48 protein-coding genes and 4 tRNA genes (2 of these 52 running past the window's edge) are annotated in these 57,671 nt (G+C 64.4%); 39 read left to right on the forward strand and 13 right to left on the reverse strand.

Features of this window, described 5'->3' with window-relative positions:
* The 4 genes from ABEH27_RS11745 to ABEH27_RS11760 form a co-directional block, all read left to right on the forward strand.
* Positions 1-213, forward strand: the end of a protein-coding gene (locus ABEH27_RS11745; RefSeq protein WP_346613742.1) for an alpha/beta fold hydrolase. The gene continues 621 nt to the left of window position 1, outside the view; the window shows 213 of its 834 coding nt (coding positions 622-834); its start codon lies beyond the left edge, outside the window; its stop codon occupies positions 211-213.
* 43 nt (positions 214-256) lie between these two features.
* Complete coding sequence (locus tag ABEH27_RS11750) at positions 257-691, forward strand: thioesterase family protein (RefSeq protein ID WP_346613743.1); 435 nt, start codon at positions 257-259, stop codon at positions 689-691.
* A 51-nt stretch (positions 692-742) separates the two neighbouring features.
* On the forward strand, positions 743-1,714 hold the full coding sequence (locus ABEH27_RS11755) for a tRNA-dihydrouridine synthase (RefSeq protein WP_346613744.1): 972 nt from the start codon (positions 743-745) through the stop codon (positions 1,712-1,714).
* Positions 1,715-1,936: 222 nt separating this feature from the next.
* Positions 1,937-2,380 carry an Hsp20 family protein gene (locus ABEH27_RS11760; RefSeq protein WP_346613745.1) on the forward strand — a complete coding sequence of 148 codons (444 nt, stop codon included), beginning with the start codon at positions 1,937-1,939 and terminating at the stop codon, positions 2,378-2,380.
* A 48-nt stretch (positions 2,381-2,428) separates the two neighbouring features.
* On the opposite strand, the gene ABEH27_RS11765 is transcribed toward ABEH27_RS11760, so the two are convergent.
* Positions 2,429-5,725, reverse strand: coding sequence for a PAS domain S-box protein (locus ABEH27_RS11765; RefSeq protein WP_346613746.1), 3,297 nt, complete (start codon positions 5,723-5,725; stop codon positions 2,429-2,431).
* Between the two features lie 61 nt (positions 5,726-5,786).
* Positions 5,787-6,665: a LysR family transcriptional regulator gene (locus tag ABEH27_RS11770; RefSeq protein ID WP_346613747.1), complete on the reverse strand. Its 879-nt coding sequence runs from the start codon at positions 6,663-6,665 to the stop codon at positions 5,787-5,789.
* A gap of 130 nt (positions 6,666-6,795) precedes the next feature.
* Between ABEH27_RS11770 and leuC the strand changes: the two genes are divergently transcribed.
* The 21 genes from leuC to ABEH27_RS11875 all read left to right on the forward strand — a co-directional run bounded on the left by leuC (position 6,796) and on the right by ABEH27_RS11875 (position 26,776).
* Positions 6,796-8,229, forward strand: a complete 1,434-nt coding sequence (gene leuC / locus ABEH27_RS11775) for a 3-isopropylmalate dehydratase large subunit (protein ID WP_346613748.1) — start codon at positions 6,796-6,798, stop codon at positions 8,227-8,229.
* Positions 8,226-8,870 carry a 3-isopropylmalate dehydratase small subunit gene (leuD, locus tag ABEH27_RS11780; protein ID WP_346613749.1) on the forward strand — a complete coding sequence of 215 codons (645 nt, stop codon included), beginning with the start codon at positions 8,226-8,228 and terminating at the stop codon, positions 8,868-8,870. The genes leuC and leuD overlap by 4 nt, the downstream gene beginning before the upstream one ends.
* Positions 8,871-9,019: 149 nt before the next feature.
* Positions 9,020-9,784 (forward strand): class I SAM-dependent methyltransferase, encoded by a 765-nt coding sequence (locus ABEH27_RS11785; protein WP_346613750.1) that lies wholly within the window; start codon positions 9,020-9,022, stop codon positions 9,782-9,784.
* A 54-nt stretch (positions 9,785-9,838) separates the two neighbouring features.
* Positions 9,839-10,921 (forward strand): 3-isopropylmalate dehydrogenase, encoded by a 1,083-nt coding sequence (gene leuB / locus ABEH27_RS11790; RefSeq protein WP_346613751.1) that lies wholly within the window; start codon positions 9,839-9,841, stop codon positions 10,919-10,921.
* Positions 10,922-10,984: 63 nt separating this feature from the next.
* On the forward strand, positions 10,985-12,097 hold the full coding sequence (gene asd, locus ABEH27_RS11795) for an aspartate-semialdehyde dehydrogenase (RefSeq protein WP_346613752.1): 1,113 nt from the start codon (positions 10,985-10,987) through the stop codon (positions 12,095-12,097).
* Between the two features lie 141 nt (positions 12,098-12,238).
* On the forward strand, positions 12,239-13,243 hold the full coding sequence (locus ABEH27_RS11800; protein ID WP_346613753.1) for an aspartate-semialdehyde dehydrogenase: 1,005 nt from the start codon (positions 12,239-12,241) through the stop codon (positions 13,241-13,243).
* A gap of 73 nt (positions 13,244-13,316) precedes the next feature.
* Positions 13,317-16,001: a FimV/HubP family polar landmark protein gene (locus tag ABEH27_RS11805; protein ID WP_346613754.1), complete on the forward strand. Its 2,685-nt coding sequence runs from the start codon at positions 13,317-13,319 to the stop codon at positions 15,999-16,001.
* A gap of 92 nt (positions 16,002-16,093) precedes the next feature.
* On the forward strand, positions 16,094-16,948 hold the full coding sequence (truA, locus tag ABEH27_RS11810; RefSeq protein ID WP_346613755.1) for a tRNA pseudouridine(38-40) synthase TruA: 855 nt from the start codon (positions 16,094-16,096) through the stop codon (positions 16,946-16,948).
* Between the two features lie 60 nt (positions 16,949-17,008).
* Positions 17,009-17,629 carry a phosphoribosylanthranilate isomerase gene (locus ABEH27_RS11815; protein ID WP_346613756.1) on the forward strand — a complete coding sequence of 207 codons (621 nt, stop codon included), beginning with the start codon at positions 17,009-17,011 and terminating at the stop codon, positions 17,627-17,629.
* 223 nt (positions 17,630-17,852) lie between these two features.
* Entirely contained in the window at positions 17,853-18,746 is an 894-nt protein-coding gene (gene accD / locus ABEH27_RS11820) for an acetyl-CoA carboxylase, carboxyltransferase subunit beta (protein WP_346613757.1), read from the forward strand.
* The gene (gene folC / locus ABEH27_RS11825; RefSeq protein WP_346613758.1) at positions 18,746-20,032 is read left to right on the forward strand and encodes a bifunctional tetrahydrofolate synthase/dihydrofolate synthase; all 1,287 of its coding nucleotides are present in this window, start codon (positions 18,746-18,748) and stop codon (positions 20,030-20,032) included. Before accD ends, folC begins: the two co-directional genes overlap by 1 nt.
* A 4-nt stretch (positions 20,033-20,036) precedes the next feature.
* Entirely contained in the window at positions 20,037-20,705 is a 669-nt protein-coding gene (locus ABEH27_RS11830; protein ID WP_346613759.1) for an SPOR domain-containing protein, read from the forward strand.
* A 182-nt stretch (positions 20,706-20,887) separates the two neighbouring features.
* Entirely contained in the window at positions 20,888-21,445 is a 558-nt protein-coding gene (locus ABEH27_RS11835; protein WP_346613760.1) for a CvpA family protein, read from the forward strand.
* Positions 21,446-21,487: 42 nt separating this feature from the next.
* Positions 21,488-22,993, forward strand: a complete 1,506-nt coding sequence (purF, locus tag ABEH27_RS11840) for an amidophosphoribosyltransferase (RefSeq protein ID WP_346613761.1) — start codon at positions 21,488-21,490, stop codon at positions 22,991-22,993.
* Between the two features lie 16 nt (positions 22,994-23,009).
* A complete protein-coding gene (locus ABEH27_RS11845; protein ID WP_346613762.1) occupies positions 23,010-24,221 on the forward strand; it encodes an O-succinylhomoserine sulfhydrylase in 1,212 nt (403 codons plus the stop codon).
* Positions 24,218-24,991: an SDR family oxidoreductase gene (locus tag ABEH27_RS11850; RefSeq protein WP_346613763.1), complete on the forward strand. Its 774-nt coding sequence runs from the start codon at positions 24,218-24,220 to the stop codon at positions 24,989-24,991. The genes ABEH27_RS11845 and ABEH27_RS11850 overlap by 4 nt, the downstream gene beginning before the upstream one ends.
* Positions 24,992-25,139: 148 nt before the next feature.
* Positions 25,140-25,215 (forward strand) — tRNA-Val (locus tag ABEH27_RS11855).
* Between the two features lie 80 nt (positions 25,216-25,295).
* Positions 25,296-25,372: transfer RNA gene (locus ABEH27_RS11860), tRNA-Asp, on the forward strand.
* 99 nt (positions 25,373-25,471) lie between these two features.
* A tRNA-Asp gene (locus tag ABEH27_RS11865) sits at positions 25,472-25,548 on the forward strand.
* A gap of 137 nt (positions 25,549-25,685) precedes the next feature.
* A tRNA-Asp gene (locus ABEH27_RS11870) sits at positions 25,686-25,762 on the forward strand.
* A 189-nt stretch (positions 25,763-25,951) separates the two neighbouring features.
* Entirely contained in the window at positions 25,952-26,776 is an 825-nt protein-coding gene (locus tag ABEH27_RS11875) for a DUF2242 domain-containing protein (RefSeq protein WP_346613764.1), read from the forward strand.
* Positions 26,777-27,020: 244 nt separating this feature from the next.
* Here ABEH27_RS11875 and ABEH27_RS11880 read toward each other — a convergent pair whose 3' ends face one another.
* Together ABEH27_RS11880 and ABEH27_RS11885 are read right to left on the reverse strand one after the other, a co-directional pair.
* Positions 27,021-28,061, reverse strand: coding sequence for an AraC family transcriptional regulator (locus ABEH27_RS11880; RefSeq protein ID WP_346613765.1), 1,041 nt, complete (start codon positions 28,059-28,061; stop codon positions 27,021-27,023).
* 4 nt (positions 28,062-28,065) lie between these two features.
* Positions 28,066-29,184, reverse strand: a complete 1,119-nt coding sequence (locus tag ABEH27_RS11885) for a nitrilase-related carbon-nitrogen hydrolase (RefSeq protein WP_346613766.1) — start codon at positions 29,182-29,184, stop codon at positions 28,066-28,068.
* A gap of 185 nt (positions 29,185-29,369) precedes the next feature.
* Between ABEH27_RS11885 and ABEH27_RS11890 the strand changes: the two genes are divergently transcribed.
* Together ABEH27_RS11890 and ABEH27_RS11895 are read left to right on the forward strand one after the other, a co-directional pair.
* Complete coding sequence (locus ABEH27_RS11890; RefSeq protein ID WP_346613767.1) at positions 29,370-31,406, forward strand: NADPH-dependent 2,4-dienoyl-CoA reductase; 2,037 nt, start codon at positions 29,370-29,372, stop codon at positions 31,404-31,406.
* Between the two features lie 75 nt (positions 31,407-31,481).
* Positions 31,482-32,381, forward strand: a complete 900-nt coding sequence (locus ABEH27_RS11895; protein ID WP_346613768.1) for a pyridoxal-phosphate dependent enzyme — start codon at positions 31,482-31,484, stop codon at positions 32,379-32,381.
* Here the strand turns inward: ABEH27_RS11895 and cybB are convergent.
* Entirely contained in the window at positions 32,372-32,917 is a 546-nt protein-coding gene (gene cybB / locus ABEH27_RS11900) for a cytochrome b561 (protein ID WP_346613769.1), read from the reverse strand. The two genes, ABEH27_RS11895 and cybB, sit on opposite strands and share 10 nt — an antisense overlap.
* A gap of 86 nt (positions 32,918-33,003) precedes the next feature.
* Complete coding sequence (locus ABEH27_RS11905; protein WP_346613770.1) at positions 33,004-33,933, reverse strand: DUF1853 family protein; 930 nt, start codon at positions 33,931-33,933, stop codon at positions 33,004-33,006.
* 87 nt (positions 33,934-34,020) lie between these two features.
* Here ABEH27_RS11905 and ABEH27_RS11910 point away from each other — a divergent pair, with 87 nt between their 5' ends.
* The 11 genes from ABEH27_RS11910 to ABEH27_RS11960 all read left to right on the forward strand — a co-directional run bounded on the left by ABEH27_RS11910 (position 34,021) and on the right by ABEH27_RS11960 (position 46,075).
* Positions 34,021-34,911 carry an NAD(+) kinase gene (locus ABEH27_RS11910; RefSeq protein ID WP_023632574.1) on the forward strand — a complete coding sequence of 297 codons (891 nt, stop codon included), beginning with the start codon at positions 34,021-34,023 and terminating at the stop codon, positions 34,909-34,911.
* Positions 34,911-35,882: a metallophosphoesterase gene (locus ABEH27_RS11915; RefSeq protein ID WP_346613771.1), complete on the forward strand. Its 972-nt coding sequence runs from the start codon at positions 34,911-34,913 to the stop codon at positions 35,880-35,882. The genes ABEH27_RS11910 and ABEH27_RS11915 overlap by 1 nt, the downstream gene beginning before the upstream one ends.
* Positions 35,879-36,757 (forward strand): rhomboid family intramembrane serine protease, encoded by an 879-nt coding sequence (locus tag ABEH27_RS11920; protein ID WP_346613772.1) that lies wholly within the window; start codon positions 35,879-35,881, stop codon positions 36,755-36,757. Before ABEH27_RS11915 ends, ABEH27_RS11920 begins: the two co-directional genes overlap by 4 nt.
* Before the next feature lie 13 nt (positions 36,758-36,770).
* Positions 36,771-37,031 carry a DUF1315 family protein gene (locus tag ABEH27_RS11925; protein ID WP_016393000.1) on the forward strand — a complete coding sequence of 87 codons (261 nt, stop codon included), beginning with the start codon at positions 36,771-36,773 and terminating at the stop codon, positions 37,029-37,031.
* Entirely contained in the window at positions 37,028-37,858 is an 831-nt protein-coding gene (locus tag ABEH27_RS11930) for a DUF2797 domain-containing protein (RefSeq protein ID WP_346613773.1), read from the forward strand. Before ABEH27_RS11925 ends, ABEH27_RS11930 begins: the two co-directional genes overlap by 4 nt.
* A gap of 13 nt (positions 37,859-37,871) precedes the next feature.
* Complete coding sequence (pepN, locus tag ABEH27_RS11935; protein WP_346613774.1) at positions 37,872-40,529, forward strand: aminopeptidase N; 2,658 nt, start codon at positions 37,872-37,874, stop codon at positions 40,527-40,529.
* A gap of 268 nt (positions 40,530-40,797) precedes the next feature.
* Entirely contained in the window at positions 40,798-41,838 is a 1,041-nt protein-coding gene (locus ABEH27_RS11940; protein WP_346613775.1) for a YCF48-related protein, read from the forward strand.
* A 20-nt stretch (positions 41,839-41,858) separates the two neighbouring features.
* A complete protein-coding gene (locus ABEH27_RS11945) occupies positions 41,859-44,234 on the forward strand; it encodes an RND family transporter (RefSeq protein WP_346613867.1) in 2,376 nt (791 codons plus the stop codon).
* 151 nt (positions 44,235-44,385) lie between these two features.
* Positions 44,386-44,676, forward strand: a complete 291-nt coding sequence (locus tag ABEH27_RS11950; protein WP_346613776.1) for a DUF5629 family protein — start codon at positions 44,386-44,388, stop codon at positions 44,674-44,676.
* Positions 44,642-45,772 carry a lactonase family protein gene (locus tag ABEH27_RS11955; RefSeq protein WP_346613777.1) on the forward strand — a complete coding sequence of 377 codons (1,131 nt, stop codon included), beginning with the start codon at positions 44,642-44,644 and terminating at the stop codon, positions 45,770-45,772. Before ABEH27_RS11950 ends, ABEH27_RS11955 begins: the two co-directional genes overlap by 35 nt.
* Positions 45,773-45,895: 123 nt before the next feature.
* A complete protein-coding gene (locus tag ABEH27_RS11960) occupies positions 45,896-46,075 on the forward strand; it encodes a hypothetical protein (protein WP_346613778.1) in 180 nt (59 codons plus the stop codon).
* 86 nt (positions 46,076-46,161) lie between these two features.
* On the opposite strand, the gene ABEH27_RS11965 is transcribed toward ABEH27_RS11960, so the two are convergent.
* From ABEH27_RS11965 to ABEH27_RS11975, 3 genes are read right to left on the reverse strand one after another with little or no spacing between them, the layout of a single operon-like run.
* Positions 46,162-46,755: a glutathione S-transferase gene (locus ABEH27_RS11965; RefSeq protein ID WP_346613779.1), complete on the reverse strand. Its 594-nt coding sequence runs from the start codon at positions 46,753-46,755 to the stop codon at positions 46,162-46,164.
* Positions 46,752-50,396 (reverse strand): AAA family ATPase, encoded by a 3,645-nt coding sequence (locus ABEH27_RS11970; protein WP_346613780.1) that lies wholly within the window; start codon positions 50,394-50,396, stop codon positions 46,752-46,754. The genes ABEH27_RS11965 and ABEH27_RS11970 overlap by 4 nt, the downstream gene beginning before the upstream one ends.
* On the reverse strand, positions 50,393-51,631 hold the full coding sequence (locus ABEH27_RS11975; RefSeq protein WP_346613781.1) for an exonuclease SbcCD subunit D C-terminal domain-containing protein: 1,239 nt from the start codon (positions 51,629-51,631) through the stop codon (positions 50,393-50,395). Before ABEH27_RS11975 ends, ABEH27_RS11970 begins: the two co-directional genes overlap by 4 nt.
* A gap of 321 nt (positions 51,632-51,952) precedes the next feature.
* Here ABEH27_RS11975 and ABEH27_RS11980 point away from each other — a divergent pair, with 321 nt between their 5' ends.
* A complete protein-coding gene (locus ABEH27_RS11980; RefSeq protein ID WP_346613782.1) occupies positions 51,953-52,384 on the forward strand; it encodes a DUF2628 domain-containing protein in 432 nt (143 codons plus the stop codon).
* Positions 52,385-52,779: 395 nt separating this feature from the next.
* On the opposite strand, the gene ABEH27_RS11985 is transcribed toward ABEH27_RS11980, so the two are convergent.
* The 4 genes in view from ABEH27_RS11985 to ABEH27_RS12000 are tightly spaced (each overlapping or abutting the next) and all read right to left on the reverse strand, a layout consistent with a single transcriptional unit that may run on beyond the window.
* Complete coding sequence (locus tag ABEH27_RS11985) at positions 52,780-54,405, reverse strand: BatD family protein (protein WP_346613783.1); 1,626 nt, start codon at positions 54,403-54,405, stop codon at positions 52,780-52,782.
* On the reverse strand, positions 54,402-56,123 hold the full coding sequence (locus ABEH27_RS11990) for a tetratricopeptide repeat protein (protein WP_346613784.1): 1,722 nt from the start codon (positions 56,121-56,123) through the stop codon (positions 54,402-54,404). The genes ABEH27_RS11985 and ABEH27_RS11990 overlap by 4 nt, the downstream gene beginning before the upstream one ends.
* Complete coding sequence (locus tag ABEH27_RS11995; protein ID WP_346613785.1) at positions 56,120-57,196, reverse strand: VWA domain-containing protein; 1,077 nt, start codon at positions 57,194-57,196, stop codon at positions 56,120-56,122. Before ABEH27_RS11995 ends, ABEH27_RS11990 begins: the two co-directional genes overlap by 4 nt.
* Positions 57,189-57,671, reverse strand: partial view of a DUF4381 domain-containing protein gene (locus ABEH27_RS12000; RefSeq protein WP_346613786.1) — the 3' portion only. Its footprint extends 12 nt past the window's final position; 483 of the gene's 495 nt are visible here — the last part of the coding sequence; the start codon falls outside the window, past its right edge; its stop codon occupies positions 57,189-57,191. The genes ABEH27_RS11995 and ABEH27_RS12000 overlap by 8 nt, the downstream gene beginning before the upstream one ends.

Consider the following 57,671-nt stretch of genomic DNA (forward strand, 5'->3'; position numbering starts at 1 on the left):
CAGCTGGAGCTGCCGGGTTTGATCGTGCATGCCGCTGACGACGCGTTGGTGCCCGCCAGCGAGGCCGAGGTCATTCACAAGGCATGGTTCGACAGCCGCCTGCTGCAGCTGGAGGACGGCGGCCACCAGCGCGTGCTGGCAGACCCGCGCCTGGGCGAGGCGGTGCTCGAATTGCTCAGCCGTGCCAGTGCCCCCGCGCGGCAAAGCGCCTGAACATCCGATACACTCTGCCCGTTCATACACATTGGGAGCGGGCATGAGCTGGGACCTGGCAACGCCATTCATCATCGACCTGCGTGTCGGCAGCGAGGACATCGACGGCCTCGGTCACGCCAACAACGCGGTCTACGTCACCTGGCTGGAGCGTTGTGCCTGGCGCCACTCCCAGCGCCTGGGCCTGGACCTTGCCGAGTACCGGCGCCTGGACCGCGCCATGGCGGTGGTACGCCACGAAATCGACTACCTGGCTGCCGGCTATGAGGATGACGAGCTGCAGCTGGCCACCTGGATCGTCGACTGGGACCAGCGCTTGCGCATGACCCGGCGCTTCCAGCTCAAGCGCCCGCGTGACGGCGTGACCTTGCTGCGCGCGCAAACCACCTTCGCCTGCATCGAGTTGTCCAGCGGCAAGCCCAAGCGCATGCCGGCGGAATTCGTCGAAGGTTACGGCCCGGCGCTGATCGGTGCCTGAGCGGGCGGCATTTTTTGTTAGACTGCCGCCTTTTCCCGCCGAGACCCCAACATGCAAATTGCCCTGGCCCCCATGGAGGGGCTGGTCGACAACATCCTGCGCGACGTCCTGACCCGAGTGGGCGGCATCGATTGGTGCGTCACCGAGTTCATCCGCGTGTGCGATCGCCTGCTGCCAGCCTCCTCGTTCGACAAGCTCGCACCAGAGCTGCGTCAGGGTGCGCGCACGGCTGCCGGCGTGCCCATGCGTGTGCAGTTGCTGGGGTCCGATCCGGTGTGCCTGGCTGAAAACGCGGCGTTGGCCTGCGAGCTGGGCGCGCCGGTGATCGACCTGAATTTCGGTTGCCCGGCCAAGACCGTGAACAAGTCGCGCGGCGGCGCGGTGCTGCTCAAGGAGCCGGAACTGCTGCATGCCATTGTGCGTGAAGTGCGCCGCGCGGTGCCGGCGCACATCCCGGTCACCTCCAAGATGCGCCTGGGCTTCGACAGCCCGGACGGGGCGCTGGACTGCGCAACGGCCCTGGCCGAAGGTGGCTCGGCGCACCTTGTGGTGCACGCCCGCACCAAGGTCGAAGGGTACAAGCCTCCGGCCCACTGGGAATGGGTGGCGCGGGTGCAGGATGTGGTCAAGGTGCCGGTGTTCGCCAATGGCGAGATCTGGACCGTGGACGATTGGCGGCGTTGCCGCGAAGTCAGTGGTGCTGAAGACATCATGCTCGGGCGCGGGCTGGTGTCGCGGCCGGACCTGGCCTTGCAGATCGCTGCTGCGCGTGATGGCCGTGACTACCAGCCGATGAGCTGGGAGGCGCTGTTGCCGCTGCTGCGTGAATTCTGGCGCCAGGCCCAGGCCAAACTGTCGCCGCGCTACGCGCCGGGGCGGATGAAGCAGTGGCTGGCGATGCTGACGCGCAGTTATCCCGAGGCGGTGGTGCTGTTTGCCGAGTTGCGCAGGGAAGATGACTGCCAGCGGATCAGCCGGTTATTGGGTGTTGAGGTGCAAGCATTCGAGGAATGTGTTGCCTGACCCGGCCCTATCGCCGGCAAGCCGGCTCCCACAAGGCCATGCGATGCCTCGGTCATTGTGGGAGCCGGCTTGCCGGCGATAGGGCCATCGACCCCACAGCAGAAATCAAATTTTTTACACCTGCCCCTTGAAAGCCATCTCCTGAACCTTATTTATTCAGTACGCGATGCCGAAGTCGGGTCGCGTAATGACTTACTTGCTGAATTTCAGGAGTTCATGACCATGACCAGCGCATTCTCTCTCGCACCTCTGTTCCGCCATTCCGTTGGCTTCGACCGTTTCAACGAACTGTTCGAATCGGCGGCACGCAATGAGGCGGGTAGCAGCTACCCTCCCTACAACGTGGAAAAACATGGCGATGACCACTATCGCATCGTGGTTGCCGCAGCCGGTTTCCAGGAGCAGGACCTCGACCTTCAAGTCGAAAAGGGCGTCCTGACCGTAACCGGTGGCAAGCGCGAAAATGGCGCCGCTGAAGTGACCTATCTGCACCAGGGCATTGCCCAGCGCGCCTTCAAGCTGTCGTTCCGCCTGGATGACCATATCGTGGTCAAATCCGCAGGCCTGGCCAACGGCCTGCTCAGCATCGACCTGCAGCGCATCGTGCCAGAAGAAGCCAAGGCCAAGCGCATCCCGATCAATGGGGAAAAACCTGCGCTGAACTAAGTTCGGCGACATGCCAAAAGGGCACCTTCGGGTGCCCTTTTTCGTTGCTCAAAAATCCGCAGGCGCCTCCAGCAACATTTGCCTGAACTCCTGCAACGGCAGCGGCCGGCTGTGCAGGTAGCCCTGATACAAATGGCAGCCCAGCCGTTCGAGATATTCCAGCTGCTCGGTCAGTTCAACGCCCTCGGCGATCACGGCCAGGTCCAGGCTGCGTGCCATGGCGACGATGGCACGGACAATCTCGGCGTCGTTGGGGTCTACCGGGGCGTCGCGGACGAAGGTCTGGTCGATTTTCAAGGCGTCCACCGGCAAGCGCTTGAGGTAGGTCAGTGAGGAATAGCCGGTGCCGAAATCGTCCATGGCGAAACTCACCCCATAGCGCTTGAGCTCACGCATCTTGCTGATGGTGTCTTCCAGGTTCTGGATCACGATGCCCTCGGTGATCTCCAGCTTGAGCATGTGATGGGGCAGGCGGTAGTCGTTCAGGCTGCGCAGCACCCGTTCGACGAAGTCGTTCTGGCGGAATTGGCGCGGGCTGATGTTCACGCACAGGCTGAAATCATCGGCATCGATCAGCCCGTCCTCGAGCATGTGCGCGCAGGCATCACAAGCTTCGTCGAGTATCCAGCTGCCAACTTCGAGGATCAGGCCGCTTTCTTCCAATACCTGGATAAACTGCGCAGGCGGCTGCTGGCCCAGTTGTGGGTGGTGCCAGCGCAGCAACACTTCGGCACCGACAATGTGGTTGTCGCGGGCATCCACCTGGGGCTGGAAGTGCAACGCCAGTTCGCCTCGCGCCAGTGCCAGGCGCAGGTCGCTTTCCATGCGCAGGCGCTCGCTGGCGGCCTTTTGCATGGTGGTGTGGAACAGTTGGGTGGTGTTGCGGCCCGAGTCCTTGGCCCGGTACAGGGCGATGTCGGCGCGCTTGAGCAGGTCGGCCGGGGTGGCGCCGTGGTCGGGGATCAGCGCTACCCCGATACTTGGCGTAACCTGCAGGCGCTGGCCGTCCAGCGACATGGGCTCGGCCAACAGTTCACGCAGGGTGTCGGCCAGTTCGCGGACCTTGGTTTCCACCGCCTCGCGGCTGCCTTCCAGGCCGCTGAGCAGGACCACGAACTCATCGCCGCCCAGGCGCGCCACGGTGTCTTCCAGGCGCACGCTGGCTTCCAATCGCGCCGTGATGATTTTCAGCACCGTGTCGCCCACCGGGTGGCCCAGCGAGTCGTTGATGTGCTTGAAGTGGTCGAGGTCGAGGAACAGCAGGGCGCCACGCAGGTTATGCCGGCGCAACAGGGCGATCTGCTGGCTCAGGCGGTCCATCAGCAGGGCACGGTTGGGCAGGTTGGTCAGCGGGTCGTGGTAGGCCAGGTGGCGGATCTGCGCCTGGGCATTCTTCAGTTGGCTGACATCGCGCGCGGTAAGCAGCAGGCAATCGACTTCGTTGAGGCTGATCGGCTCGACCGACACTTCCACGGTGAGAATGTCGCCACGCTTGTTGCGCCCGAGCATTTCACGGTGGTGCACCCGGCCGCGCTCCTTGAGCTCGGCGAGCAGGGCGTTGCGCTGTTTGTCGTCGGCCCAGATGCCCAGGTCATAGACGCTGCGGCCGATCACATCGGCATTGCTGTAGCCGGTCAGCCGGCAGAAACCATCGTTGACCTCCACGTAACGGCCGCTACGGCGTTCGGTAATGGTGATGGCGTCGGGGCTGGAGTGGAACGCCTTGGCAAACTTCTCCTCACTGGACTTCAGCGCCGCCTCGGCCCGTTGCTGCTGGGTGATGTCACGCAGCGTGGTGACGCTGCAAGGCTGGTTGTCGACGGTGATCAGCCGGCTGGCGATCACGCAGGTCAGCGGTGAACCGTTGCGGTGGTTGACCACCACGGCGACGTTGCTCAGCGCCTGCTCGCGGATGACCCGCTCGATGCGCTGCGCACGCGCGATCGATTCGGCCCACAGGCCAATCTCTTCGGCGGTGCGGCCAATCACTTGCTCGGCGCTCCAGCCAAAGGTCTGGGTGAAGGCCGGGTTGATCTCGATGAATTGGCCGGTGTCCTGGCGGGTTACGCAGATCGGGTCGGGGCTGACCTGGAACAGGCTGGCGAACTTCTCTTCCGAGGCGCTCAGGCGCTGCTCGCGTTCTACCTGTTCGGTGATGTCCAGCAACGTGCCGGCCATGCGCAAGGGGTTGCCGTGGTCGTCGCGGTACAGGCGGGCACGGCTTTCAATGTAGCGTGAGGCGCCGTTTTCGAGCTGCACGCGGTAGGTGATCTGGTAGTTGCCGGCCGGGCCTTCGCGCAGGCTGCGGTAGGCCTGGCGCATGACGTCGCGCTCTTCCTCGGGCACGCCTTCGAAGAACGCGTCGAACGACTCGTGGAAGGGGATCGGGTCGAGCCCGTGCAGTTGCGCGGCGCGGGCCGAGCCATAGAGCATGCCGCTGGGGATGTGCCAGTCCCAGGTGCCCAGCTGCGCCGAGTCCAGGGCCAGGTCGAGGCGTTCCTGGCTGTCCTTGAGCGCCTGTTCCGCGCGCTTGCGCTCGGAGGTGTCGACAAAGGTGCTGAGCAGGGACGTCACACCCTCCAGTTCAATGCCTTGGGCGCACAGGATGCCATCGTGAACCTTGCCGCTGCTGGCGCGAAACTGCACCTCCATGATTGCCGGGCCGCCGCTGGCGCGGATCGCTTCCAGCACCTGGTGGCGTTGCTCGGGGTTCACCCACAGGCCCAGCTCCAGGCTGGTCTTGCCGATCACCTGTTCGCCAGGCCAGCCGAACATGTCCTCAAAGTGCTGGTTCACCTCGAAAATCATGCCGTCGTTACGGCGCGTGAGCAGGATGGCGTTGGGGCTCAGGTGAAACAGCGTGGCGAAGCGTTTTTCCGAGTTGATCAGCGCGCTTTCCCGTTCGCGCTGGCGGGTGATCTCACGGATCACCCCGATCATCTGCGGCCGGCCCTGGCGGTCGTGGGTCAGGCTGCCGTTGATTTCCAGCCAGTGCAGGCTGCCATCCGGCCAGCGGATACGATGGCGCATGGCCCGCTCGGCGGGCTCGCCATTGACCACAGCCTGGAACAGCTGACGGGTGCGGGCGCGGTCCTCTTCGGGCAGCAGGTCGAGGTAATCGATGTCCTTGGGCAGGGGGCGCTGCGGATCGAAGCCGAACAGCGCCTGGGTGCCGCGTGACCAACTGACCCGGCCACTGTCGATGTCCCATAGCCAGGCGCCAAGGCGTGCACCATTGAGCGCGGCCAGCAGCTGCGGGGCGTTCTGCCAGGCCTGCTCCGACTCCTGAGGGTCGGCCGCAGGGATACGCGGCAGGCGCGGAAAGCGGTTTGCTGATTTGGGCATTGGTACCAGACCTTTGGCGTTTGACGCGTCCTTGAGTTGGAAATGCCGGGCTGACGACCGGTCAGGCGGACCCTGCGTGACTGTCGAGCAGGGCCATGAAGGCCCTGGCGGCGTTCGATAGCGTTCGCTCGGTATGCAGTATGTAGCCTAGCTGGCGTGACAGCTGTATGCCGGGTAATGCGATGGGTGCAACCTGATCATCGAGCATGGTGCGCGGCAGCACGCTCCAGGCCAGGCCGATCGAGACCATCATCTTGATGGTTTCCAGGTAGTTGGTGCTCATGGCGATGTTCGGCGTCAGGCCCTGGCTTTCGAACAGGCGCTGGACAATGTGGTGGGTGAATGTGTTGCCACCGGGGAATACCGCCGGGTGGCGAGCGACGTCGGCCAGGCTGACCTGGGTGTTGCTGGCCAGTGGGTGCTCCGGGGCGGCCACGAAATCCAGCGCGTCATCCCATGCCGGGAACGCTTTGATCAGGTGATGAGGCTCGGGTGCCAGGGTGATCACGGCAATTTCGGCACGGCCATGGAGTATTTCGTCGTAGGCCGCTTCTGAGTCGAGGAACTGAATATCCAACGCCACCGCCGGGTACTGACGGGTGAATGCCCGCAACAGCGGGGGCAGGCGGTGCAGGCCGATGTGGTGGCTGGTGGCGAGGGTCAGGCGACCACTCACCTCGCCGGTCAAATTGGTCAGCGCACGTCGGGTGTCATCGAGCACATTGAGTATTTGGTAGGCACGCGGCAGCAGGGCCCGTCCGGCTTCAGTCAAGGTCACCTCGCGGCCCAGGCGGTCGAACAGGCGCACATCCAGTTGCTGTTCGAGCCCGGCAATACGCTTGCTGATAGCGGGTTGGGTGAGGTGCAGGCGTTCGCCGGCCCCGGAAAAGCTGCCGGTCTCGGCAATGGCAATGAAGGCGCTGAGGTTGGCCATGTCCATTGTTCGAATTCCTGATGGTTATGCAAAGCATGAAAATTATGAATTTGAGTTATTCAATCTATCGCCATAGCATCGTCCATACAAGCCAAGGGGTTTTTGGCATAGAAAGACGCTGATGAGGAACAGTCTGATGGCTGGTAAAACGCTCTACGACAAACTCTGGGAAGCCCATGAGGTCAAGCGCCGCGATGACGGCTCGTCCTTGATCTACATCGACCGCCATATCATCCATGAAGTGACGTCGCCCCAGGCCTTCGAAGGCCTGCGCCTGGCCAGCCGCAAGCCATGGCGCATCGATGCCAACATCGCCACCCCCGACCACAATGTGCCGACCACGCCAGAGCGCAAGGGCGGTATCGAAGCCATCGTCGACCAGGTGTCGCGCCTTCAGGTGCAGACCCTCGATGAGAACTGTGACGAATATGGCATCGTCGAATTCAAGATGAATGACGTGCGCCAGGGCATCGTCCACGTCATCAGCCCGGAGCAGGGTGCCACCTTGCCGGGCATGACCGTGGTCTGCGGCGACTCGCACACCTCCACCCACGGCGCATTCGGGGCCCTGGCCCATGGCATCGGCACCTCCGAGGTCGAGCACGTGCTTGCCACCCAGTGCCTGGTCGCCAAGAAGATGAAGAACATGCTGGTGCGCGTCGAAGGCACGTTGCCTGCTGGCGTTACGGCCAAGGACATCGTGCTGGCGGTGATCGGCAAGATCGGTACCGCAGGTGGCAACGGCCACGCCATGGAATTCGCCGGCAGCGCCATCCGCGAGCTTTCCATGGAAGGCCGCATGACCATCTGCAACATGTCCATCGAAGCAGGCGCGCGGGTTGGCCTGGTCGCCACCGATGCCACTACGGTCGCTTATGTCGAAGGCCGCCCTTACGCGCCGAAAGGCGAGCAGTGGGAGCGTGCGGTCGAGTCGTGGAAAGACCTGGTTTCCGATGACGATGCGGTGTTCGACACCGTGGTCGAGCTCGACGCGGCCGACATCAAGCCGCAGGTCAGCTGGGGCACTTCGCCCGAGATGGTGCTGGCCGTCGATCAGCGCGTGCCGGACCCGGCTGCCGAAGCCGACCTGGTCAAGCGCGGCTCCATCGAGCGCGCCTTGAAGTACATGGGTTTGAGCGCCAACCAGGCGATCACCGATATCCACCTGGACCGCGTGTTCATCGGTTCCTGCACCAACTCGCGCATCGAAGATTTGCGCGCCGCGGCAGAAATCGCCAAGGGCCGCAAGGTGGCTGCCACCGTCAAGCAGGCGATCGTCGTGCCCGGCTCCGGCCTGGTCAAGGCGCAGGCCGAGCGTGAAGGCCTGGACAAGATCTTCCTCGAGGCGGGTTTCGAATGGCGTGAGCCGGGCTGCTCGATGTGCCTGGCGATGAACCCGGACCGCCTGGAAAGCGGCGAGCACTGCGCGTCCACCTCCAACCGCAACTTCGAAGGCCGTCAGGGCGCCGGTGGCCGTACCCACCTGGTCAGCCCGGCCATGGCCGCCGCTGCCGCGGTGACCGGCCACTTCATCGATGTCCGCGAGTTGATCCAAGGGAGCGCAGCATGAAAGCCTTTACCCAGCACACTGGCCTCGTCGCACCGTTGGACCGTGCCAACGTCGACACCGACCAGATCATCCCCAAGCAGTTTCTCAAGTCGATCAAGCGCACCGGCTTCGGCCCTAATTTGTTCGACGAGTGGCGTTACCTGGATGTGGGCCAGCCCTATCAGGACAACAGCAAGCGCCCGCTGAACCAGGAATTCGTGCTCAACCACGAACGCTACCAGGGTGCCAGCGTGTTGCTGGCGCGGGAGAACTTCGGTTGCGGCTCGAGCCGTGAGCACGCCCCGTGGGCGTTGGACGAGTACGGCTTTCGCAGCGTGATCGCGCCAAGCTTTGCCGACATCTTCTTCAACAACAGCTTCAAGAACGGCCTGCTGCCGATCATCTTGAGCGACGAGGAAGTCGATGAGTTGTTCAAGCAGGTTGAAGCCAACCCAGGCTACCAGTTGACCATCGACCTGCAGGCACAGGCGGTGACCCGGCCGGACGGCAAGGTGCTGCACTTCGAAATCGATGCCTTCCGCAAGCACTGCCTGCTCAACGGCCTCGACGACATCGGCCTGACGCTGCAGGACGCCGATGCGATCAAAGCATTCGAGGGCAAGCACCGCGCGTCGCAGCCTTGGCTGTTCCGTGATGCCTGAATGATGTAACCGGGTTTGCTGGCCTCATCGCCGGCAAGCCGGCTCCCAAAAGAACTGCACAGGTCCTGGCGCTTGTGGGGTCTCTGTAGGAGCCGGCTTGCCGGCGATAGCGGCCGTAGAGACAACCCAAAATCAAAAGGAATGCGCCCATGACCAGCACCACCCACACCGATGTGGTCCAACGCCAGTTCGGCGAACAGGCCAGCGCCTACCTCAGCAGCGCCGTGCACGCCCAGGGCAGTGAGTTTGCCCTGCTGCAGGCCGAGTTGGCGGGGCAGGGGGCCGCTCGGGTGCTGGACCTGGGGTGCGGAGCCGGCCATGTGAGTTTTCACATCGCGCCGCTGGTGGCAGAAGTGGTGGCCTACGACCTGTCGCAGTCGATGCTCGACGTGGTCGCCAGCGCCGCTGCCGAGCGTGGCATGGGCAACATCACCACCGCGCGCGGTGCCGCCGAGCGCTTGCCGTTCGCCGACGCTTCGTTCGACTTCGTCTTCAGCCGTTATTCGGCGCACCACTGGAGCGACCTGGGCGTGGCCCTGCGCGAAGTGCGTCGGGTGCTGAAGCCGGGTGGGGTGGCGGCGTTCATCGACGTGATGTCGCCGGGCAGCCCGCTGCTCGATACCTATCTGCAAACGGTAGAAGTGCTGCGCGACACCAGCCACGTGCGCGATTATTCTGCTGGCGAGTGGCAGCGCCAGGTCAGCGAAGCAGGCCTGCATACCCGCAGCCATACCCGTCAGCGCCTGCGCCTGGAGTGGCACTCGTGGGTCGAGCGCATGCGCACGCCTGAGCCGCTGCGTGTAGCCATACGCCAGTTGCAGCAAGCCATGAGTGAAGAAGTGCGGCAGTATTACCAGATTGAAGCCGATGGCTCGTTCAGCACCGATGTCATCGTGCTGTGGGCTGAGCGCTGAGTTTTTTACGGTGCGGCCGAGCTGGCCGCACCGCTTGAATGGATAGAGGAAAGCATGAGCAAGCAGATTCTGATTCTCCCAGGTGATGGCATCGGTCCGGAAATCATGGCCGAAGCGGTCAAGGTGCTGGAGCTGGCCAACGACAAGTTTCAGCTCGGCTTCAGCCTTGAGCACGACGTGATCGGCGGCGCTGCCATCGACAAGCACGGCGTGCCACTGGCCGACGAAACCCTGGAGCGCGCGCGCCAGGCCGATGCCGTGCTGCTGGGCGCCGTAGGCGGCCCGAAGTGGGACAAGATCGAGCGTGACATCCGCCCTGAGCGCGGCCTGCTTAAAATCCGTTCGCAATTGGGCCTGTTCGCCAACCTGCGCCCGGCCATCCTCTACCCGCAGCTGGCCGATGCTTCGTCGCTCAAGCCGGAAATCGTCTCGGGCCTGGATATCCTCATCGTCCGTGAGCTGACGGGGGGCATCTACTTCGGCGCGCCGCGTGGCCAGCGCGAGCTGGAAGGCGGCGAGCGCCAGGCTTACGACACCCTGCCGTACAGCGAAAGCGAAGTGCGCCGCATTGCCCGCGTCGGCTTCGACATGGCCCGCGTGCGTGGCAAGAAACTGTGCTCGGTGGACAAGGCCAACGTCTTGGCCTCCAGCCAGCTGTGGCGTGAAGTGGTCGAGGAGGTCGCCAAGGACTACCCGGACGTCGAACTGAGCCACATGTACGTCGACAACGCGGCCATGCAGCTGGTGCGCGCGCCGAAGCAGTTCGACGTGGTGGTCACCGACAACATGTTCGGTGACATCCTGTCGGATGAAGCTTCCATGCTGACCGGGTCCATCGGCATGCTGCCTTCGGCATCGCTGGATGCTGACAACAAGGGCATGTACGAGCCTTGCCACGGCTCGGCGCCGGACATCGCAGGGCAGGGCATTGCCAACCCACTGGCGACCATCTTGTCGGTGTCGATGATGCTGCGTTACAGCTTCAGCCAGCAGGCTGCAGCCGAGGCTATCGAGCAAGCGGTCAGCCTGGTGCTGGACCAGGGCCTGCGTACCGGGGACATCTGGTCGGCCGGTTGCACCAAGGTAGGCACGCAGGAAATGGGCGACGCAGTAGTCGCAGCGCTGCGGAATCTGTAATCTCTCTGGCCCGCCACCGTTTTTGGTCGGTGGCGGCCCACTTTTAGCAAAGGTGTAGTTGCGATGAAACGTGTAGGTCTGATCGGTTGGCGCGGCATGGTCGGTTCCGTGCTCATGCAGCGGATGCTGGAGGAGCAGGATTTCGACCTTATCGAGCCGGTGTTCTTCACCACCTCGAATGTCGGTGGCCAGGGGCCGAGTGTGGGCAAGGATATTGCTCCGCTCAAGGACGCTTATTCGATTGAAGAACTCAAGACCCTCGACGTGATCCTGACCTGTCAGGGCGGCGACTACACCAACGAGGTCTTCCCCAAGCTGCGTGAAGCCGGCTGGCAGGGTTACTGGATCGATGCTGCCTCGTCGCTGCGTATGCAGGACGATGCAGTGATCGTGCTCGACCCGGTCAACCGCAAGGTGATCGACCAGCAGCTCGATGCCGGTACCAAGAACTACATCGGCGGCAACTGCACCGTCAGCCTGATGCTGATGGGCCTGGGTGGCTTGTTCGAAGCCGGCCTGGTCGAGTGGATGAGCGCCATGACCTACCAGGCAGCCTCCGGTGCCGGCGCGCAGAACATGCGCGAGCTGATCAAGCAGATGGGTGCCACCCACGCGGCCGTGGCCGATGACCTGGCCAACCCGGCCGCCGCCATCCTCGACATCGACCGCAAGGTCGCCGAGGCCATGCGCAGCGAAGCCTACCCGACCGAGAACTTCGGTGTGCCGCTGGCGGGCAGCCTGATCCCGTGGATCGACAAGGAACTGCCGAACGGGCAGAGCCGTGAAGAGTGGAAGGCCCAGGCCGAAACCAACAAGATCCTCGGCCGCTTCAAGAGCCCGATCCCGGTCGATGGCATCTGCGTGCGCATCGGCGCCATGCGCTGCCACAGCCAGGCGCTGACCATCAAGCTGAACAAGGATGTGCCGCTGGCCGACATCGAAGGCATGATCAGCCAGCACAACCCATGGGTGAAGCTGGTGCCGAACCAGCGCGAAATCAGCATGCAGGAGCTGAGCCCGACCAATGTCACCGGCACTCTGAACATTCCGGTCGGCCGCCTGCGCAAGCTGAACATGGGTTCCCAGTACCTGGGCGCGTTCACCGTCGGCGACCAGCTGCTGTGGGGCGCTGCCGAACCGCTGCGTCGCATGCTGCGGATTCTGCTGGAGCGTTGATCGTCTTGCGTTGATCCACAAACCCGCGCTGGAGACAGCGCGGGTTTTTTTATGCCAGCTCGCCAACAGGCCAGCACAGACAAACCTCTACAATCCGAGTAAAGTGCCGCCCCCCGCCGTTTCAGCAAAAGGATCCCCTCCATGACCCAACCCCTGGACATCGCCGTCGTTGGCGCCACCGGTAGCGTCGGTGAAACCCTCGTACAGATCCTCGAAGAGCTGGATTTTCCGGTTGCGACCCTGCACCTGCTGGCCAGCATGGAGTCGGCGGGCAGCAGCGTGATGTTCGCTGGCAAGAAGATCAAGGTGCGTGAAGTCGACAGTTTCGATTTCGCCCAGGTCAAACTCGCCTTCTTCGCCGCCAGCCCTGCTGTCAGCCGCAGCTTCGCCAGCAAGGCCCAGCAGGCAGGCTGCACGGTCATCGACCTGTCCGGCGGCCTCGATGACGCCATTGCCGTGGTGCCCGAAGCCAATGCCGAGCGTATCGCCAACCTGAAACTGCCTGCACGCCTTGCCAGCCCTGGCTCTGCAGCCGTCGCCCTGGCGGTTGCGCTGGCACCGCTGAAGGGGCTGCTGGACATCGAGCGGGTGCAGGTCATGGCCGCCCTGGCGGTATCTGCTCAGGGGCGCGAAGCGGTCAGCGAACTGGCCCGGCAAACTGCCGAGCTGCTCAATGCCCGTCCGTTGGAGCCGCGCTTCTTCGACCGCCAGGTGGCGTTCAACCTGCTGGCTCAGGTCGGTGCGGTGGACGAGCAGGGGCATGCCGGGCTTGAACGGCGCCTGGTCAGCGAGCTGCGCGAGCTGCTGGGGCAGCCAGAACTGAAGATTTCCGTGACCTGCATTCAAGTCCCGGTGTTTTTCGGCGATAGCTTCAGTGTGGCGGTGCAAAGCCGTAAACCGGTAGATCTGGCGGCCGTCAATGCTGCGCTGGAGCGTGCCGGCAGCATCGAACTGGTGGCGTGCGACGATTATCCGACGCCGGTCGGTGACGCAGTAGGGCAAGACGTGGTCTATGTTGGTCGTGTACGCCATGGTGTTGATGAAGACCAGCAGCTCAACCTGTGGCTGACCACCGACAATCTGCGCAAGGGCGCCGCACTCAACGCCGTGCAGGTGGCGCAATTGTTGATTAAACACATGGCGTAAAAGATACTGCCAGGCACTTTTTGTCCTACACCGCATGCGGGTTTTCAGGACGATTCATACAAGGGAAGAGGTCATGCTTCGAATTCGCAAACTGGTTCTGGCCATGGCGGCAGCGTCGGCGCTGTCGTCTGGCATGGCGAATGCCCTGGGGTTGGGTGAGCTGACGCTCAAGTCGGCGCAGAACCAGCCGCTGGACGCCGAGATCGAATTGCTCGATGTGCGCGACCTCACCGCTGCCGAAGTGGCGCCAAGCCTGGCGCCGCCGGAAGAGTTCAGCAAGGCCGGGGTGGATTATCCAACCTACCTCGAGGACCTCACCTTCACACCTGTGATCAACCCCAACGGCAAGAGCGTGCTGCGGGTTACCTCCAGCCAGCCGCTGCCTGGTTCGGTGGTCAAGTTTCTGGTCCAGGTGATGTGGCCCCAGGGCCGCCTGCTGCGCGATTACAATGTCCTGCTCGACCAGGCCAAGGCCCAGGGCGAGCAGCCTGCCGCAGGCAATGTAAACCCTGCGACCAGCAGTGCTGGCAGTTACACCACCAAACGCCGCGATACCTTGTGGCAGATTGCCGCGCGCAACACCCAGGGTGGCGGCTCGGTGCAGCAGACCATGATCGCCATCCAGGCGCTGAACCCTGATGCCTTCATCGGCAACAACATCAACCAGTTGAAGGTTGGCCAGGTGCTGCGCCTGCCCGATCAGCAGCAGGTACAGAACATTCCCCAGGGCGAGGCGAATCGCGAAGTGGCCGAGCAGTACGCGGCCTGGCGTGAAGGTCGGCGCCTGGGCCCGCGTGCCCGTCAGCTCGATGCTACCCGCCGCGGCGCCGCCGATGCGGCGCCCGAGCGTATCGCCCAGGGCGACAACCTGCGCCTGGTCAGCCCGGGCAACCAGGCCGGCGCGGATGCCAAGGCGATCAACGACAAGCTGGCCGTGGCCCAGGAAAGCCTCGACACCAGCCGTCGTGACAATGATGAACTCAAAAGCCGGATGACCGACCTGCAGAGCCAGCTGGACAAGCTGCAGAAGTTGATCCAGCTGAAGAATGACCAGCTGGCTCGCCTGCAAGCACAGGGTGCCACTGACCCCGTAGCGCCTGCCGCAACTGCCGCAACTGCCCCGGATGCCCAGCCCAGCGCAGCCGAACCCGTCGTGCAGCCAGCCCCCGCGGCCGTGGATACCGCGCCTGCTCCTGCGCCCGCCACCGAGCCTGCACCTGCCGCCGAGCAGCAGGGTGCCTTCGACGAGATGCTGGGCAACCCGGTGGTGCTTGGCCTGATCGCAGGCTCCGCATTCCTCGTGCTGTTGCTGCTGCTGTTGCTGCTGGCACGCAAGCGCAAAGCCCAGCAGGAAGCCGAAAAGCACCTGCGCATGGCGCGAGCGCTGGCCGAGGAGGAGCGCAACCCCGACCTCGACCTGCCTGCAGGCAGCTTCGACGAACTGGATATGCCGGCGCCTGGCGACACGTTGTCGCCGGCCGTGGTAGCCGCTTCGGCTGCAGCAGCGGTTGCCGCCGAAAAATCGGCCACACCAGACGCCGCGGATGCAGTGCCAGTCGTTGCCCAGGACCCGAATGCCGAGCTGCTGGCTGAAGTCGATCACTGCCTGGCCAATGGCCGGCTGAACCACGCTGCCGACCTGCTGGAAACCGCAGTCGCGGCGCAGCCTGAGCAGGACAGCCTGCGCCTTAAACTGATGGAAGTTTATGCGCGCCAGGGTGATCACAGCGCGTTCGTGGAGCAGGAGCGCAAGCTCCCCGGCAACGAAGCGAACACCGCGCAGGTCGACGGGCTCAAGGCGCGTTACCCAGCCATGCTTGGCGTCGCTGCGGCGGGCCTTGGGGCTGCTGCGCTGGCCGCCGAACTGGACGAGCAGTACGTACAGGATTTGCTGGACGATCAGCCTGAAGCGTCGGCGCAGCTCGCAGCTGAGCCCGAGCCTGAGGCTGAGCCACAGCCAGAGGAGGCCGTCACCGAGGCCGAGCCTGTCATGGCACCTGAGCCTGACCAAGTGCCTGCCGAGGCCGTCGTGGAAGCGCCGGCCCTCGACGACAACGACCTGGACAGTGCCTTCGACCTGAGCCTTGGCGACGAGGAGCCGGTGAACGCTACCGAGCCGCCTGTGCTGGATGACGCCGATCTGATGGAGCTGCAGGCGGGTATCGAGCCGGTTGCCCCGGCAAGCGCCGTGGAGTCCGACGCCGATGCCGATTTCGAGGCCTTGCTGGCGCAGGCTCAGGCCGAGCCGCAGAGCGTGGGCGACCTGGCAGACTTCGATCTGGACATCGGCGAGCCCAGCGTCACCGAGGCTGTTGACGACACGCCAGTAGATGTTGCCGCCGAATTGGCAGCATTCGATTCCATTCCGGAGTTCGATCCGATTTCCGAACTGGAAATGCCGGAAGACTTCGACCTGTCGTTGTCGCTGGATGACCAGTCGCCGGCCGCCCAGAACTTTGCTTCGGAACTGAACGACGTCAACGCCGAGCTGGACAAGCTGTCGCAGAGCCTGGAATCGCCGTCGCTGGAGCCGCACTTCACCGCCGAAGACGCAGCGCAGGAGCCAGAACCTCTGGACGACCTGGACTTCGACTTTTTCTCCGGTAGCGATGAAGTGGCCACCAAGCTCGACCTGGCGCGTGCCTACATCGACATGGGTGACCACCAGGGTGCACGCGATATCCTCGACGAAGTGGTCAAGGATGGCGACGACACCCAGCGCCAGGAAGCCGAGGACATCCTCTCGCGGCTGGTCTGAGGCTGACAGCGCAACAACCAACGGCAGCCCAACAAGGCTGCCGTTGTCGTTATAATCCCCGCCAATCCGTATTCCCCACAGGTTTCATGCTCTTGGACATCATCGACACCGCTGCCTCCGAATCGGCCGCCGCAGGCTTCACCCGCATTGCCCTGGGGGTGGAATACAAAGGCTCGCGCTACCGCGGCTGGCAACGCCAGGCCAGTGGCGTGCCGAGTGTTCAGCAGGCGCTGGAGCAGGCCCTGTCGAAAGTCGCCAACGAGCCGATCTCCGTACTCTGCGCGGGGCGTACCGATGCGGGCGTGCACGGCTGCGGGCAGGTGGTGCATTTCGATACCCGCGCCGTTCGCGACGAGCGTGCCTGGACCCTCGGTACCAATTTCAACCTGCCCCACGACATCAGTGTGGTCTGGTCGCGGCCGATGCCGGCGGACTTCCATGCCCGCTTCAAGGCCACCGCCCGGCGCTACCGCTATGTCATCTACAACGACCCGATCCGCCCGGCGCACCTGGCCGAGGAGGTGACCTGGAACCACCGCCCGCTGGATGTCGAGCGCATGGCGCAGGCTGCGCAGTACCTGCTCGGTACCCATGACTTCAGTGCCTTCCGCGCCAGCCAGTGCCAGGCCAAGTCGCCGATCAAGCATATCCATCACCTGCGCGTTACCCGCCACGGCCAGATGATCGTACTGGACGTGCGCGCCACGGCGTTCCTGCACCATATGGTGCGCAACATTGCCGGGGTGTTGATGACCATCGGTGCCGGCGAACGCCCAGCGTCCTGGGCCCGTGAGGTGCTGGAGGGGCGCAACCGCCGCGAAGGCGGTGTGACGGCGCACCCGTACGGCCTGTACCTGGTGCAGGTGGAATACCCGGAGGAGTTCCAACTGCCCCGGCGTTATATCGGGCCACACTTTCTGACCGGCTATGAGGCGTTGGCCGACTGACGGGCCAAAAGGCTTTTGCTACCATCGGGCACTTTCACGGTCTCTCAAGGTTTGCAGTCCATGAGCAACGTTCGCAGCAAGATCTGCGGGATTACCCGCATCGAAGACGCACTGGCCGCCGCCGAGGCGGGTGCCGATGCCATCGGCTTCGTTTTCTATGCCAAGAGCCCGCGTGCCGTTGACGTGCGCCAGGCGCGGGCGATCATCGCCGAGCTGCCACCGTTCGTGACCACTGTAGGCCTGTTCGTCAACGCCTCGCGTTGCGAGCTCAACGAGATCCTCGAGGTGGTGCCGCTGGACCTGCTACAGTTCCACGGCGACGAAACCCCGGCCGACTGCGAGGGCTATCACCGGCCCTGGATCAAAGCGTTGCGGGTGCGCCCGGGCGACGACCTGGAGGCCGCTTGCCAGCTTTATTCCGGTGCCCGTGGGATCCTGCTCGACACCTATGTCGCCGGCGTGCCTGGTGGTACCGGCGAGGCGTTCGACTGGTCGCTGGTGCCGGCACGGCTGAGCAAGCCGATCATTCTTGCCGGCGGGTTGTCGGCTGACAACGTCGGCCAGGCCATCGCCCAGGTGCGGCCATACGCGGTGGATGTCAGCGGTGGTGTCGAGCAGGCAAAAGGCATCAAGAGCGCAGCGAAGATCGAAGCGTTCATGCAAGCGGTAAAACAGGCGTGATGCCAGATGTGACGGCTGGCTGCGCGCCATCGTCCATAGCTATCGCAGCCCTGCGGGGTGGCTGCCGGCATGCCGGGCAGCCGACGCACACATTGGAGGCGGCGCGGTACACAGGCAGCCCCTGTGGCCGAGCCGTCATCGGTTCATAGAAGAATTTGAGCTCAAAGGGCAGGGCATGGCCGGCCAGACCGGTCCCCGCCCGTCAATACTGGAGAAATAGAGCATGAGCAACTGGTTAGTCGACAAACTGATCCCTTCGATCATGCGTTCCGAGGTGAAGAAGAGCTCGGTGCCAGAAGGCCTGTGGCACAAGTGCCCAGCCTGCGAGGCCGTGCTGTATCGTCCGGAGCTGGAAAAGACCCTGGATGTCTGCCCCAAGTGCAACCACCACATGCGCATTGGCGCACGTGCGCGTATCGACATCTTCCTCGACGCCGAAGGCCGTGCCGAACTGGGCGCCGAGCTTGAGCCGGTCGACCGCCTGAAGTTCCGTGACGGCAAGAAGTACAAGGACCGCCTGACCGGCGCCCAGAAGCAGACCGGCGAAAAAGACGCCCTGATTTCCATGAGCGGCACCCTGATGGGCATGCCGATCGTGGTCAGCGCCTTCGAATTCTCCTTCATGGGTGGCTCGATGGGCGCCATCGTCGGTGAGCGTTTCGTTCGCGCCGCCAACTACGCCCTGGAAAACCGCTGCCCGATGATCTGCTTCTCGGCTTCCGGTGGTGCGCGTATGCAGGAAGCACTGATCTCGCTGATGCAGATGGCCAAGACTTCGGCGGTGCTGGCGCGCCTGCGTGAAGAAGGCATCCCGTTCATCTCCGTGCTGACCGACCCGGTCTACGGTGGTGTTTCTGCCAGCCTGGCCATGCTCGGCGACGTGATCGTGGGTGAACCGAAGGCGCTGATCGGCTTTGCCGGCCCGCGTGTGATCGAGCAAACCGTTCGCGAAAAACTGCCGGAAGGTTTCCAGCGCAGCGAATTCCTGCTGGAGCACGGTGCCATCGACCTGATCATCTCGCGTGGTGAACTGCGTCCGCGTCTGGCCCGCCTGCTGGCGCAGATGACTGGCCAGGAAACGCCAGAGCAGGCACGTGAGGCCGCTGCGGTCGCGTGATGAAAGAAAGAACCCTGGGCGAATGGCTCGCCTACCTCGAACAACTGCACCCGTCGGCCATCGACATGGGGCTGGAACGTTCGCAAAAGGTGCTTGCCCGGCTGGCGCTGGGCAAGCTGGCGCCGCGCGTGGTGACGGTTACTGGCACCAACGGCAAAGGTTCGACCTGCGCCTTCGTGGCGTCGATGCTGCGCGCCCAGGGCCTGAAGGTTGGCGTGTACAGCTCGCCACACCTGCTGCGTTATAACGAACGGGTGCTGATCGACGGCCAAGAGGCCAGCGATGCGCAGCTGTGCGAAGCCTTCGCCGCAGTCGAGGCGGCGCGGGGCGACATTTCCCTGACCTACTTCGAAATGGGCACCCTGGCGGCCTTCTGGCTGTTCCATCGCTCCGCGCTCGATGCCGTGGTGCTCGAAGTGGGTCTCGGTGGCCGTCTGGACACCGTGAACGTGGTCGATGCCGACCTGGCGCTGGTCACCAGCATCGGCGTCGACCATGTCGATTACCTGGGTGATACCCGTGAGTTGGTGGCTTTCGAGAAGGCCGGCATCTTCCGCCAGGGCAAACCGGCGCTGTGCGGTGACCTCGATCCGCCGCAACCGCTGCTGGACAAGGCGCTCGAGCTGGCGGTGCCGCTGTTTTTGCGGGGCCGCGATTTCGACTTGGCCAGCGCCGAAAGCGGCTGGCACTGGCGTGGAACCACGGCCGAGGGTGTGCAGGTAGAGCTTCGCGATCTGCCGTTGCTCGACCTGCCGATGGAAAACGCCACCCTGGCCCTGCAGGCTTACCTGTTGATGGGCCTGCCCTGGGATGCCGGGCAGATTCGCCAGGCGTTGCTCGATACCCGCATCACCGGGCGTCTGGACCGCCGTATGGTCAACTGGCAAGGCAAACGCATAGAGCTGCTGCTGGATGTCGGGCATAACCCCCACGCCGCAGAATACCTTGCCCGTCGCCTGTCGGCGCGGCCGCTCAAAGGGCGCCGCCTGGCGGTGTTCGGCCTGCTCGCCGACAAGGACCTGAGTGGCGTTCTTGAGCCCCTGCAGGGGCTGGTCGATGAGTGGGCGGTAGCACCTCTGCAAACCCCTCGCAGCCGTCCGGCCGCTGAGCTTGCTGGTGCCTTGACGAACCTCGGCGTTGCGGTGAAGTCTTATGCCAGTGTCGACGCAGCCCTTGAGGGGCAATGCGCGCAGGCAACGGCAGATGACCAGATCTTGCTGTTCGGTTCGTTTTTCTGTGTCGCCGAGGCCCTGGAATGGCTGGGGCGGCAGGCCCTGGAGGGGTGAGTAGATGGCAGTGCTGGATAAAGGGATGAAACAGCGCATGGTGGGTGCGTTGGTGCTGGTGGCGCTGGCGGTGATCTTCCTGCCTATGCTGTTCACCCGCGAGGACGAGATGCGCCAGGTGCGCGTCGAAGCCCCGCAGGCGCCGGCAATGCCGACGCTGCCTGAGGTCAAGGTGGACCCGGTTGCCGTGCCCGAGCCGCAAACCCTACCGCAAGAGCCGCAGCAGCCGGAACAGCCGCCCGTGGTAGTCAACGAGTCCACCGCGCCGGTCACCACGCCAAGCCAGCCAATCGCCCCTTCCCCGCAGACCCAGGCGCAGGTTCAGCCCAAGCCGCAAACGCCTGTGCCAACCCCGGTGCCGAAGGTCGAAACCCCGCCAGCTGCGAAGCCCGCGGCTACCGCAGGGACGCCGTCGAAGATCGATGCCAACGGCTTGCCGGTCAGCTGGTCGATCCAGCTGGCCAGCCTGTCCAATCGCGCCGGTGCCGAAAGTCTGCAGAATACGCTGCGTAGCCAGGGCTACAACGCTTACATCCGTTCGGCCGGTGGCATGAACCGGGTCTACGTCGGGCCGTTGATCGAGCGCGCCGAGGCTGAGCGCGTGCGCGATGCGATCAACCGCAAGCAGAACCTCAAGGGGTTCGTGGTGCGCTTTCAGCCGGAGCGCGGCTGAGGCTTGAGGTGGGTCGCCGCAGCGTTGCTGCCACGGGTTTTCCTGACTTCAGAGTCCACGAAAAGCCCGTGGGAGTGGGCTTGCGGCGCAAACAAGGCACTGCCAAACGACCTGACATTCTGCTTACCCACAGCCTTGCGCTCTGGTAAAATGCGCCGCCTCAAACGTCTGCAGGCAGCACCGTGGCATTTACCTGGGTTGATTGGGCGATCATCGCGATCATCGCCGTTTCCACACTGATCAGTCTCAAGCGCGGCTTCGTCAAGGAAGCCTTGTCTCTGCTCATCTGGATCATTGCCGGCGCAGTCGCTTGGATGTTCGGCGGGTCGCTCTCGGTGTACCTTGAAAGCTATATCCAGACCCCGTCGATGCGCATCATCGCCGGCTGCACCATTCTTTTCGTCGCCACCCTGCTGGTGGGGGCAATGGTCAACTTCCTCGTCGGCGAGCTGATCCGTGTGACCGGGCTGTCTGGCACCGACCGTTTTCTCGGCATGGCCTTCGGCGCTGCGCGCGGGGCCATGCTGGTGGTGGTGGCCATCGGCTTGCTCAGCCTGGGGCCGGTGCAACAGGATACCTGGTGGCAGGAATCTCGCCTGATACCACAATTTCTATTGGTCGCTGACTGGTCCAAAAACCTGATTCTGGGTTTCTCCAGCCAGTGGATGTCCAGTGGGATGATCAGCACTCCGGCTGATCTTCCGTTCAAGGAACAGTTGCTCGGGCCTGCAAAGCCTTGAGCGCTATTCACTCAAGTTTCATCAAAGTAGGGGTTGCGTCGCATGTGTGGCATCGTCGGTATCGTCGGTAAGTCGAACGTCAATCAGGCGCTGTATGACGCGCTTACGGTCCTCCAGCACCGCGGCCAGGACGCTGCCGGTATCGTGACCAGCCACGACGGCCGGTTGTTCCTGCGCAAGGATAATGGCCTGGTGCGCGATGTCTTCCAGCAGCGCCACATGCAGCGGCTGGTAGGCCACATGGGTATCGGCCACGTCCGCTACCCGACTGCAGGCAGCTCGACCTCGGCCGAAGCCCAGCCGTTCTACGTCAACTCGCCGTATGGCATCACCCTGGCGCACAACGGCAACCTGACCAACGTCGAGCAGCTGGCCAAGGAGATCTACGAATCCGACCTGCGTCACGTCAACACCAATTCCGACTCGGAAGTGCTGCTGAACGTGTTCGCCCATGAACTGGCAGTGCGCGGCAAACTGCAGCCGACCGAAGAAGACGTGTTCGCCGCGGTTTCCCACGTGCACAGCCGCTGCGTCGGCGGCTACGCGGTGGTCGCGATGGTCACCGGCTACGGCATCGTCGGTTTCCGCGACCCCAACGGCATTCGCCCGGTGGTGTTCGGCCAGCGTCACACCGACGAAGGCGTCGAGTACATGATCGCCTCGGAAAGCGTTGCCCTCGACGTGCTCGGTTTCACCCTGATTCGCGACCTGGCGCCGGGCGAAGCGGTGTACATCACCGAAGAAGGCCAGCTGTACACCAAGCAGTGCGCGCAGAGCCCGAAACTGCAGCCGTGCATCTTCGAGCATGTCTACCTGGCCCGCCCGGACTCGATCATCGACGGTATCTCGGTGTACAAGGCACGTCTGCGCATGGGTGAGAAGCTCGCCGACAAGATCATGCGCGAGCGCCCGGAGCACGACATCGACGTGGTCATCCCGATCCCGGACACCAGCCGTACCGCTGCGCTGGAGCTGGCCAACCGCCTGGGCGTCAAGTTCCGCGAAGGTTTCGTCAAGAACCGCTACATCGGCCGTACCTTCATCATGCCGGGCCAGGCTGCACGCAAGAAATCGGTCCGCCAGAAGCTCAACGCCATCGAGCTGGAATTCCGCGGCAAGAACGTGATGCTGGTGGACGACTCGATCGTGCGCGGCACCACCTGCAAACAGATCATCCAGATGGCCCGCGAAGCCGGCGCGAAAAACGTCTACTTCTGCTCCGCGGCCCCTGCGGTGCGTTACCCCAACGTCTACGGCATCGACATGCCGAGCGCTCACGAACTGATCGCCCACAACCGTACCACCGAGCAGGTGGCCGAGTTGATCGGTGCCGACTGGCTGATCTATCAGGACCTGCCGGACCTGATCGACTCGGTTGGTGGCGGCAAGATCAAGATCGAGCACTTCGATTGCGCGGTGTTCAACGGTGAATACGTCACCGGTGACATCGACGAAGCCTACCTCGACCGTATCGAGCAGGCCCGTAATGACCTGGCCAAGGTGAAGACCCAGGCGGTCAGCGCGATCATCGACCTTTACAACAACTGATTCAGGGAGTGACGGCATGACGGATCAATGGGATGCCGGGCGACTGGACAGTGACCTCGAGGGTGTCGGTTTCGACACCCTGGCGGTGCGCGCCGGTCAGAACCGTACACCGGAAGCAGAGCACAGCGAAGCGCTGTTCCTGACCTCCAGCTATGTCTTCCGCACGGCCGCCGATGCGGCCGCGCGTTTTGCTGGCGAAACCCCGGGCAACGTCTACTCGCGTTACACCAACCCGACCGTGCGCGCCTTCGAAGAGCGCCTGGCGGCCATGGAAGGTGCCGAGCAGGCTGTGGCCACCTCCACCGGCATGGCGGCGATTCTTGCCGTGGTCATGTCGCTGTGCAGCGCCGGTGACCATGTGCTGGTATCGCAGAGCGTGTTCGGTTCGACCATCAGCCTGTTCGAGAAGTATTTCAAGCGCTTTGGTGTCGAGGTGGACTACGTGCCGCTGGTCGACCTGGCGGGTTGGGAGAAGGCCATCAAGGCCAATACCAAGCTGCTGATCGTCGAGTCGCCATCCAACCCGCTGGCCGAACTGGTCGACATCACCGCCCTCAGCGAAGTGGCCCACGCCCGTGGCGCCATGCTGGTGGTGGACAACTGCTTCAGCACCCCGGCGCTGCAGCAGCCGCTCAAGCTGGGTGCCGACATCGTGTTCCATTCGGCAACCAAGTTCATCGATGGCCAGGGCCGTTGCATGGGCGGCGTGGTGGCCGGGCGCAGTGAGCAGATGAAAGAAGTGGTGGGTTTCCTGCGTACCGCTGGCCCCACCCTCAGCCCGTTCAATGCGTGGATCTTCACCAAGGGCCTGGAGACGCTCAAGCTGCGCATGCGTGCGCATTGCGAAAGCGCGCAGCAGCTGGCTGCGTGGCTGGAACAGCAGGACGGCATCGAGAAGGTGCATTACGCCGGCTTGCCAAGCCACCCGCAGCACGAGCTGGCCAAGCGCCAGATGAGTGGTTTCGGGGCGGTGGTCAGCTTCGAGGTCAAGGGTGGCAAAGAGGGCGCCTGGCGCTTTATCGATGCCACGCGCGTGATCTCGATCACCACCAACCTGGGTGACAGCAAGACCACCATCGCCCACCCGGCGACCACCTCCCACGGCCGTCTGTCGCCGCAGGAGCGTGAAGCTGCGGGTATTCGCGACAGCCTGGTCCGCGTTGCCGTTGGCCTGGAAGACGTGGCCGACCTGCAGGCTGACCTTGCGCGTGGGCTGGCTGCATTGTGATCGACTGGAAAGGTGGCGGGCCGGGCCATAACGGCCGGGTAGCCCTGGTAACCGGTGCCGCGCGCGGCATCGGCCTGGGTATCGCTGCCTGGTTGATCTGCGAAGGCTGGCAGGTGGTGCTCAGCGACCTCGACCGCCCGCGCGGCGCCAAGGTCGCCAAGGCACTGGGCGACAACGCCTGGTTCATCACCATGGACGTCGCTGACGAAGCCCAGGTCAGCGCCGGGGTTTCCGAAGTGCTTGGGCAGTTCGGGCGGTTGGACGCGTTGGTGTGCAATGCGGCCATCGCCAACCCGCACAACCAGACCCTCGAGAGCCTGAGCCTGGCGCAATGGAACCGGGTGCTGGCAGTCAATCTCAACGGCCCGATGTTATTGGCCAAGCACTGTGCACCGTACCTGCGGGCGCACAATGGCGCGATCGTCAACCTGACCTCGACCCGTGCCCGCCAGTCCGAGCCGGACACCGAGGCCTACGCGGCCAGCAAGGGTGGCCTGGTGGCGTTGACCCATGCCCTGGCCATGAGCCTGGGCCCGGAGATCCGCGTCAATGCGGTAAGCCCAGGCTGGATCGATGCGCGTGACCCTTCCCAGCGCCGTGCCGAACCGTTGACCGAGGCCGACCATGCCCAGCATCCGACGGGCAGGGTAGGGACCGTGGAAGACGTTGCGGCCATGGTGTCATGGTTGCTGTCGCGCCAGGCAGCGTTCGTCACCGGCCAGGAGTTTGTGGTCGATGGCGGCATGACCCGCAAGATGATCTACACCTGAGCATGATGCTGGAAGGGAAAGGGGCCGAAAGGTCCCTTTTCTGTTTTTGCTTTTTTTGAAAAAAATTCAATGGGGCTATTGACTTAGCATCGGTACCTGCGTAAATTTCGCGGCCTCAGCGAAGCAAACGCAACAAGCAACATCGCGGGGGTGATTAGCTCAGCCGGGAGAGCATCTGCCTTACAAGCAGAGGGTCGGCGGTTCGATCCCGTCATCACCCACCACTTCCTGAGCGTTCCTGGTGCAGCAAGCTTCGCAAGAAGCTGACAGCCAGAGAGGAACAAGGCCTGATAAGCCACACTGCGCAGCGGTAGTTCAGTCGGTTAGAATACCGGCCTGTCACGCCGGGGGTCGCGGGTTCGAGTCCCGTCCGCTGCGCCATTTTTCAGTAACAGAGGGGTGCTTTGCACCAATCTGCAGCCAAAGGCAAACATGCCTGAGGCGATCCCAGTTTCAATCGGGCGCAAGCCTGAACGATACGCAGCGGTAGTTCAGTCGGTTAGAATACCGGCCTGTCACGCCGGGGGTCGCGGGTTCGAGTCCCGTCCGCTGCGCCATCTTCGTTTCGAGGCCCCTTGAACGCCTCGAAGCAACAAAAACAGCGATCATCGTGTCGCTTTTTTTGTGCCTGCCCTGAGGCTCCCATGCCGGAAGGGAAGGTCCCAGTTCAACCGGGCGCAAGCCCGAGCGATACGCAGCGGTAGTTCAGTCGGTTAGAATACCGGCCTGTCACGCCGGGGGTCGCGGGTTCGAGTCCCGTCCGCTGCGCCATCTTCGCCTCGAGGCCCCATGAACGCCTCGAAGCAAAACGAGAAAGCGACCTTTGGGTCGCTTTTTTCGTTTCTGCGCCTGCGCATCCAGGATTTACACGATGCTGACAGACTCTTCACTGATGAACGGTTCCAGTGCAAGGGCGCTGTGATGCACAATAGACGCCTCTCGACTTACCCGGAATTCGCAATGACCAGATCATCCGTCTTTGGTGCGCTCGGGCTGGCCCTGGTGCTGGCGGGCGTGTCCGGTTGCTCCTCGAAAAAAGCCGCCATCTATGAGCATGAGAATTTCGACGATTCGGGCACTTATTCGCGCAGCTTCCCGGTCAGCGAGGCAGGTTCGTGTGAGGCCGCCCGGCGCGCGCTGCTGAGCCAGGGTTACATCATTACCAGCAGCGGCTCTAGCCAGGTCGCGGGTAACAAAAGCTTCCAGCAGAACAGCGATAACCACCTGCAGATCAGCTTCAGCGTGACCTGCGCACCCGACAGCGGCGACGAGCAGCGCTCGACCATGTTCGCCAACGCGCTGCAGGACCGCTACGCACTCAAGAAGTCCAACACGTCCGCCAGCCTTGGCGTCGGCATATTGGGGTCGGTGTCGATGCCGATCGGCTCCAGCGACGATTCGATGGTCAAAGTTGCCAGCGAAACGGTCACCGCGCCGCAGTTCTATGAACGCTATTTTGCCTTGGTCGAAAGCTACCTGCCCAAGCCGAAGAAGGTCAGCAAGGCCAAGGTCGAGGCACCTGCACCCAAGGCGGAAAAACCGGCGCCTGACCTTGGGCTGCCGGAGCAGGTATCGGCGGCGCCTGTGAGCGCACCTGTAGCGCAAACGGCACCCGCTGCACCGGCACCTGCCCCCGCAGCGATAGCCCCGGCCAGTGAAGCCGCAGCTGCGCCGGTGGTGGATGACAGCCAGGGTTCACAGCCTGTGGCGCCGCCTTCGGAATCGGCACCGATCGAGGTGCGACAGGATGCGCAGCCAACCGAGGCAGCACCTGCGCCGCTCTGAGGGGCGTCAGCGTGTACAGACACTGTTACAGATAAGCGGGGATAACTTCCAACGCACCTGCTACGTTTATCACTCATGAGCTTGTCATCATTTCTTCATCCAGCCTGCTTAGGTTGAAGGCATGACCAACGAAGATAAATGAGTGAAGAGGACGCAGGGCGATGGATGACTATCAGGAAGAGCTGCTCGAGTTTCAGGCCTACGAGCTGGACCCGCCGGAACCGGCCGACGACGCCACCGAGCTTTAACCCACCTGCCGCTGGCTGCGGCGGAACTCCCCCGGTGTGAGGCCCGTCCAGCGTTTGAATGCGCGCTGGAAGGCCTCGGCCGAAGCAAATCCCAACAAGTAGGCTATTTCGCCAAAGGCCAATTCCGTGTCGCGGATGTAGGCCTCGGCCAGGTCGCGCCGTGTGTCATTGAGCAAGTCTCGAAACCGCGTACCTTCTTCTGCCAGTTTTCGCCGCAGGGTCCAGGTGGGCAGTTGCAGGCGTAGCGCCACTTCTTCGAGGTCGGGGTCCCGGCCACCATTGAGCAGCGGGCCAAGCAGGTGGGTGATGCGCTCACCCAGGCTACGTACCCGCGTACGTTGCAACATTTCCGCTTCACACAGCTGCAGCAGGTGCTGCCACGTGCTTGGGCAGTGCTGCGGGTTGGCCTGGTCCAGCGTGGCGCGGCTCAGGCGTAGTCGGTTGCTGTTTGCGCCAAACTGTACTGTGCTGCTGCACAAGGGCTGGTATTGGACGGCGTAGTCGGGGGCTGCGAATTCGATTTCCAGGCGTTCGGCCTGTAAAGGTGCGGTGGACAGGGCTGCAAGCTGGGCGAGCCAGCCGGCCAGCAGTGAGTCGACGACGAAACGGTTGTACGCGTTATAAGGGCTGATCGAATAGAAGCGCAGCCATGCCCCGTGGGCATCTTCCTCAAAGCGTGAATGGCCACGGTAGTTGGCGGCATACAGCGGCTCGAAGCGCAGCAATGTACGTGCGGCTTCGCCAAGCGTTGGGGCCTGGGCCGCCGTGACGCCTGCCAGGCCGGCCTGGGCCAGCCGGCTGAGGCGCCCCATGTGCAGGCCAAGCGCGGGCTCGCCACATTGTGCGATGGCGGCATGCCCAAGGTGCATGTAGCGGGGGATCGACAAGCGCGCGCCAGCTTCGGCCAGGCGCGTGGCGTCAAGCCCGTAGCGGTGCAGCAGTGGCTGTGGGTCGTGGCCCAGGCCGAGCAAGGCCTCGGCCAAGGGCTGGACGAAGCCTACCGACAGGTCGCCCAGGCGCACACGTGGGCGTGGCATGCGCTTATAGCCACACGTTCAGCAAGCGGGCGCCGGGGCTGGGCGGCCCGGCAAGCAGTTCGCCCGCCTGATGGGCGAAACCCTGGCCGTCGCTGGCCTGCTCCCAGAACTGCCCACGCATGAATACGCTCATGCTGCTGACGCCGTTGCCAGCAGCTTGGGTCAGGCGTTGCCAGGCGGTTTGTTCGCTGACTTCGCCGCGCTGCAGGGCCAACTCGGCGGCGGCGTCCTGGTGCCGGTTGCCGCGCCAGGGAGCTTCCCAGCTGCCTTTGCCGCTGAGAAACACCGGGTTGGCGATCAGTTGTACCTGTTGTTGTTCCAGTTGGCGTTGGTTTTCCGGGTACCAGCTGTCGCTGCCGATCAGCACGCCAAGGCGGCCGGCTGGGGTCTGCAGGACCTGAAGCGGGAAATGCCGACCGTGGTGGATGTAACGCCGCACCTCGCTGTCGGGATACTGCTGGCGCTGTGGTTGGCCGAGCAGTGAGCCATCGCTGGCAAATACCATGCTGCTGTTGAACAGCGGGCCGCTGCCTGCGTGCAGCACACCTTTTTCCACATACGGGGCAGGCAGCACGATCGAGCCGGCCACCAGCGTCACGCCGAACTCTTTGGCCAGGCCGCCGAACAGCTGCTGGTAATCGCTGGCCATCTGCTGGGCCTTCATGCGCAGGTGCGCGTCGGCCCGGCGGTCATCGCCGCTGGCCCGCAACATGGCCAGGCCATAGCGCAGCGGGTTGCTCAGCTCCAGCCATTGCTCGGCCTCCCGGCTGTGGGTGACCTGATACAGCTCATTCTTCTCGCCACGCGCCCACAGCCAGGTGCCGATGTGTTCGGGCAACACCACCACCGTGCGCGGGCCGACCAGGCCCTGGGCACGGGCTTGTTGCAGGTATGCCGAGAGCTTGCGATGCAGGTGCTGCAGGTTCTGGTAGTCATTGGGGTAGAGCAGTGGCTCGACGCCCAGCAGGTTGCCCCGTTCGCCGGGCACGCCATGGTTGAGCGCCAGTTCCACACGTAGATCGGACAGGTAATGGCCTTCCGGGCGCTGTTGTGTCCAGAAGCCGTAGCCGCACAGGGCGGCAATCATCACCAGCGCCAGGGCGCCTGCCAGTAGTTTTCGCATGTAGCGGTACAGCGCCTTGGGGAACGAAGGCTTCTAGGGTAGTCCCGCTGTGCGAGAGGATCAATAAGTTGTCAGTTTCGATCATTGAGCGCGTTCAAACGGCTGTTTAATGTCGGTGGCAGATAAACGACGGGGCCCGTTGAGGCACCCGCATTCCGTGATCACGCCACATGGGGAACCGTTCCATGGCTGCCGACCGCTATCCACACTTGCTGGCCCCGCTCGACCTGGGCTTCACCACCCTGCGCAATCGCACCTTGATGGGTTCGATGCACACCGGCCTCGAGGAGCGCCCCGGCGGTTTCGAGCGCATGGCGGCGTACTTTGCCGAGCGGGCCCGGGGTGGCGTCGGCCTGATGGTCACAGGGGGTATCGCGCCTAACGACGAAGGCGGCGTGTATTCCGGTGCGGCCAAGCTGAGCACCGAGGAGGAGGCCGATAAGCACCGCATCGTCACCGAAGCCGTGCATGCTGCCGGCGGCAAGATCTGCCTGCAGATCCTCCATGCCGGGCGCTACGCCTACAGCCCGCGCCAAGTGGCGCCCAGCGCGATCCAGGCGCCGATCAACCCGTTCAAACCCAAGGAGCTGGACGAAGCGGGCATCGAGAAGCAGATCGCCGATTTCGTCAATTGCGCCGTGCTGGCTCAGCGCGCCGGCTATGACGGCGTCGAGATCATGGGTTCGGAAGGCTACTTCATCAACCAGTTCCTCGCCGCCCACACTAACCACCGTACCGACCGCTGGGGTGGCAGCTACGAAAACCGCATGCGCCTGGCCGTGGACATCGTCAGCCGGGTGCGCGACGCCGTAGGCCCGAACTTCATCATTATCTTCCGCCTGTCGATGCTCGACCTGGTCGAGGGCGGCAGCAGCTGGGCCGAAATCGAACAGCTGGCCAAGGCCATCGAGCGGGCGGGCGCCACGCTCATCAACACCGGCATCGGCTGGCACGAGGCGCGCATCCCGACCATCGCCACCAAGGTGCCGCGCGCGGCGTTCAGCAAGGTCACCGCCAAGCTGCGGGGTGCGGTGAGCATTCCGCTGATCACCACCAACCGCATCAACACCCCGGAAGTGGCCGAAGCGGTGCTGGCCGAGGGCGATGCCGACATGGTCTCGATGGCCCGGCCGTTCCTGGCCGACCCGGACTTCGTCAACAAGGCGGCTGAAGGGCGCAGTGACCAGATCAATACCTGCATTGGCTGCAACCAGGCCTGCCTGGACCATACCTTCGGCGGCAAGCTGACCAGCTGCCTGGTCAACCCGCGCGCCTGTCACGAGACCGAACTCAATTACTTGCCAGTGCGCACGGTGAAGCGCATTGCGGTAGTCGGTGCCGGCCCGGCCGGCCTGGCGGCGGCCACAGTGGCTGCCGAGCGTGGCCACGCGGTAACCCTGTTCGACAGTGCGAGCGAGATCGGCGGGCAGTTCAACGTGGCCAAACGGGTGCCGGGCAAGGAGGAATTCTTCGAGACCCTGCGTTACTTCGGCAACAAGGTGAAGAGCACCGGCGTCGACCTGCGCCTGAACACCCGTGTGGACGTACAGGCCTTGTTGGCAGGTGCTTTCGACGAGATCATCCTGGCCACCGGCATCGCGCCGCGCACCCCGGCGATTCCGGGTGTGGAACACGCCAAGGTGCTCAGCTACCTGGACGTGCTGCTGCAGCGCAAAGCGGTCGGTGAAGCGGTTGCAGTGATCGGCGCGGGCGGGATCGGCTTCGATGTCTGCGAATACCTGGTGCATCAAGGCGTGGCCAGCAGCCAGGACCGCGAGGCGTTCTGGAAGGAGTGGGGCATCGATACCGATCTTGAAGCGCGTGGCGGTGTGGCGGGCATCAAGGCCGCACCGCATGCGCCGGCCCGGCAGGTGTACCTGCTGCAGCGCAAGGCGTCCAAGGTCGGGGACGGCCTGGGCAAGACCACCGGCTGGATCCACCGCACCGGGTTGAAGAACAAGCAGGTGCAGATGCTCAACAGCGTCGAATATCTGGGGATCGATGATGCAGGCTTGCACATCCGCGTAGGCGACGGCGAGCCGCACGTGCTGGCGGTGGACAATGTGGTGATCTGCGCCGGGCAGGAGCCGCTGCGTGAGCTGCACGACGGCCTGGTGGCGGCGGGGCAGTCGGTGCACCTGATCGGCGGTGCCGATGTGGCGGCGGAGCTGGATGCCAAGCGGGCGATCAACCAGGGCTCGCGGTTGGCTGCCGAGCTTTGAAATAGAAGACCCGGGCCGCTCTGCGGCCCCGGGTTTTCACTGATAGACTGATGCCCTCGCATCAGGCACCGATCCATGTCCAGCTGTTTCCTCGACCTTCCCCATGCCCCACTTCAGCCATTGCGCCTGCCATGGCTGGAAAGCGCCAACATTGAAGTTGCCATCCTGCGCCTGGACCTGATCGACCCACTCATCAGTGGCAACAAGTGGTTCAAGCTGCGCCACCACCTGCTGCAGGCCCATGAAGCACGCGCGCCGGGGCTGATCAGCCTGGGGGGCAACCACTCCAACCACCTGCATGCCCTGGCCGCCGCCGGCAAGCGCTTCGGTTTCGCTACCGCAGGCCTGTTGCGTGGCCATGCCCAGGACACCCCCACCGTGCGTGATTTGCATGCGCTGGGCATGGAGCTGCACTGGCTCGGCCATGGCGGCTACCGTGCCCGTCACCAGCCTGGTTTCTGGGCGCCTTGGCAGGCGCGGTACCCCGGCTGGCACTGCATCCCCGAAGGCGGGGGTGGGCTGAAGGGGGCACTGGGCTGCGCGCTGATCGTCGAGCAGGCCAGGTTGCAACTCGCCGCGCTGGGTTGGCCGGATTTTCACGCCTGGTGGCTGGCCGCCGGTACCGGTACGACCTTGGCTGGCCTGGTGCTGGCCGAAGCGGGGCGGCACGCGGTGCATGGCGCCCTGGCCGTGCCATTGGGTCATGGTGTGCCGCAAGCGGTGGCGGAACTGGCCGGTACGCGCGGTTACCAACTCCATGAAGCCTGCCGCAGCGGTTTTGCCAGGGTCGATGATGAGGTGCTGGCGTTCATCGATGAAACCGAGCACCACACAGGCATTCCCCTGGAGGCGCTTTACACCGGCAAGGCCCTGCTGGCCCTGCGTGAGCAGGCCCAGGCCGGGCTGTTCGCTGCTGGCACCCGGCTGATCTTCCTTCACACCGGCGGGCTGCAGGGCCGCCGCGGTTATTTGTAGGGCAGCATGCGCAGCAGCGTGTTGTCACGTTGCACGTAGTGGTGGTAGAGCCCTGCCAGCGCATGCAGGCCGATCAGCCAGTAACCCCAGGTGGCCACCCGCTCATGCCAGCCCTTGATGAACTTCGCGAGGTCCGGGTCCGCGCCGATCAGGTGCGGCAGTTCCAGGCCATAGAAGGGCACCGGCTTGTCGGCGGCACTGAGGATCAGCCAGCCGGCCAGCGGCAACCCGATCATCAGCAGGTACAGCGCCAGGTGCATCAGGTGCGCGAGGCCGGTCTGCCAGGCCGGTGGCTTGGGCAGGATGGGTGGGGTGGGGCGGCTCAGGCGCACCGCCAGGCGCAGCCAGACCAGCACGAATACCGTCAGGCCGAGCATGAAGTGCAGGTCTTTCATCAGGTTGCGTTCGGCGCTGTCCTTGGGGAACAGGCCACGAAATTCGATGCAGGCGTACACGGCCGCCAGCAACACCAGCATCAGCCAGTGCAGGGCGATGGAAAGGCGCGCGTAATGGGGCGCGGGGGTGGTTGAAACCATGGTGGGTCCTCGTCATCAGGTCGATGGTAGCGCTCTTGGCGGCGCTCACGGCTAACTCTAACGGCTTGTTGAGCAGATGCATTGCGCTAGGTCGGTATCGGCCACTGATCGGCGACCAGAAACACTCGCTCCGCTTCGTGCCAGGCGCCGTCATCTTCGGCTTCCAGCCTGACCAGCATCTGCGCCGGTGCTTGTGGCTCCAGCGCTTGCAACCACGTGGCGAACTGCGGTGGCGCCCAGCACACATCCGCTTCAACCCGTGCCGGTGCCAGCCAGGCGTGACGGGGCAGCGGCTGCCAGCGTTCGCCGGCGGCCATCGGCCAATCCCGCCGCCGGACCCAGCGCCCGCGCAGGTGCAGCGGATTTGCCCCTATGGGCGGGTCGGCGTGCCCCGGCGACGGGTAGAACAGGTAACCCCCCAACCACACGTGTGCCTGAAGCTCATGAATGCCAAGCCCGGCCAGCGCCTCGCGGCTCTGCGCATCACTCGACATGGGCAACTGATGCCCAGCCAAGTGCGCAAGCTTGGTGCCCAGCCGGTCATGGCAACCCGGCCCGAGCCATTGGCCGGGGTCATGGCCTTGACCGTTGACTGGCCCCAGGTACAGCTTGATGGCAAGCTCCAGGTGATGGGTGCCGTCGGCATCGCGCAGCAGGATGTCCAACTCGCCCAGCGTTCGCCCGCCCGTGCGGATTGCCAGGTTGGCCGACAGCAGCTCGACACCGGGCGCCTGGCCCAGGGCGAACTGCCACAGACCTTCGTAGTACAGCCCCAGGCGTCGGCTGGTGAGGGTTGCCAGCCGCTCACGCAGCGGTCGGTCATCGTTATCAAGGTGCAGCAACCAAGCCTTCAACCGTTGCGGATCCGCCGCCCAGGCGCTCCCCGCCAGCGGATGGCGCTGGGGGCAGGGCGGTGTGCTGAGCAGCGGTGGCGACAGCAGGGTCCAGGCCAGGTCGCGCACGGCAGGGCGGCGCAACTGGCGGGGCAGGTCGTGGAGTTCGGCAAAAGGCATCATGCTGCGAGCATAGCCGGTTTGCCGCTGCCCGGTCGTTTCGCCATAATCGGCGCATAGTCACCCGCCGCAGAGCCTCGCAGGAGCCCCATGGAGCAATTTCGCAATATCGGTATCATCGGCCGCCTTGGCAGCTCGCAGGTGCTCGACACCATTCGCCGACTGAAAAAATTCCTCCTCGAGCGCCACCTGCACGTGATCCTCGAGGACACCATCGCCGAAGTCCTGCCTGGCCACGGCTTGCAGACCTCCACCCGCAAGCTGCTGGGCGAAGTCTGCGACCTGGTCATCGTCGTCGGCGGTGACGGCAGCCTGCTCGGCGCCGCCCGCGCCCTGGCCCGGCACAACATCCCGGTGCTGGGGATCAACCGCGGCAACCTGGGCTTCCTCACCGATATCCGCCCCGACGAGCTGGAAGAGAAGGTCGCCGAAGTGCTCGACGGCCACTACCTGGTGGAAAACCGCTTCCTGCTGCAGGCTGAGGTGCGTCGCCATCACGAGGCCATCGGCCAGGGTGATGCGCTCAACGATGTGGTGCTGCACCCGGGCAAGTCGACGCGGATGATCGAGTTCGAGATCTACATCGATGGTCAGTTCGTCTGCAGCCAGAAGGCCGACGGCCTGATCGTCGCCACCCCGACCGGTTCGACCGCCTACGCGCTGTCGGCCGGTGGCCCGATCATGCACCCCAAGCTCGACGCCATCGTCATCGTGCCGATGTACCCGCATACCTTGTCGGGCCGGCCGATCGTGGTGGACGGCAACAGTGAGCTGAAGATCGTGGTGTCCAAGGACCTGCAGATCTACCCGCAAGTGTCCTGTGACGGCCAGAACCACTTCACCTGCGCGCCCGGCGACACCATTACCGTGAGCAAAAAACCGCAAAAACTGCGCCTGATCCACCCGCTGGACCACAATTACTACGAGGTCTGCCGCACCAAGCTCGGCTGGGGCAGCCGCCTGGGAGGCAGGGACGACTGATGCTCGATCCGGCGCGAAGTTTCGACATCATCGGTGACGTGCACGGCTGTGCACTGACCCTGGAACGCCTGCTCGACGCCCTCGGTTACACGCGTATCGGCGGCGTCTGGCGCCACCCTCGGCGCCAAGCCCTGTTCCTCGGCGACATCGTCGACCGCGGCCCGCGCATCCGTGAGGCGCTGCACATCGTCCACGACATGGTCGAGGCCGGCCAGGCGTTCTGCATCATGGGCAACCACGAGTACAACGCGCTCGGTTGGGTAACCCCGGCGCTGCCCGGCAGTGGCAAGGCCTACGTGCGCGAGCACACGCCGCGCCATGCCCGCCTGATCGACGAAACCCTGACCCAGTTCGCCCACCACCCTGGCGACTGGCACGATTTCCTGCAGTGGTTCTACGACATGCCACTGTTTGTAGACGCCGGGCGGTTCCGCCTGGTGCACGCTTGCTGGGACCCGCGGCTGATCGACCCGCTGCGCCAGCAATACCCGGACGGCCGCATCGATGAACATTTCATCCAGGCATCGGCCGTGCCCGGCAGCTTTGCCTCCACGGTCTGCAACCGCCTGTTGCGCGGCACCGACATGCGCCTGCCGGACGGCCTGACGCTGACCGGTGGCGATGGCCTGACCCGCGCCTTCTTCCGCACCAAGTTTTGGGAAGAAGACCCGAAAACCTACGGCGACATCGTGTTCCAGCCCGACGCGCTGCCTGACGAGGTGGCCCGCACGCCGCTCAGCCACACCGAAAAGAACGCCTTGCTACGCTACGCCGAGGATGAGCCACTGCTGTTCGTTGGCCATTACTGGCGCAGCGGCCGCCCGGCGCCAATCCGCGGCAACCTGGCCTGCCTGGACTACAGCGCGGTGCTGTACGGCAAGCTGGTGGCCTATCGGCTGGATGATGAAACCCGGATAGACCCGCACAAGTTCGTGTGGGTCGACGTCGACCGACCGCAGGGCAATCAATGAATATCGTCGAAGTGATGCGCTTGCCGCTTGCGGTCGACCTCAGTGGCTTCGTGCACCTGCTGCAGCGCCTGCAGGTGCCGCACCGGGTCAGCGAGGAGGGCGAAGTCCAGGTACTGTGGGCCCCGGAAACCATGGCCGCGGATGTCCTCCAACTCTACCAGCGCTACCCCGACGGCAACGCCGACATCGAAGCGGTCAGCGACCCTGTGGCAGAGGGCTTGCCCGCGAAAGGGCCGACGCTGGGTGAGCAGGCCCGCGCCTGCAAGGTTACCGCCGCCATCCTGTTCCTCTGTTTGATCGTCGCCGGCCTCACCCGCCTGGGCGACAACCTCACCACCATCAGCTGGTTCACCTTCCTCGACTACCGCGTGCAGGGCGAATACCTGCACTTCACCCCGCTGGCCCAGGGCCTTGCCGAAGGCCAGTGGTGGCGCCTGGTGTCGCCCATGCTGCTGCACTTCGGCGTGCTGCACCTGGCCATGAACGGCATGTGGTACTGGGAGCTGGGCAAGCGCATCGAACTGCGCCAGGGCCCGTGGCTGCTGGCCGGCCTGACCCTGCTGTTCAGCCTGGTGTCCAACCTCGCCCAGCACTACACCAGCGGCCCGAGCCTGTTCGGCGGCTTGTCCGGTGTGCTGTACGGCCTGCTCGGCCATGTGTGGCTGTACCAGTGGCTGGCGCCCAACCCGCACTTCAACCTGCCCAAGGGTGTGCTGGTGATGATGCTCATCTGGCTGGTCATCTGCCTGACCGGCGTGGTCGGCCAGCTCGGTTTCGGCCAGATCGCCAATGCCGCCCATGTCGGCGGGCTGCTCATCGGATGCCTGACGGGCCTCTTGGGTGGAATGGTGGCCCGGCGTAAACTGTCCGCTTGATTTAGGAGACGCTATGTCCACGTTCGCGCAAATGATCGAAAACATCACCCCGGAAATCTACCAAAGCCTGAAAACGGCCGTGGAAATCGGCAAATGGTCCGATGGCCGCAAGCTCACCCCCGAGCAGAAGGAGCTGTCGTTGCAGGCGGTGATCGCCTGGGAGATGCAGAACCTGCCCGAAGACCAGCGCACCGGTTACATGGGCCCGCAGGAATGCGCGTCGAAGTCTGCGCCGATCGCCAACATCCTGTTCAAGTCGGACTCGGTACATTGATCGAACTCGCTCGTGGCTCTTTGAGCAAGATGGCGGTAAGCCTGGAAGCACCGCTGGTGCAGTACAGCTTCCGCCTGGATGACACGCAGGTGCCGGTCAACCCGTTGATCGGCCAGCGCCTGCGCCTTGAGTACCTCGGTGCCATCCACTGCAGCCATTGCGGCAAGCGCACCAAGACCAGCTTCAGCCAGGGCTACTGCTACCCATGCATGACCAAGCTGGCCCAGTGCGACGTGTGCATCATGGCCCCCGAACGCTGCCACTACGAGGCCGGCACCTGCCGCGAGCCGTCGTGGGGGGAGCAGTTCTGCATGACCGACCATGTGGTGTACCTGGCCAACTCGTCGGGCGTCAAGGTCGGCATCACCCGCGCCACCCAGCTGCCCACCCGCTGGCTCGACCAGGGCGCCAGCCAGGCGCTGCCGATCATGCGCGTGGCCACCCGGCAGCAGTCCGGCCTGGTCGAAGACCTGCTGCGCAGCCAGGTGCCAGACCGCACCAACTGGCGTGCGCTGCTCAAGGGCGACGCCGAGGTGCTCGACCTGGTTGCCATTCGCGAACAGATTTTCGACGCCTGCGCCGACGGCCTGCGTGAACTGCAGGCGCGTTTCGGCCTGCAGGCGATCCAGCCGCTGCCCGACGCTGAAGTGGTGCAGATGAAGTACCCGGTCCAGGCCTACCCGACCAAGATCGTCAGCTTCAACCTCGACAAGAACCCGGTGGTTGAAGGCACGCTGCTGGGCATCAAGGGCCAGTACCTGATCTTCGACACCGGCGTGATCAATATTCGCAAGTACACGGCCTACCAGTTGGCCGTGCTCCAGTAAAAAGGACCTGCACATGCGTACCGAACAACCGCAAGTGATCTACCTCAAGGACTACCAGGCGCCCGAGTACCTGATCGACGAAACGCACCTGACCTTCGAGCTGTTCGAGGACCACACGCTGGTTCATGCGCAACTGGTCATGCGCCGCAACCCGGCACGCGGTGCCGGCCTGCCGCCACTGGTGCTCGACGGCCAGCAGCTCGAGCTGCTGCGCGCCTCGCTGGACGACGAAGACCTGCAGGCGAGCGACTATCAGCTCGAAGCCGACAGCCTGACCCTGCACCCCAAGGCCGAGCGCTTCACCCTCGACACCAGCGTCAGGATCCACCCCGAGAGCAACACCGCGCTGGAAGGCCTGTACAAGTCCGGCAAGATGTTCTGCACCCAGTGCGAAGCCGAGGGCTTTCGCAAGATCACCTATTACCTCGACCGCCCGGACGTGATGAGCACCTTCACCACCACGGTGATCGCCGAGCAGCATCGCTACCCGGTGCTGCTGTCCAACGGCAACCCGACCGGCAGCGGGCCGGCCGAAGATGGCCGCCACTGGGCAACCTGGGAAGACCCGTTCAAGAAGCCGGCTTACCTGTTCGCGCTGGTGGCGGGTGACTTGTGGTGCGTGGAAGACAACTTCACGCGCCAGTCCGGCCGCGATGTGATGCTGCGCATCTATGTCGAGCCCGAGAACCTCGACAAGTGCGACCACGCCATGGTCAGCCTGAAAAAGTCCATGCGCTGGGACGAAGAAGTCTACGGCCGTGAGTACGACCTCGACATCTTCATGATCGTCGCGGTCAACGACTTCAACATGGGCGCCATGGAAAACAAAGGCCTCAACATCTTCAACTCCAGCTGCGTGCTGGCCCGCGCCGAAACCGCTACCGACGCCGCTCACCAGCGTGTCGAAGGCGTGGTTGCCCACGAGTACTTCCACAACTGGTCGGGCAACCGCGTGACCTGCCGCGACTGGTTCCAGCTGTCGCTCAAGGAAGGCTTCACGGTGTTCCGCGACGCCGAGTTCAGCGCCGACATGAACTCGCGCACGGTCAAGCGCATCGAGGACGTCGCCTACCTGCGTACCCACCAGTTCGCCGAAGACGCCGGCCCCATGGCCCACCCGGTGCGCCCGGACAGCTTCATCGAGATCTCCAACTTCTACACCCTGACCGTGTACGAAAAGGGTGCCGAGGTGGTGCGCATGGTCCGCACCCTGCTGGGCGCCGAGGGCTTCCGCAAGGGCAGCGACCTGTACTTTGAGCGCCACGATGGCCAGGCGGTGACCACCGACGACTTCATCAAGGCCATGGAAGACGCCAACGGTGTAGACCTGACCCAGTTCAAGCGCTGGTACAGCCAGGCCGGCACGCCGCGCCTGGACGTCAGCGAAACCTACGACGCCGGCGCCCAGACTTACAGCCTGACCTTCCGCCAGCACTGCCCGCAGACCCCGGACAAAGCCGAGAAGCTGCCGTTCGTGATCCCGGTCGAGCTGGGCCTGCTGGATGCCAACGGCAACGACCTGCCGCTGCGCCTGGCCGGTGAGGCCGCTGCTGGCGGCAGCAGCCGCGTACTGTCGGTGACCGAAGCCGAGCAGACCTTCACCTTCGAAGGTGTCCAGGCCAAGCCGCTGCCCTCGCTGCTGCGCGGCTTCAGCGCGCCGGTGAAGCTCAGCTTCCCGTACGACCGCGACCAGCTGATGTTCCTCATGCAGCACGACAGCGACGGCTTCAACCGCTGGGAAGCCGGCCAGCAGCTGTCGGTGCAAGTGCTGCAGGAACTGATCGGCCAGCACCAGCGTGGCGAAGCGCTGCAACTCGATCAGCGCCTGATCACCGCCCTGGGCACCGTTCTGGCCAACGAGTCACTGGACGCCGCCATGGTTGCCGAGATGCTGTCGCTGCCGGGCGAGGCTTACCTCACCGAGATCAGCCAGGTGGCCGATGTCGACGCCATCCACGCCGCCCGCGAGTTCGCCCGCCAGCAGATCGCCGCGCAGCTGTTCGAGGGCCTGTGGGCGCGCTACCAGGCGCACCGCGAGGTGTCGCGCAACACCCCCTACGTCGCCGCGGCAGAGCACTTCGCCCGTCGCAGCCTGCAGAACATTGCCCTGTCGTACCTGATGCAGAGCGGCAAGCCGCAGGTCCTGGAAGCGACCCTGGAGCAGTTCGACCAGTGCGACAACATGACCGAACGCCTGACCGCCCTGGCGGTGCTGGTCAATTCGCCGTTCGAGGCCGAACGCGCCAAGGCCCTGGAAACCTTCGCCGAGCACTTCAAGGATAACCCGCTGGTCATGGACCAGTGGTTCAGCGTGCAGGCGGCCAGCGCCTTGCCGGGCGGGCTGGCGCGGGTCAAGGCACTGATGCAGCACCCGGCCTTCACCCTGAAGAACCCGAACAAGGTGCGGGCGCTGATCGGTGCCTTCGCCGGGCAGAACCTGGTCAACTTCCATGCGGCCGATGGCTCCGGCTATCGCTTCCTGGCGGACCTGGTGATCGAGCTGAATGCGCTGAACCCGCAGATTGCCTCGCGCCAGTTGGCGCCGCTGACCCGCTGGCGCAAGTATGACGACGCGCGCCAGGCGCTGATGAAGGGTGAGCTGGAGCGGATTCTCGCTTCCGGGGCGCTGTCCAGTGATGTGTATGAGGTGGTGAGCAAGAGCCTGGTGTAAGCCTGGCAAATCCCGGGGCCGCTTTGCGGCCCATCGCCGACAGGCCAGCCCCCACAGGTAAAGCGCACAGTTCAAGGGCGGCGCTGTACCTGTAGGAGCTGGCTTGCCGGCGATGGGCCGCAAAGCGGCCCCAGCTTTTTGGCGTTAACAAAACATAACGTCCCATTCGTTGTAATGTTTCAGCCTTCCCCGATACGATCCCACCAAGCCTCTAACACAGGCTTTTCAACGCACAGACCCACCAAGAAGAACACAACAGGGGATGGTCATGAGGGAGCGGGTGATGACGCAGGCCAGGCGTGGTGCCTGGCCGTTGGCGGCCGGCGCGGTGCTGGCGCTGGCATTGGGCATGTGGGCAGACAGCGCGCAAGCCGCTGCAGCCGACGAATACTCGACCGAATCGGCCAAGGCCAGCCAAAGCCTGCTGATCGATGCCACCCATGCCGGCAAACGCCTGGTGGTAGTAGGCGATCGCGGCCACATTCTGTTCTCCGATGACCAGGGCAACACCTGGACCCAGGCCCGGGTGCCCACCCGGCAACTGCTCACGGCGGTGTTCTTCCTCGACGAAAAACGCGGCTGGGCGGTCGGCCACGATGCACAGATCCTCGCCAGCAACGATGGCGGCGCGACCTGGAGCAAGCAGTTCGAAGACCTTTCCCGCGAAGCTCCGCTGCTCGACGTCACCTTCCTCGATGCCCAGCACGGTTTTGCCGTGGGTGCCTATGGCGCTCTGCTGGAAACCCGTGATGGCGGTCAGCACTGGCAGGACATCGCCGAACGCCTGGACAACGCCGACCAGTTGCACCTCAACGGCATTGCCGTGATCAAGGAGGCGGGCCTGTTCATTGTCGGCGAGCAGGGCAGCATGTTCCGCTCCAGCGACAACGGCCAAAGCTGGGCCAAGGTCGAAGGCCCCTACGAGGGCTCGCTGTTCGGCGTGATCGGCACCGCCAAGCCACACACGTTGTTGGCCTATGGCCTGCGCGGCAACCTGTTCCGTTCCACCGACTTCGGTGACAGCTGGCAACCGATCGAGCTCAAGGCGGCGCGCGGCAACCTCGAATTCGGCCTGGCAAGCGCTACGCTTCTCGATGATGGCAGCCTGGCATTGGTCGGCAATGGCGGCAGTGTGCTGCGCAGCGTCGATGACGGGCAGACCTTCAGCGTCTACAACCGTGCCGACCGCATTGCCCTGGCCGGTGTCAGTGGCCTGGCCAATGGTGGCCTGCTGCTGGTGGGGCAGGGTGGTGTGCACCTGGCCACCGCCGAGGGTGCTGACCAGACTGCCGAAGGGGCGCGCCCATGACCAGCCGAGAGAGCATTACCATGCACCCGCATCACCAGGACAAGGCCACGCTGCTGGAACGCCTGATCTTCAACAATCGCCCGGTGGTCATCGCCATCTGCGTGCTGGTGAGCATCTTCCTGTTCTGGCAGGCCACGCAGATCCGCCCCTCGACCAGTTTCGAGAAGATGATCCCGCTGGAGCATCCGTTCATCGAGCAGATGATGGAGCACCGCAACGACCTGGCCAACCTCGGCAACACCGTGCGCATTTCGGTCGAGGCGGTCAACGGCGACATCTTCGACAAGGACTACATGGAGACCTTGCGGCAGGTGCATGACGAGGTGTTCTACATCCCCGGTGTCGACCGCGCTGGCCTCAAGTCGCTGTGGAGCCCCAGCGTGCGCTGGAGCGAGGTTACCGAGGAGGGCTTCTCTGGCGGCGAGGTGATCCCCAACACCTACAACGGCTCGCAGGACAGCCTCGACACCCTGCGCGACAACGTGCTCAAGTCCGGCCAGGTCGGGCGCCTGGTGGGCAACAACTTCAAGTCCAGCATCGTCGATGTTCCACTGCTGGAAAGCTACCCCGACCCGAACGACCCCGGCAAACAGGTCAAACTCGACTACCAGCAGTTCTCGCACCTGCTGGAAGAAAAGATCCGCGACAAGTTCCAGGCACAGAACCCCAATGTGAAGGTGCACATCGTCGGCTTCGCCAAGAAGGTCGGTGACCTGATCGACGGCCTGGTAATGGTGGCGATGTTCTTCGGCGTGGCGCTGGTCATCACCTGGATCCTCTTGTACTGGTTCACCTGGTGCATCCGCAGCACCATCGCCGTGCTCATCACCACCCTGGTGGCGGTGGTCTGGCAGCTGGGCCTGATGCACGCGGTAGGCTTCGGGCTGGACCCGTACTCAATGCTGGTGCCGTTCCTGATCTTCGCCATCGGTATTTCCCACGGGGTGCAGAAGATCAACGGTATCGCCCTGCAGTCGAGCGACGCCGACAACGCCCTGACCGCTGCCCGGCGTACCTTCCGTCAGCTGTTCCTGCCAGGGATGATCGCCATCCTGGCCGATGCGGTGGGGTTCATCACCCTGCTGATCATCGACATCGGTGTGATTCGCGAACTGGCCATCGGGGCCTCGATCGGCGTGGCGGTGATCGTCTTCACCAACCTGATTCTGCTACCGGTGGCGATTTCCTACGTTGGGATCAGCAAAAAGGCCATCGAGCGCAGCAAGAAGGACGCAACCCGCGAGCACCCGTTCTGGCGCCTGCTGTCCAACTTCGCCAGCGCCAAGGTGGCGCCCGTTTCCATTGCCCTGGCGCTGATCGCCTTCGCCGGTGGCCTGTGGTACAGCCAGAACCTGAAGATCGGCGACCTTGACCAGGGCGCGCCGGAGCTGCGCCCGGACTCGCGCTACAACCAGGACAACAACTTCATCATCAGCAACTATTCCACCAGCTCGGACGTGCTGGTGATCATGGTCAAGACGCCGGCAGAGAGCTGCTCGATCCACTCGACCATGGCGCCGATCGACGAGCTGATGTGGACCATGCAGAACACCCCGGGCGTGCAGTCGGCGATCTCTCTGGTGACCGTGTCCAAGCAGGTGATCAAGGGCATGAACGAGGGGAGCCTGAAATGGGAAACCCTGTCGCGCAACCCGGACATCCTCAACAACTCCATCGCCCGTGCCGACGGGCTGTACAACGCCGACTGCTCGCTGGCGCCGGTGCTGGTGTTCCTCAACGACCACAAGGCCGAAACCCTGGAGCGCGTCACCAGCGCCGCCAAGGCGTTTGCCGACAGCCACAACAAGGAGGGCCTGCAGTTTTTGCTGGCGGCGGGTAACGCCGGGATCGAGGCGGCCACCAACGAGGTGATCAAGTCGGCCGAACTGACCATCCTGGTGCTGGTGTACTTGTGCGTGGCGGTGATGTGCATGATCACCTTCCGCTCGTTTGCCGCCACCCTGTGTATCGTCCTGCCGCTGGTGCTGACGTCGGTGCTGGGCAACGCGCTGATGGCGTTCATGGGCATCGGCGTCAAGGTCGCCACCTTGCCGGTGGTGGCGCTGGGCGTGGGCATCGGCGTGGATTACGGCATCTACATCTACAGCCGGCTGGAAAGCTTCCTGCGCGCCGGCCTGCCGTTGCAGGAGGCCTACTACCAGACCCTGCGTTCGACCGGTAAAGCAGTGCTGTTCACCGGCCTGTGCCTGGCGATCGGTGTGTGCACCTGGATTTTCTCGGCAATCAAGTTCCAGGCCGACATGGGCCTGATGCTGACTTTCATGCTGTTGTGGAACATGTTCGGGGCGCTGTGGTTGCTGCCAGCGCTGGCGCGGTTCCTGATCAAACCCGAGAAGATGGTGGGCAAGGAGGGTGGGTCGATTTTTGCCCATTGATGGGTTGGGGCCGCTTTGCGGCCCATCGCTGGCAAGCCAGCTCCTACAGGTACGGCGCAAGCATTGGGATTTGTAGGCGCTGGCTTGCCGGCGATGGGCTGCAAAGCAGCCCCAGGGCTATAATGCCGGCTCATTTCCAATTGGTACCCCCATGTCCCCCCTCGCCACTGCCCTCGCATCCTGCGACATGCTGCTGATCGATGGCCTGCACGCCTTCGATTTCACCTTTGACGAAACCGGCCTCACGGTCGAATGCATGGACGGCCGCCAGCTGCGCCGCTGGGCATTCACCACCGACCAGGTTGCCGCCGCCACCGCAGCAGGTGATGAATGGCAACTGGACGATGCCCAGGGCCAGCATCGTCTAGTCTGTATGAGTGCCTTTCGCGCCCCGGATGAAGAGAACGATGAACCGGACCTGGACGAGCCTGCTGACCGCTAGCCTCATGACGCTAACCCTCGATACCCAGGCTGCCACCCTTTTGGTGGGCAGCTACACCGATGGCGCGAGCCAAGGCATCTACCGCTACACGTTCGACAGCAAGGCCGGCCGTATCAACCCTGCGCCGCAGCAGGTGGTCAAGAACGTCAGCCCGTCGTGGCTGGTGCTCTCGGCCGATCAGCGGCAGTTGTTCGTGGTCAACGAAACGCCGCAGGGCCATGCCAGCAGTTTCAGCGTGAGCAGCAAAGGCGAGATCACCCCGCTCAATCAGGTGGCCACCCGCGGCGACGAGCCGACCCACGCCAGCCTGAGCCGCGACCAGCGTTACCTGTTCGTCGCCAACTACGCCGTCGCCCCCGACCCGGGCGGCAGCCTGGTGGTGCTTCCGGTGGGCAAGGACGGCAAGCTCAAGGATGCGGTGCAGCAAGTGCGGCACAAGCCCAGTGGCGTCAACCCCGAGCGCCAGGGCGGTGCGCATGTGCATTCAGTGGTGCTGTCGCCCGATGGCAGCCACCTGTATGCCAGCGATCTGGGCGCCGACAAGGTGTTCATCTACCGCTACGACGGCGCCAGCGTCGACCGCCCCCTCAGCGCGGCGATACCAGCGTCCGTCGAGCTGCCGCCGGGCAGCGGCCCGCGTCACCTGTTGTTCGATGCCAAGGGGCGGCATGCCTACCTGACGCTGGAAATGAGCGCCGAAGTAGTCATGTTCGATGTCAAGGACGATGCGTTGCACGAACGCCAGCGCCTGCCGCTGACCGAGCAGAACGACGCCGCAGCCAAGGCGGCGGGCGCACTGCACTTGTCGGCGGACGGGCGCTTCCTGTATGTCAGCAACCGTGGCACGGCCAACGAGATCGTGGTGTTCAGCGTGGGCAAGGACGACGGCCAGCTGACGTTCCTGCAGCGGCGTTCGGTGGAGGGTGACCATCCACGGGAGTTCGCCCTCGACCCCAGCGACAACTTCCTGCTGGTGGCCAACCAGAAGAGCAACCAGATCGTGGTCATGCGCCGTGACCCGCGCACGGGCAAGCTGGGTGAAACCGTGCAGACCTTGCCGCAGGACGCGCCTTCGGACCTGAAGTTTATCGAGTGACTATCGATAGCCGTGATAATCCCTACCACCGCAATGAATTTCTGTGGCTGACCTCAGCGGCGTAAGTTTGACCCAAGGCCCACTCGGGCCACCGTCAAACCACCGCAGTCGAGGTCAGCCCACATGAACTTCAATCTCTTCCCGGTCATCGCCGCATCCGCCATTTCCGCCTCGGTCGTGCTGCCGACGCATGCCCATGCCGACACCGGCAGCAAGGCATCCGCGACCCACAGCTATACCGAGCAGTACCTGCGCCAGAGTGCTCATTTTCATGCCGCGTTGAGTGGCAAGAACAGCCACTGATCCAGATGGGAGCACTGAACCTGTGGGATCGCCGCACCGCCGCTCTTACAGGTTCCGGGCCACAGTTACCGCGCCGAAGTTGATAGCTATTTTGCCATGACGGCTTTGAACAGCTCAGACGCCAGCCACCCCTCCAGCCAGCTCCGCACTCGCGGATAAGCCGCCTCGGCGAACCACTGCGGTTCGACCCCGGCAAACTGGCGCATCAGGGGCAGCAGCGCGGCGTCGGCCAGGCTCGGGTGATCGGCCAGCAGGTACGGCCGGCCCTCAAGCAGCTGTTCGAGCTCCGCCAGCCAGGTTTCTGCCTGCTGGCGGTAATGCTCGCGCGAATAGTCAGGGTAACGCTCGGCATATTTGTACAGGTTGACCTGCGCCTTGAACTCGCTGTCGTTGCGGGCAATCAACTGCTCGGCCTGTTGCGCGGCAGCGGGGTCCGCCTGCAGGCGCCAGTCCTGTGGGTCGTTGCGCGTCAGGGCCCAGCGCATGATGTCCAGGCTTTCTTCCAGCACACCGTTACCGGTATCCAGCACCGGTACCGTGCCCTTGGGCGACAAGGCCAGCAACTCGGCCGGCTTGTGCTTCATCGCCACCTCGCACACCTGCACTTCGCACCCGGCATAACGCAGGGCCAGGCGCGCGCGCATGGCCCAAGGGCAACGGCGGAACGAGTAAAGGATCACCCGCACACCTCCACATCACTCAGGCCATTGCCCTGGCGCCGTACCTGGATCTGCACCGGAATGCGCTCGTGCATCTCCTGCACGTGGGAAATCACCGCCACCTTGCGGCCCTGCGCCTGAAGCCCGTCGAGCGCATCCATGGCCAGCTGCAGCGACTCGGGGTCGAGGCTGCCGAAGCCTTCATCGATGAACAGCGACTCGATGCGCAGGGTGCTCGAGGCCATCGAGGCCAAGCCCAGGGCCAGGGCCAGCGACACCAGGAAGGTTTCACCGCCCGACAGCGAGTGCACCGAGCGCAGTTCGTCGCCCATTTCGGTGTCCAGCACCAGCAGCCCCAACGCGCTGCCACCGCGCTTGAGGCGGTAACGCCGCGCCAGTTGGCGCAGCTGGGCGTTGGCGTGGTGCAGCAGCAGGTCGAGGTTGTAGCCCTGGGCGATCTTGCGGAACACGTCGCCGGAGGCCGAGCCGATCAGCGTGCTCAGGCGCGCCCAGCGCTGCCACTGCTCGCGGGCCTGTTCGATTTCGGCGGCCAGGGCCTGGTGCGCCTGCTGGCGGCGTTGGTCATCGGCCTGTTGCGCGCGCAGTTCGGCGCACTGTTGTTCCTGAACGTTGAGGTGCTGCTGGAGTTCGGCCAGGGTCTGCTCCAGGTTGTCGGCGGGCAGCTCGCCTTGTGCCTGGGCGTTATGCTGCTGAAGACGCTGTTCACGCTCCTGCAGCAGCACGCGGCCTTGCTCGATGGCTTTCTCTGCGTGCTGCAGCTGCTGGCGCAGGGCGCCAAGTTGCGCATCGTCGATGGCCAGCAGGCGGTCGAGGCCGCTGTCATCCAGCTCGGGGTGCTCGCCGCGCCACTGAGCGATCGCGCCCTGCAACTGCTGACACTCCTGCTCCAGTGCCTGCTGCCGTTGGACATTGGCGTCAAGCTCGGCGGCCAGTTTCACGCCCTGGGTGCGCAAGTCCTGCAGGCGCTGCGTGGTGTCGGCGTCGGCCGCACGGGCTTGCTCCAGTTGTGCCTCCAGGTGGTGTTGCCAGGCTTCTGCACTGGCATGTTCGCCTAGCAGTTCGGCGAGTTTTGCCTGCGCCTGCTGACGCTGCTCGTCCAGGCTGGCCAGTGTCTGCTGCCACTGCTGCTGCGCCTGCAGGCGTGTCTGCTGCTGGTCGCGCAGCTTGTCCAGCTGTACCTGGCGGGCTTGCTGTTCTTCCTGCTCGTCCTTGCGCTGCTCCAGCTGTTGCAACCGCTGGGCGATCTGCTGATCGAGGCCGAGAAAAGCATTGGCCGGGTCGTCGCTCAAAGCCTTCAGGACATCATCCGGCAGCACACTGGCCAGGTCATTCAGGCCTTGCTGCAACTGCTGTTCGTCGTTGGCCAGCGCCTGGTGCTGGTGGTCCAGGTGGCGCTGGGCCTGCTGCTGCGCTTCTTGCGCTGCCTGCAGTTGCTGGTTGAGGCGGGCAGCATCCTTTTGCAAGGCGAGCAGGGCGCTCTGGCGTTTCTCGTCCTTGCCGATTTCATCGTCCAGGCGCTGCAGCTGGTTGGCCAGCCAGGCTGTGCGGGCCTTGTCGTCCTGGGGGGCGAGGGCGGGCCACAGGCTGTGTGCCTGCACCTGCGCAACCAATGGCTGCAGTTGCTCGCCCAGTTGCACCTGTTGCTGCTGGTAGTCCTTGAGCTGGGCGTTGACCACGCCAAGCTGGGTGCGCAGCTCCACCAGCTTGCCGTTGAGGGTTTCGACCTGCTTCTGCGCGGTGTCCTCTTCGGCCTGGTCATGCCGGCCCAGGCTTTGCAGCAGCGCCTCAGGCTGGTGGAATGGGTGTTCGGCGCTGCCACACACCGGGCAGGGCTCGCCGTCGCGCAACTGGCCGCGCAGCTCTTCGACACTGGTGTGGCGCGCCAGGCGCTGGCGCTCCAGTAGCTGGCGGGTGAGGGTGAGCGCCTGCTCGGCGGCCTCAAGCTCGGCCTTGGCTGCAGTGCCTTCGCTGATCAGTTGCTGGCGTTGCTGCATGGCCTGCTGCTGGCGCTCACGGATGGCTTCAAGGTGCTGACGCACTTCCAGCTCGCGGCCATGCAGGCGCGACAGTGCTTCGACGGCGCGCTGCTGTTTGCGATTGTCCTGAAGCATGCCGCCGAGCAGGTCGATCTGTTCGGCCAGCGCCTGCGGCTCGGCCTTGGCTTCACGGAACAGCAGCTCGTAATGCTCGCGCTGGGCCTGCAGCTGCGCATTGGCCTGGCTGGCCTGGGCCTGCAGGCCCGGCAGCTCTTCGCGGCCCTTGCTCAGCCGCCCGCCGATCAGCATCACTTGCTTGAGTTGCGGCAGGTAGGCCTGCCAGGCGTTGGCCAACCCGGCGAGGTGTTGGCTACCGGCCAGTGCCTCATCGATCTGCGCCAGTTGTTGCACGCTGCGCTGTTGGTTTTCTTCCAGCTGCTGCAGTTGCTGCTGCCCTTCGGCGACGTGCTGGTCGGCCTGCTGGCTGGCCGTGCGTTGCGCTGTCAGCTCATTGTCCAGCCGTGCCAGGCTGTCCTGCGCGGCAAACGCCTGGCGTAGGCGAGGGGTATTTTCGCTGTGCCGGGCCTGGTTGTCGGCGAGTGACTGGCGGGCTGCGACCAGCGCCTGTTGCAGTGCTGCTGTACGCGTCTGCAGCTCACCCTGCTGGCGCTGTTGCTCGGCGGTCTGCGCAGCCAGGGGCGCCAGTTGCGCGGTAAGGACCTGCTGGCGGTGAAACTGATGACGCTGGGGCGCCAGGCGCTCCAGGCGTTGCAGGTCGAGGCGTTGCTCGGCCAGCGCTTGCCAGCCGTGCTCGGCAGCCTGCAGGGCCGCGCCGGCTTCGCTGTGCTGGGCCTGCAGTTGCCGTTGTTCGTCGAGCCAGGTGCGCTGCTGCTCCAATTGGCGCAGGCGCGCCTGGTCGGCCTTGAACTGTTGCTGCGCCTGCTCCAGGCGCTGGTCGAGTTCGGCGCGGGCCTCGGCGACCATCGGCAGCAGGTGGCTGGCACGGTCTTTCAGGGCGTTGTGCGCTTCGCCGGTTTCCCGCGCTTTGCTGAAGGCGCGCTGGCCTAAGCGGGTGTAAATGGCGGTGTTGGTGAGCTTTTCCAGTAGCTCGCTGCGTTCTCTGTCGTCGGCCTTGAGGAAGGCACTGAACTCGCTCTGCGCCAGCATGACCGCGCGGGTAAACTGCTCGAAATTCAGGCCCAGGCGGGCTTCGATCAGCTGTTTGTATTCGTTCTTGCCGCTGCCCAGCACCTGCTCGCTGTCCAGGTCGTAGAGGCTTTGGCGGCTGAGCTGCAGCTTGCCGTTGGCTTTGTCGCGGGCACGGTTGGCTTCCCAGCGCGCGCGGTAGCGGTGGCCGTCGATGCCGATGAAGTCGACCTCGGCAAAGCCACTGCCGGTACCGCGGCGCAGCAGGTTGCGCGGGTCGGATGTGGGGATGTCGCCATCGGCGTCCGGCACCTTGGCTTCGCGGCCGATGGCGTTGAGCCGCGGCACGGTGCCGAACAGGGCCAGGCACAGCGCATCGAGCAGGGTGCTCTTGCCGGCACCGGTCGGCCCGGTGATGGCGAACAGCCCGGCACTGGCCAGGGGTTCGGTGGTGAAGTCGATGTCGACCGGGCCGGCCAGGGATGCCAGGTTCTTCAGGCGAATGGCGAGAATTTTCATGGCTGCTCCTCTTCCAGCTGAACGTCCTGCAGCAACAGGGCGAAGTCGGCCAGGGCCTGCTCGTCGACGGGGTTGCCGTAGGCCTGTTCCCAGGCGCGGCTGAACAGGTCCTGCGGGGTCATCTGCGACAGTTCGACGAACGCCAGCTCGCTTTCTTCGTCGTTACCACGGCCAGCATATTCGGCGCCGATGCGGATCAGCCGCACCGCTTTGCCGTCCAAGGCGCTTTCGATTTGCTGGCGCAGGTCGGGCTGCGGCTCGTCCAACAGCACGCGCACTTCGAGCCAGGGCTGGCGGTTGGGGTCTTCGAGCAGGTCGATTACCGGCAGCTCGGCAAGTTGCTCCAGCAGCTCGCCCAACGGCGCCGGGCCGATGCGCTGCAGGGCCACGGCGCGCGGCACCGGGCGCGCTTCGACGCTGACCAGCTCGGCGCCGTCCAGCTCGACTTCCAGCACCTGATGCGGGTAGTTGATTTCGGCGAACGACAGCGGGATCGGCGAGCCGCTGTAACGGATGCGGGTTTCGCGGTTGACCTTTTGCGGCTTGTGCAGGTGGCCCAGGGCCACGTAGCTGATGGCCTTGTCGAACAGCTTGGCCGGCAGCGCTTCGGCATTACCGATGATCAGGCTGCGCTCGGAGTCTTCGGACACCGAACCACCGGCCATGTGCGCGTGGCTGATGGCGACCAGGGCCTGGTCCTTCTTGCGCTTGTTCTGCGCGGCGGCGATCAGTTGCTGGTGCACCTGGGTGATGCCCTGCAGGTAGTCGTCCCCCAGCTGCGGGCCGGTTACCTCGGCCGGGCGCAGGAAGGGCAGGGCCAGGCACCAGGCCGCAACCTTGCCGCGGCCGTTGGTCAGCGGTATCAGCAGGCGCTCGGCGTCCAGCTGGCCCTCATCCAGCCAATGCACGCGCCCTAGCGCATGGGTGCGCAGGCGGCGCATCAGCGCCGCGGGCAGCTCGATGCGCGAGCCAGAGTCGTGGTTGCCGGCAATCATCACGATGTCCAGTTTCGGCTGTTGCTCGTGGGCCTTCACGATGAAGTCGTAGAGCCGCTCCTGGGCTTTGACCGGCGGGTTGACCGTGTCGAAGATATCGCCAGCGATCAGCAACGCGTCGGGCTGGCGAAGCTGCAGCTGGCCGAGCAGCCACTCAAGGAAGCAGGCATGTTCGAAGTCGCGTTCCTGGCCGTGCAGGCTTTGGCCCAGGTGCCAGTCGGAGGTGTGAAACAGACGCATGGATGACCTGTTGGTGTCGAGTCGGCAAGCCGGGGCTTGGCGTGGATGATGGGTGTTGCGCAGCCGGGTATGTTAACCCAAGCCAGGGCGCTAGGGCAGGTAAGCGCATGCGCCGGTAATTGGCATTACTGGGCTCGAACGGCGTTGGGTACGTTGTTGTTGGGTCTTGCAAATGTGCCTTCGCATTGAATCCACTTTGTGAGCTGATTCACATTCGACCTGGCTGCAAGACTTGCTCCCTGACCAACTGTGACCTACCCTTCCGAACCGGCCACAATCATGGCTATTAGACATCCACGGACGATATTTACGGAGCTCCCCATGGAAGGTATCCCACAAACCCAATCCACCTATGGCAACCTCAAGCCGAAATGGCAGGAGCGTTTTGCCTTCTTCGATCAGCACGGCGCGCCGACCTCCGAGTCTTACAAGGCCGCTTTCCGTGCCTTGCCTTTTCGCAAGAAGCTGCTGATCAACAATAACTTCATCGGCTTTTTCTTCGGCCCGATCTACTGGTTCGTGCTGGGCCTGTGGAAGAAGAACCTGGTCATGCTGGCGATCATGATTGCGCTTGGGTTGCTGCTGGGCGTTGTCGAGGCGGTGACGGGGAGCGAAATTCCACGGCCGGTGGATAACGGGCTCAGTATGGCGTTTGCGTTTCTCTACAGCTTTTTGAGCAATCGGGCTTATTACCTGAAGCAGACCAAAGGGCTCAATGGTTGGAACCCGTTTGAGGGGCAGCGGTTTATTTGAGCGTTTGATGAGGGCGGGCAGGGCCAGGCGGGCGGCGCATCGCGAAGCGCTTGCCTTGGGTTTTTTAGTGCCCTTGAGATCGAGCGCCGCCCGCGCGGCGCATCGCGGGCAAGCCCGCTCCTACATTTGTTGCAACGCGCCGTTCCAGCCAGGCCATGGTTGTTCGCCTTGGTGAATGGCTGAAGACAGGTGGGGCGGCGGCAGCGCCAGCCGAAAAATCGCGTCTTAAAAACAAGGCTGACAACTATGGCCTATCAGGCCATGGCACGTTGCAACAAATGTAGGAGCGGGCTTGCCCGCGATGCGCCGCGCGGGCGGCGCTCGATCTCACAGGCGCTTAAAGCCCCAAGCCATGCCCATCCCAACCCCAACCCCAAACCCCGACCCCCAAACCCTCACTTCGGATAAAGCGGCGGCAAGCTCCCCGGCTCACCCGAAGGCAACAACACCTGCTCCGCCGGTGGAATCGTGCCAATCGCCCGCCACAAATCCTCCCCCTGCCAATACTGCCCACTCTCGCTGTAAAGCGCCCCGTTCAACCCATCCAGCGCATCCGACAGCGGCACGAACCGGGCCGCCATCTCCGCCAGGGTCTCCGGCTGTTGCCGCGCCCAAGCGTCGAGCGCCTGGCGGGTGGCCTGTGGGTCGTTGGCCTGGCAGGCACGCTTGAGGTCGTCCAGCAGGGTGCGTGGGCTTGGGCCAGCCTGCGCGGCACGCAGCACGGCCGGTTGCGAGCGGGCGCGCCACCACAGGGCGAAGCCGAGCAGGGTGGTCAGGGCGAACACCAGCGTGGCGAGTTGCCAAGGCCAGAGCAGGCTGCTGCCGGTGCTGGTATCACCCACCGGGCTTTCGGCGCTCAAGGCCGGGTTGTCCTGCACGTCCAGGGTGCGTGCAGGCAGGCTTGAGTGCTCCAGGTGGTCTTCGCGGGTGTTCCACCAGGTCACTTCCAGTGCCGGCAGCGCCAGTTCGCCGCTGTGGGTCGGCACCAGCGCTTCGCGCTCCTCGCGGTTGGCGGTCATGCCGCGTTCGTTTATTTCGTTGCGCAGCAGCGGCTGGTCCGGGTAGCGGCGCAGGCCGACGATTTCAGTCGCCGGCAATTGCGGCAGTTGGGTACTCGACAGCCCCTCGGCGCGCAGGGTGATGCTGCGGGTCAGGGAGTCGCCAATCTGTGTCTGCTGGCTGCCAGGGTCGGGGTTCCAGTGTTCCTCCAGGCTCAGGCCCCGTGCGGGTAACCACGGCGCATTGGCAGGCCAGGCGGCGGGGATCGGGCGGACGGTCAGGCGCAGCGGCAGCGAGCTGACCTGCACCTGGCGGCCTGCCCGCGCGCTGGCGGCGGGCTGCTGGGCATTGTCGGCGGCGGTGGCGGTAAACGTGAGCGGTGGAATGTCCAGGTCGCCACTCTGTTGCGGGTAAAGTGCGTAACGGGTCTCGATCACGCCGTGACGTACGCCGTTGATTTCCTTTTCATAAGTGCGCGACTCACCCAGCGGCTCGACCTTGGCGTTTTCCAGCTGCAGCGGGCTGAGGCTGCTGTCGTCGTACAGCGATACCGAATGGTAGATGCGCAGGGTCAGCACGGCCTGGGCCTGAACGTACACCTCGTTGCTGTCCAGCGTGGCCTCGACGAACACCTGGGACGCCGTCTCCGGGCGGCTGGCGTCGGCCTGTAGCACCTGGAGGTCGATGGCCTGGCTGTGTGACTGGCCCAGTTGCAGTTCAGGGATACGCAGGCTGCCGCTGCGCCGAGGCAGCAGGGTGATGATCCAGCGGGTGCTGGCGCGGGTCTCGCCGTCGAGGGTGTGCAGGCTGTTCAGCTGGCGCGTGCCGCGTACTTCGAAGTCGCCATCGAGGGCGCGCAGGTCGGGCTTGCCGAATTGCGTCACATCCTGGCTTTCCAGGGTCAGCTCGAGGGTTTCGCCGGCCTCCAGGCGAGTGCGGTCGACGCTGGCCTGTAGGGTCGGGTCGGCCTGGGCGAGGAGGGCCCATAACAGGCAGAGCAGAAAGACGCCGAGGCGACTCATCGTGGGGTTTCCTGATGCAATTGCTGTTCATACCAGAATTTACGGCGCAGCAGCTCTGCCGGGTTGTCCGGGATCTCCCGCAGCCATTGTTCAAGCGCCTGGCGTTGTTCGGCGTCCAGGCTGGTCGAGACGGGCCTTTGTGGGGGCTGGGTGACGCCGTCGTCGTCACCGCCCTGGTTACCGGGGTTGGCCTGGGTATTGGTGTTGCTGCCTTCGCCGGGTTGTTCGGCGTTGGCCTGTTCTTCGCTGCCAGGTGTGCCTTGCGCCGGGCTGCTGGCCGAACTGCTGTTGCCTTCGGTCTCGCTGCCGGGCGAGCCTTGGGCATCGTCCTTGGCCGGTTGTTCCTCGGCCTGGGCTTCGCGTTGCTGCAACAGTTGCTGGATCAGCGCCTGGTTGTCCAGCGCCGGCTTGAAATCGGGCTGGCGCTCCAGGGCTTGTTCATAGGCGTCCAGCGCGGCCTCCAGCTCGCCGCTGCGGGCCAGGGCGTTGCCTCGATTGTAGTGGGCTGCAGGCGTATTGCCCTGGGCGAAGGCCTTGGCGGCCGCGGCGTAGTCGCCAGCCTGATACAGGGCCATGCCGCGCCATTGCGGGTCCTGGAAGTGGCGGGCGGCATCCGCGGGCCGTTTTTGATCCAGCAGGCGTTGGCCCTGCTGGTCGGGGCGCAACCACAGGTCGTTGAACTCGAAGGCCTGGCTCGGTTGTGGCAGGGCAAGCAGCAGCGGCAGGCAGAACAGCCAGCCGCGGCGGCCGGCACAGGCCGCCAACAGCAGCAAGGGAATCAGCAACCAATAGCCTTGGTCGGCCCAGCTGTCGAGCTGCACGTTCTGCCCGTCGTTGCGCAGGATGCGCGGGTTGTCGAACAGGCCGAGGCCGCGCAGGTCGAGGTCGTCGATGCGCGCATGGCGGTAACGCCCACCCGTGCCGTTGATGAAGGCCTTGAGCCCGGGGCTGTCCAGGTGCGGCACCAGGATGCCGCCCTGGTCGTCCTTGAGGAACTCGCCATTGGCCTGGCGCACCGGCGCCCCGTCCCGGGTGCCAATGCCCAGCATCAGCAGGCTGGGGCCTTGGCGGCCAAGGGCCTGGACGATGCCCTGGCGTTCCGGCGCACTCAGCGTCGAGCCAATCAGCAGCAAACGGCCCTGGCCCAGGCCGCTTTGCGCCAGCAAGGCCAGGCCTTTCTGTACGGCAAGGTCGGCGCGCTGGCCGGGTTGCGGCATGATCGACGGGTCGATCGCCTCGAGCAGGTTGCGCGTGGTGCCCAGGTCATCCGACAGCGGCACCAGGGTGTGTGCACTACCCGCGTAGACGATCAGTGCGGTCTGGCTGTCGCGGCGGTGTTCGAGCAGGTCGAGGACTTTGCGCCGGGCCTGCTGCAGGCGGTTGGGCGGGGTGTCCTCGGCAAGCATCTGCGGGGTCAGTTCGAGCAGGATCACCAGCGGGTCGGCCGGGCGCTGGCGGGTTTCTTCCAGGCGCTGCCAGCTTGGCCCGAGCAGGGCCAGCACGACCAACAGCCAGGCGAGGCCCAGGGCGACCCAGGGCAGTTTACTGTTGCTGCCGCTGCCGCCACCCAGCAGCACCGGGTGGAAGGCTTTCGGCAGGATCATCTGCCAGCGCCCGGCGCGCTTGCGTCGGTGCCACAGCTTGAACAGCAGCCAGCCAAGCAGCGGCACGACCAGCAGCCACAGGGGGCGTAACCATTGCGGCCACAGGTCGATCATCGCCGCTTCCTCAGGCGCAGCCGTTTCAGGCGCTCACGCCATTCCGGGTGGGGCTGCAGGAAGCGCGGTTTGCGCATCACCCGTTGCAGCAGGTTGTCTGGCCATTGCACCGCTACCACCAGCAGCACGCTGAGCAGCAAGGCCAGGGCCAATGGCCAGGCATACAAGGCCTTGGCCGTACGCGCCTGGGTCGGTTGCTGGGCGACGGGCTCCAGCTCGTCGAGGGTATCGCCGATGGCGTCCAGTTCAGCCCCGTCATGGGCGCGGAAATAGGCCCCGCGGGTCAGCTCGGCGATTTCCTTGAGCGAGGCTTCGTCGAGGTCCAGGCTCGGGTTCAGGCCCAGCAGCCCGGGCGTGCCGCTGGCCTCGGGGTTGGCACCGATGCCAATGGTGTAGATGCGCACGCCTTCCTGGGCGGCCAGGCGGGCGGCGGTCGAGGGGTGGATCTGCCCCCCATTGTTGGCGCCATCGGTGATCAGCACCAGCACCCGGCTTTGCGCGGGGCGCTGGCGCAAGCGCTTGACCGCCAGGCCGATGGCGTCGCCGATGGCGGTGTTCTTGCCGGCGATGCCGATCTGCGCCTCGTCGAGGAAGGTGCGCACGGTGCGCCGGTCGAAGGTCAGCGGTGCCTGCAGGTAGGCCTGGCTGCCGAACAGGATCAGGCCGACGCGGTCGCCCTCGCGGTCCTGCAGGAAGTCGCCCATCAACGCCTTGACCAGGTCGAGGCGGCTGATTTCGTCGTTTTTCCACTGCATGTCGGGGAAGTCCATGGAGCCGGACACATCCACCGCCACCAGCAGGTCGCGGCCACTGGCGGCTACCGGTACCGGGTCGCCCAGCCATTGCGGGCGGGCGGCGGCGAGCAGCAGCAACAGCCAGATCACCACAAAGGGCGCCTGCTGGCGCCAGGTCGGCAGGTTCAGGCGCGCACGCCGGCCGGCCAGGCCCTCCAGCTCGTCGAGGAAGCCTACCTTGAGCACCGGCTCGCCGCTGTCGGCGGCGGGCAGCACCAGGCGTGCCAGCCACGGCAGCGGCAGCATCACGAAGATCCACGGCCAGGCCAGCTCAAACATGTTTGCGGATCCAGGTTTCGACGGCCTGGCTGAGCCCGACGATGGCTTTGTCGTCGAGTTTGCACTCAGGCTTGTAGGCACCTTCGACCAGCACCATCCAGCGGGTCAGGCCGGCGGCCGGGCAGCGGTTGTCGAGAAACGCCAGCCACTGGCGGCCGTTGAGGGTATGGCTATTGGCGCCGGGGTAGTGGTTGCGGCACAGGCGTTTGAGCAAGGCGTTTATCTGCTGCAACCAGGCGCCGGCCGGCGCGCCGTCGTAGGGGCGCGGCAGGCGTGCGAGTTCGGCCAGGGCCTCTAGGCGTACTGGGTCGAGCGGCTGCTCGGCACGTACCACCCGGCGCTTGCCCGGGCGCCAGCGCCGCAGCCGCCACAGGCCCCAGGCCAGCAGCGGCAGCAGGGCGAGCAGCAGCCACCAGCCCGGTGCCGGTGGCCACAGGCCGATCGCTGGCGGGGCGATCAGCGGTTGCAGCTGATC

This window comes from Pseudomonas sp. P39-UII1, assembly GCF_039672635.1.
In the GTDB taxonomy this organism is placed as follows: domain Bacteria; phylum Pseudomonadota; class Gammaproteobacteria; order Pseudomonadales; family Pseudomonadaceae; genus Aquipseudomonas.

Coding starts and splice junctions, on each gene's coding strand:
- ABEH27_RS11750 (WP_346613743.1), top strand. CDS start 257: ATGAGCTGGGACCTGGCAACGCCATTCATCATCGACCTGCGTGTCGGC.
- ABEH27_RS11755 (WP_346613744.1), top strand. CDS start 743: ATGCAAATTGCCCTGGCCCCCATGGAGGGGCTGGTCGACAACATCCTG.
- ABEH27_RS11760 (WP_346613745.1), top strand. CDS start 1,937: ATGACCAGCGCATTCTCTCTCGCACCTCTGTTCCGCCATTCCGTTGGC.
- ABEH27_RS11765 (WP_346613746.1), bottom strand. CDS start 5,725: ATGCCCAAATCAGCAAACCGCTTTCCGCGCCTGCCGCGTATCCCTGCG.
- ABEH27_RS11770 (WP_346613747.1), bottom strand. CDS start 6,665: ATGGACATGGCCAACCTCAGCGCCTTCATTGCCATTGCCGAGACCGGC.
- leuC (WP_346613748.1), top strand. CDS start 6,796: ATGGCTGGTAAAACGCTCTACGACAAACTCTGGGAAGCCCATGAGGTC.
- leuD (WP_346613749.1), top strand. CDS start 8,226: ATGAAAGCCTTTACCCAGCACACTGGCCTCGTCGCACCGTTGGACCGT.
- ABEH27_RS11785 (WP_346613750.1), top strand. CDS start 9,020: ATGACCAGCACCACCCACACCGATGTGGTCCAACGCCAGTTCGGCGAA.
- leuB (WP_346613751.1), top strand. CDS start 9,839: ATGAGCAAGCAGATTCTGATTCTCCCAGGTGATGGCATCGGTCCGGAA.
- asd (WP_346613752.1), top strand. CDS start 10,985: ATGAAACGTGTAGGTCTGATCGGTTGGCGCGGCATGGTCGGTTCCGTG.
- ABEH27_RS11800 (WP_346613753.1), top strand. CDS start 12,239: ATGACCCAACCCCTGGACATCGCCGTCGTTGGCGCCACCGGTAGCGTC.
- ABEH27_RS11805 (WP_346613754.1), top strand. CDS start 13,317: ATGCTTCGAATTCGCAAACTGGTTCTGGCCATGGCGGCAGCGTCGGCG.
- ABEH27_RS11815 (WP_346613756.1), top strand. CDS start 17,009: ATGAGCAACGTTCGCAGCAAGATCTGCGGGATTACCCGCATCGAAGAC.
- accD (WP_346613757.1), top strand. CDS start 17,853: ATGAGCAACTGGTTAGTCGACAAACTGATCCCTTCGATCATGCGTTCC.
- folC (WP_346613758.1), top strand. CDS start 18,746: ATGAAAGAAAGAACCCTGGGCGAATGGCTCGCCTACCTCGAACAACTG.
- ABEH27_RS11830 (WP_346613759.1), top strand. CDS start 20,037: ATGGCAGTGCTGGATAAAGGGATGAAACAGCGCATGGTGGGTGCGTTG.
- purF (WP_346613761.1), top strand. CDS start 21,488: ATGTGTGGCATCGTCGGTATCGTCGGTAAGTCGAACGTCAATCAGGCG.
- ABEH27_RS11845 (WP_346613762.1), top strand. CDS start 23,010: ATGACGGATCAATGGGATGCCGGGCGACTGGACAGTGACCTCGAGGGT.
- ABEH27_RS11875 (WP_346613764.1), top strand. CDS start 25,952: ATGACCAGATCATCCGTCTTTGGTGCGCTCGGGCTGGCCCTGGTGCTG.
- ABEH27_RS11880 (WP_346613765.1), bottom strand. CDS start 28,061: ATGCCACGCCCACGTGTGCGCCTGGGCGACCTGTCGGTAGGCTTCGTC.
- ABEH27_RS11885 (WP_346613766.1), bottom strand. CDS start 29,184: ATGCGAAAACTACTGGCAGGCGCCCTGGCGCTGGTGATGATTGCCGCC.
- ABEH27_RS11890 (WP_346613767.1), top strand. CDS start 29,370: ATGGCTGCCGACCGCTATCCACACTTGCTGGCCCCGCTCGACCTGGGC.
- ABEH27_RS11895 (WP_346613768.1), top strand. CDS start 31,482: ATGTCCAGCTGTTTCCTCGACCTTCCCCATGCCCCACTTCAGCCATTG.
- cybB (WP_346613769.1), bottom strand. CDS start 32,917: ATGGTTTCAACCACCCCCGCGCCCCATTACGCGCGCCTTTCCATCGCC.
- ABEH27_RS11905 (WP_346613770.1), bottom strand. CDS start 33,933: ATGATGCCTTTTGCCGAACTCCACGACCTGCCCCGCCAGTTGCGCCGC.
- ABEH27_RS11910 (WP_023632574.1), top strand. CDS start 34,021: ATGGAGCAATTTCGCAATATCGGTATCATCGGCCGCCTTGGCAGCTCG.
- ABEH27_RS11915 (WP_346613771.1), top strand. CDS start 34,911: ATGCTCGATCCGGCGCGAAGTTTCGACATCATCGGTGACGTGCACGGC.
- ABEH27_RS11920 (WP_346613772.1), top strand. CDS start 35,879: ATGAATATCGTCGAAGTGATGCGCTTGCCGCTTGCGGTCGACCTCAGT.
- ABEH27_RS11925 (WP_016393000.1), top strand. CDS start 36,771: ATGTCCACGTTCGCGCAAATGATCGAAAACATCACCCCGGAAATCTAC.
- pepN (WP_346613774.1), top strand. CDS start 37,872: ATGCGTACCGAACAACCGCAAGTGATCTACCTCAAGGACTACCAGGCG.
- ABEH27_RS11940 (WP_346613775.1), top strand. CDS start 40,798: ATGAGGGAGCGGGTGATGACGCAGGCCAGGCGTGGTGCCTGGCCGTTG.
- ABEH27_RS11945 (WP_346613867.1), top strand. CDS start 41,859: ATGCACCCGCATCACCAGGACAAGGCCACGCTGCTGGAACGCCTGATC.
- ABEH27_RS11950 (WP_346613776.1), top strand. CDS start 44,386: ATGTCCCCCCTCGCCACTGCCCTCGCATCCTGCGACATGCTGCTGATC.
- ABEH27_RS11955 (WP_346613777.1), top strand. CDS start 44,642: ATGAACCGGACCTGGACGAGCCTGCTGACCGCTAGCCTCATGACGCTA.
- ABEH27_RS11960 (WP_346613778.1), top strand. CDS start 45,896: ATGAACTTCAATCTCTTCCCGGTCATCGCCGCATCCGCCATTTCCGCC.
- ABEH27_RS11970 (WP_346613780.1), bottom strand. CDS start 50,396: ATGAAAATTCTCGCCATTCGCCTGAAGAACCTGGCATCCCTGGCCGGC.
- ABEH27_RS11975 (WP_346613781.1), bottom strand. CDS start 51,631: ATGCGTCTGTTTCACACCTCCGACTGGCACCTGGGCCAAAGCCTGCAC.
- ABEH27_RS11980 (WP_346613782.1), top strand. CDS start 51,953: ATGGAAGGTATCCCACAAACCCAATCCACCTATGGCAACCTCAAGCCG.
- ABEH27_RS11985 (WP_346613783.1), bottom strand. CDS start 54,405: ATGAGTCGCCTCGGCGTCTTTCTGCTCTGCCTGTTATGGGCCCTCCTC.
- ABEH27_RS11990 (WP_346613784.1), bottom strand. CDS start 56,123: ATGATCGACCTGTGGCCGCAATGGTTACGCCCCCTGTGGCTGCTGGTC.
- ABEH27_RS11995 (WP_346613785.1), bottom strand. CDS start 57,196: ATGTTTGAGCTGGCCTGGCCGTGGATCTTCGTGATGCTGCCGCTGCCG.